The 57,671-nt window shown below is 33.6% G+C and carries 47 protein-coding genes (1 of these 47 running past the window's edge); 27 read left to right on the top strand and 20 right to left on the bottom strand.

The features are described 5' to 3' along the window. The first annotated feature begins 910 nt into the window (after nt 1-910). Nucleotides 911-1,306 (top strand): 2TM domain-containing protein, encoded by a 396-nt coding sequence (locus ACN0TY_RS00005; RefSeq protein ID WP_417442887.1) that lies wholly within the window; start codon nt 911-913, stop codon nt 1,304-1,306. Further along, nucleotides 1,306-1,791 carry a dihydrofolate reductase gene (locus tag ACN0TY_RS00010; protein ID WP_417442888.1) on the top strand — a complete coding sequence of 162 codons (486 nt, stop codon included), beginning with the start codon at nt 1,306-1,308 and terminating at the stop codon, nt 1,789-1,791. The genes ACN0TY_RS00005 and ACN0TY_RS00010 overlap by 1 nt, the downstream gene beginning before the upstream one ends. A 47-nt stretch (nt 1,792-1,838) precedes the next feature. Here ACN0TY_RS00010 and murI read toward each other — a convergent pair whose 3' ends face one another. The 8 genes from murI to ACN0TY_RS00050 all read right to left on the bottom strand — a co-directional run bounded on the left by murI (nt 1,839) and on the right by ACN0TY_RS00050 (nt 10,068). Next, nucleotides 1,839-2,627: a glutamate racemase gene (gene murI, locus ACN0TY_RS00015; RefSeq protein WP_417442889.1), complete on the bottom strand. Its 789-nt coding sequence runs from the start codon at nt 2,625-2,627 to the stop codon at nt 1,839-1,841. 152 nt (nt 2,628-2,779) lie between these two features. After that, nucleotides 2,780-3,289 (bottom strand): OmpH family outer membrane protein, encoded by a 510-nt coding sequence (locus tag ACN0TY_RS00020; RefSeq protein ID WP_417442890.1) that lies wholly within the window; start codon nt 3,287-3,289, stop codon nt 2,780-2,782. A gap of 42 nt (nt 3,290-3,331) precedes the next feature. Beyond that, complete coding sequence (locus tag ACN0TY_RS00025; RefSeq protein WP_417442891.1) at nt 3,332-4,150, bottom strand: OmpH family outer membrane protein; 819 nt, start codon at nt 4,148-4,150, stop codon at nt 3,332-3,334. A gap of 114 nt (nt 4,151-4,264) precedes the next feature. Further along, a complete protein-coding gene (gene bamA, locus ACN0TY_RS00030) occupies nt 4,265-6,802 on the bottom strand; it encodes an outer membrane protein assembly factor BamA (RefSeq protein ID WP_417442892.1) in 2,538 nt (845 codons plus the stop codon). 7 nt (nt 6,803-6,809) lie between these two features. Beyond that, complete coding sequence (locus ACN0TY_RS00035; protein WP_236959329.1) at nt 6,810-7,547, bottom strand: isoprenyl transferase; 738 nt, start codon at nt 7,545-7,547, stop codon at nt 6,810-6,812. A 6-nt stretch (nt 7,548-7,553) separates the two neighbouring features. Further along, a complete protein-coding gene (locus ACN0TY_RS00040; RefSeq protein WP_417442893.1) occupies nt 7,554-8,264 on the bottom strand; it encodes a DUF6089 family protein in 711 nt (236 codons plus the stop codon). 195 nt (nt 8,265-8,459) lie between these two features. Next, nucleotides 8,460-9,347 carry an NAD kinase gene (locus ACN0TY_RS00045; RefSeq protein WP_417442894.1) on the bottom strand — a complete coding sequence of 296 codons (888 nt, stop codon included), beginning with the start codon at nt 9,345-9,347 and terminating at the stop codon, nt 8,460-8,462. A 64-nt stretch (nt 9,348-9,411) separates the two neighbouring features. Continuing rightward, entirely contained in the window at nt 9,412-10,068 is a 657-nt protein-coding gene (locus ACN0TY_RS00050) for a CBS domain-containing protein (protein ID WP_236959332.1), read from the bottom strand. Between the two features lie 189 nt (nt 10,069-10,257). Between ACN0TY_RS00050 and ACN0TY_RS00055 the strand changes: the two genes are divergently transcribed. The 14 genes from ACN0TY_RS00055 to ACN0TY_RS00120 all read left to right on the top strand — a co-directional run bounded on the left by ACN0TY_RS00055 (nt 10,258) and on the right by ACN0TY_RS00120 (nt 27,958). Then, nucleotides 10,258-10,971 (top strand): pyridoxine 5'-phosphate synthase, encoded by a 714-nt coding sequence (locus ACN0TY_RS00055; RefSeq protein WP_236959333.1) that lies wholly within the window; start codon nt 10,258-10,260, stop codon nt 10,969-10,971. A gap of 55 nt (nt 10,972-11,026) precedes the next feature. Further along, nucleotides 11,027-11,797: an alpha/beta fold hydrolase gene (locus tag ACN0TY_RS00060; RefSeq protein WP_417442895.1), complete on the top strand. Its 771-nt coding sequence runs from the start codon at nt 11,027-11,029 to the stop codon at nt 11,795-11,797. Between the two features lie 109 nt (nt 11,798-11,906). Then, complete coding sequence (locus ACN0TY_RS00065; protein ID WP_417442896.1) at nt 11,907-13,157, top strand: OmpP1/FadL family transporter; 1,251 nt, start codon at nt 11,907-11,909, stop codon at nt 13,155-13,157. A gap of 21 nt (nt 13,158-13,178) precedes the next feature. Then, the gene (locus tag ACN0TY_RS00070) at nt 13,179-14,693 is read left to right on the top strand and encodes a G-D-S-L family lipolytic protein (protein WP_417442897.1); all 1,515 of its coding nucleotides are present in this window, start codon (nt 13,179-13,181) and stop codon (nt 14,691-14,693) included. A gap of 92 nt (nt 14,694-14,785) precedes the next feature. Further along, a complete protein-coding gene (locus tag ACN0TY_RS00075) occupies nt 14,786-15,127 on the top strand; it encodes a phage holin family protein (protein WP_236959337.1) in 342 nt (113 codons plus the stop codon). 268 nt (nt 15,128-15,395) lie between these two features. Beyond that, nucleotides 15,396-16,718 carry a trigger factor gene (gene tig / locus ACN0TY_RS00080; protein WP_417442898.1) on the top strand — a complete coding sequence of 441 codons (1,323 nt, stop codon included), beginning with the start codon at nt 15,396-15,398 and terminating at the stop codon, nt 16,716-16,718. A 90-nt stretch (nt 16,719-16,808) separates the two neighbouring features. Beyond that, entirely contained in the window at nt 16,809-17,486 is a 678-nt protein-coding gene (gene clpP, locus ACN0TY_RS00085; protein WP_262911755.1) for an ATP-dependent Clp endopeptidase proteolytic subunit ClpP, read from the top strand. 93 nt (nt 17,487-17,579) lie between these two features. Then, a complete protein-coding gene (gene clpX / locus ACN0TY_RS00090) occupies nt 17,580-18,809 on the top strand; it encodes an ATP-dependent Clp protease ATP-binding subunit ClpX (protein ID WP_236959339.1) in 1,230 nt (409 codons plus the stop codon). Nucleotides 18,810-18,912: 103 nt separating this feature from the next. Then, nucleotides 18,913-19,491 (top strand): RNA polymerase sigma-70 factor, encoded by a 579-nt coding sequence (locus ACN0TY_RS00095; RefSeq protein WP_417442899.1) that lies wholly within the window; start codon nt 18,913-18,915, stop codon nt 19,489-19,491. A 140-nt stretch (nt 19,492-19,631) separates the two neighbouring features. Further along, the gene (locus ACN0TY_RS00100; RefSeq protein WP_417442900.1) at nt 19,632-20,594 is read left to right on the top strand and encodes a FecR family protein; all 963 of its coding nucleotides are present in this window, start codon (nt 19,632-19,634) and stop codon (nt 20,592-20,594) included. Nucleotides 20,595-20,746: 152 nt separating this feature from the next. Then, nucleotides 20,747-24,058, top strand: coding sequence for a SusC/RagA family TonB-linked outer membrane protein (locus ACN0TY_RS00105; RefSeq protein ID WP_236959342.1), 3,312 nt, complete (start codon nt 20,747-20,749; stop codon nt 24,056-24,058). A gap of 11 nt (nt 24,059-24,069) precedes the next feature. Beyond that, nucleotides 24,070-25,485, top strand: coding sequence for a RagB/SusD family nutrient uptake outer membrane protein (locus tag ACN0TY_RS00110; RefSeq protein ID WP_417442901.1), 1,416 nt, complete (start codon nt 24,070-24,072; stop codon nt 25,483-25,485). After that, nucleotides 25,486-26,523 (top strand): dipeptide epimerase, encoded by a 1,038-nt coding sequence (locus ACN0TY_RS00115; protein WP_417442902.1) that lies wholly within the window; start codon nt 25,486-25,488, stop codon nt 26,521-26,523. It begins immediately after the preceding gene. A 79-nt stretch (nt 26,524-26,602) separates the two neighbouring features. After that, nucleotides 26,603-27,958, top strand: a complete 1,356-nt coding sequence (locus tag ACN0TY_RS00120; RefSeq protein ID WP_417442903.1) for a serine hydrolase domain-containing protein — start codon at nt 26,603-26,605, stop codon at nt 27,956-27,958. 43 nt (nt 27,959-28,001) lie between these two features. On the opposite strand, the gene ACN0TY_RS00125 is transcribed toward ACN0TY_RS00120, so the two are convergent. Beyond that, on the bottom strand, nt 28,002-29,519 hold the full coding sequence (locus ACN0TY_RS00125; RefSeq protein ID WP_236959346.1) for a GH3 auxin-responsive promoter family protein: 1,518 nt from the start codon (nt 29,517-29,519) through the stop codon (nt 28,002-28,004). Between the two features lie 40 nt (nt 29,520-29,559). Between ACN0TY_RS00125 and ACN0TY_RS00130 the strand changes: the two genes are divergently transcribed. Further along, nucleotides 29,560-30,360 (top strand): DUF2797 domain-containing protein, encoded by an 801-nt coding sequence (locus ACN0TY_RS00130; protein WP_417443688.1) that lies wholly within the window; start codon nt 29,560-29,562, stop codon nt 30,358-30,360. Nucleotides 30,361-30,405: 45 nt separating this feature from the next. Here the strand turns inward: ACN0TY_RS00130 and rpsU are convergent, their stop codons facing one another. Together rpsU and ACN0TY_RS00140 are read right to left on the bottom strand one after the other, a co-directional pair. Further along, nucleotides 30,406-30,600 (bottom strand): 30S ribosomal protein S21, encoded by a 195-nt coding sequence (gene rpsU / locus ACN0TY_RS00135; protein WP_236959347.1) that lies wholly within the window; start codon nt 30,598-30,600, stop codon nt 30,406-30,408. A gap of 71 nt (nt 30,601-30,671) precedes the next feature. Then, the gene (locus ACN0TY_RS00140; protein WP_236959348.1) at nt 30,672-30,866 is read right to left on the bottom strand and encodes a cold-shock protein; all 195 of its coding nucleotides are present in this window, start codon (nt 30,864-30,866) and stop codon (nt 30,672-30,674) included. Nucleotides 30,867-31,326: 460 nt separating this feature from the next. Here ACN0TY_RS00140 and ACN0TY_RS00145 point away from each other — a divergent pair, with 460 nt between their 5' ends. Together ACN0TY_RS00145 and ACN0TY_RS00150 are read left to right on the top strand one after the other, a co-directional pair. Then, entirely contained in the window at nt 31,327-32,811 is a 1,485-nt protein-coding gene (locus ACN0TY_RS00145; protein ID WP_417442904.1) for a catalase, read from the top strand. A gap of 71 nt (nt 32,812-32,882) precedes the next feature. Then, nucleotides 32,883-33,350, top strand: a complete 468-nt coding sequence (locus tag ACN0TY_RS00150; protein ID WP_417442905.1) for an ankyrin repeat domain-containing protein — start codon at nt 32,883-32,885, stop codon at nt 33,348-33,350. Nucleotides 33,351-33,352: 2 nt separating this feature from the next. Here the strand turns inward: ACN0TY_RS00150 and ACN0TY_RS00155 are convergent, their stop codons facing one another. Continuing rightward, entirely contained in the window at nt 33,353-34,054 is a 702-nt protein-coding gene (locus ACN0TY_RS00155; RefSeq protein WP_236959351.1) for a Crp/Fnr family transcriptional regulator, read from the bottom strand. A gap of 90 nt (nt 34,055-34,144) precedes the next feature. Here ACN0TY_RS00155 and ACN0TY_RS00160 point away from each other — a divergent pair, with 90 nt between their 5' ends. From ACN0TY_RS00160 to ACN0TY_RS00195, 8 genes are all read left to right on the top strand, one after another. After that, nucleotides 34,145-36,517, top strand: a complete 2,373-nt coding sequence (locus ACN0TY_RS00160; protein ID WP_236959352.1) for a heavy metal translocating P-type ATPase — start codon at nt 34,145-34,147, stop codon at nt 36,515-36,517. Nucleotides 36,518-36,589: 72 nt separating this feature from the next. Then, on the top strand, nt 36,590-36,757 hold the full coding sequence (ccoS, locus tag ACN0TY_RS00165) for a cbb3-type cytochrome oxidase assembly protein CcoS (RefSeq protein WP_236959353.1): 168 nt from the start codon (nt 36,590-36,592) through the stop codon (nt 36,755-36,757). Nucleotides 36,758-36,773: 16 nt separating this feature from the next. Beyond that, nucleotides 36,774-38,978 (top strand): cytochrome-c oxidase, cbb3-type subunit I, encoded by a 2,205-nt coding sequence (gene ccoN / locus ACN0TY_RS00170; protein WP_417442906.1) that lies wholly within the window; start codon nt 36,774-36,776, stop codon nt 38,976-38,978. 2 nt (nt 38,979-38,980) lie between these two features. Further along, nucleotides 38,981-39,172, top strand: a complete 192-nt coding sequence (locus ACN0TY_RS00175; protein ID WP_417442907.1) for a CcoQ/FixQ family Cbb3-type cytochrome c oxidase assembly chaperone — start codon at nt 38,981-38,983, stop codon at nt 39,170-39,172. Further along, nucleotides 39,169-40,029: a cbb3-type cytochrome c oxidase N-terminal domain-containing protein gene (locus ACN0TY_RS00180; protein WP_417442908.1), complete on the top strand. Its 861-nt coding sequence runs from the start codon at nt 39,169-39,171 to the stop codon at nt 40,027-40,029. Before ACN0TY_RS00175 ends, ACN0TY_RS00180 begins: the two co-directional genes overlap by 4 nt. Nucleotides 40,030-40,144: 115 nt before the next feature. Then, on the top strand, nt 40,145-41,566 hold the full coding sequence (gene ccoG / locus ACN0TY_RS00185) for a cytochrome c oxidase accessory protein CcoG (protein WP_236959357.1): 1,422 nt from the start codon (nt 40,145-40,147) through the stop codon (nt 41,564-41,566). Between the two features lie 7 nt (nt 41,567-41,573). Next, the gene (locus ACN0TY_RS00190; RefSeq protein ID WP_417442909.1) at nt 41,574-42,020 is read left to right on the top strand and encodes a FixH family protein; all 447 of its coding nucleotides are present in this window, start codon (nt 41,574-41,576) and stop codon (nt 42,018-42,020) included. A 4-nt stretch (nt 42,021-42,024) separates the two neighbouring features. Continuing rightward, nucleotides 42,025-42,732 (top strand): sulfite exporter TauE/SafE family protein, encoded by a 708-nt coding sequence (locus tag ACN0TY_RS00195; RefSeq protein WP_417442910.1) that lies wholly within the window; start codon nt 42,025-42,027, stop codon nt 42,730-42,732. A 6-nt stretch (nt 42,733-42,738) separates the two neighbouring features. Here the strand turns inward: ACN0TY_RS00195 and hemN are convergent, their stop codons facing one another. From hemN to ACN0TY_RS00235, 8 genes are all read right to left on the bottom strand, one after another. After that, nucleotides 42,739-44,097 (bottom strand): oxygen-independent coproporphyrinogen III oxidase, encoded by a 1,359-nt coding sequence (gene hemN, locus ACN0TY_RS00200; protein WP_417442911.1) that lies wholly within the window; start codon nt 44,095-44,097, stop codon nt 42,739-42,741. A gap of 86 nt (nt 44,098-44,183) precedes the next feature. Beyond that, on the bottom strand, nt 44,184-45,644 hold the full coding sequence (locus tag ACN0TY_RS00205) for an alpha-L-fucosidase (RefSeq protein ID WP_417442912.1): 1,461 nt from the start codon (nt 45,642-45,644) through the stop codon (nt 44,184-44,186). A 38-nt stretch (nt 45,645-45,682) separates the two neighbouring features. After that, the gene (locus ACN0TY_RS00210) at nt 45,683-47,929 is read right to left on the bottom strand and encodes a GH92 family glycosyl hydrolase (protein ID WP_417442913.1); all 2,247 of its coding nucleotides are present in this window, start codon (nt 47,927-47,929) and stop codon (nt 45,683-45,685) included. 26 nt (nt 47,930-47,955) lie between these two features. After that, nucleotides 47,956-50,274, bottom strand: coding sequence for a family 20 glycosylhydrolase (locus ACN0TY_RS00215; protein WP_417442914.1), 2,319 nt, complete (start codon nt 50,272-50,274; stop codon nt 47,956-47,958). A 285-nt stretch (nt 50,275-50,559) separates the two neighbouring features. Continuing rightward, complete coding sequence (locus ACN0TY_RS00220) at nt 50,560-52,233, bottom strand: SusD/RagB family nutrient-binding outer membrane lipoprotein (protein WP_417442915.1); 1,674 nt, start codon at nt 52,231-52,233, stop codon at nt 50,560-50,562. An 11-nt stretch (nt 52,234-52,244) separates the two neighbouring features. Next, nucleotides 52,245-55,382, bottom strand: coding sequence for a SusC/RagA family TonB-linked outer membrane protein (locus tag ACN0TY_RS00225; RefSeq protein ID WP_417442916.1), 3,138 nt, complete (start codon nt 55,380-55,382; stop codon nt 52,245-52,247). 385 nt (nt 55,383-55,767) lie between these two features. Next, on the bottom strand, nt 55,768-57,255 hold the full coding sequence (locus ACN0TY_RS00230) for a SusD/RagB family nutrient-binding outer membrane lipoprotein (RefSeq protein ID WP_417442917.1): 1,488 nt from the start codon (nt 57,253-57,255) through the stop codon (nt 55,768-55,770). Nucleotides 57,256-57,258: 3 nt separating this feature from the next. After that, on the bottom strand, nt 57,259-57,671 hold the 3' end of the coding sequence (locus tag ACN0TY_RS00235) for a SusC/RagA family TonB-linked outer membrane protein (protein ID WP_417442918.1). 2,698 nt of this gene lie beyond the right edge of the window; only the last 413 of its 3,111 coding nucleotides appear in the window; its start codon lies beyond the right edge, outside the window; its stop codon occupies nt 57,259-57,261.

The following is a 57,671-nucleotide window of genomic DNA, read 5'->3' on the forward strand; positions in this document are numbered from 1 at the left end:
CTATCGCAATCGCTCAATAAATCCAAGTATGACTCAAAATAATTTTGCTTAATCTTTTTACTAGGTGATCTTAAATATAAATTTAAAATCGTGCTGTCAACAATATTTCAATGAACTCGTAAATTCTATTTTTTTAGCTCCACAACTTTCGTTGTTAAAGCGGGTGCAAAAGTAAATAACTTTTTAATTCCTCGCAAGCTTTTTTGAAAATAAATTAAATCTTTTTTTGAAGCTTCAACTCAACTCCCAACTTACTCGAAAACACCTTATTTTAATGAACTTCGCTTATACTTTCTAACTACATCTCTTTCCCTAAGCGGGTGCAAATATAGATAATTATTAATCCTATTTCCAAGCTTTTTATGCCCTTTTTTTGAAAGTATTTGGTAAGCCCTTAAATAACCGACACTTAACCACAAAAAAACTTTTTGATAACATACAAACGCTACTCCTTTTACGGGAATACAAAGCCGATTCACTTAGGTTCACAGTGGGAGTTGTTGAACGTATGACTAGAGCAAAAGCTAACAAAACATGACCCACTCCTATTATATAGAGTATAACTCCTAGAAAAAAACTTGAAAATTAATTATTCATTCAAGAAATAATATGATTTATTCAATACGAGAGCTTCGTTCGTCTTATTAAAGACATCCTTATATATACTTAAAAAATGAGTCCTTATATATAGGTGTATCCAAAACTCATATTAAACACACCAAGCAATCGCGTGAGGGATAGAAGCGGCATCCTCTTAGAGGTACGAAAAGAGATACAGCGTATAGCCCGGCCGATACTGTTTCCTTCAAAAGCAGTATGGGCACGCTATAAAGAAAAAGAAAGACGACATTATATTTTTATTCTATACATTTGACCTGATTTTGTAACTTTATATAAAATATCTAAAACTATGTTTTCAAAAAGTAATAAAAAACCACAACATGAAATTGAACTTGACCAGCATGAATTAATAGAAAATGCGCAAGCTCGAATTAAACAAAAGAAAAGACTGTACTACCACTTTGTAATATTTTTGATTGGAAGCGTGTTTATGATTGTAGCCAACAAATTTCTAAAATACGGAGAGGATTATAATTGGTTTATATGGGGAATTTCATTTTGGAGTTTTTTACTCTTACTTCATTTTATAAATGTTTACTTTGTAGATCCATTTTTAGGAAAAGAATGGGAAAGAAAGCAACGTGAAAAACTAGTTGCAATCCAGAAAAAAAGGATTAATAAAATACAACTAGAAGTAGAGAAAGAATATCCTGAAGATATTGAACCTGAAAATAACATTAATTAATGATTACAATGATAGCTGCGGCAGCAGAAAATAATGCGCTTGGAAAAGATAATGATTTGGTTTGGCACTTACCCGACGATTTTAAAAGATTTAAACGACTCACCACAGGGCATGCAATAATTATGGGACGTAAAACTTTTGAAAGTTTCCCTGCTCCGCTACCAAATAGAAAACATATTATTATTACAAGACAAAAAGATTACAATCCTGGGGATGCTTGTGTTGTTGTTAACACATTACAAGAAGCATTGGCCGAAGCTAAAGACGACGATCAACCTTTTATTATTGGTGGAGGTGAGATTTATAAGCTCGCCATGCCATTTGCTGACAAAATAGAACTTACTCGCGTTCATGGAAAATTTGATGCTGATACTTTTTTCCCTGAAATTGAAGAAGACAAATGGGGACTTATTAATGAGGAGACCTACAAAAAAGACGAGAAACATAACTTCGATTTTACTTACCTAACATATGTTAGGAAATAGCTCCGTAATATTTAAAAGAACTACTAAATCTTCTACTTAAAAAAACGTCAAAAATCTAAATAAGAAATTGTAGCTACATCCCTATAAACTCCCAAGAAAGATTCTAAAACATCAGGGTCTGTATTAGTATAAAAATCTAATACAGGCCTTTTTTTATTATCATTAAGAAAATGCAAGTTATCCAAAATATTCTGGGTCTGCTTTGCTACCGCCTTTCCGGAGTCTATGATATTTACTGAAGGAGGCAGGAATTGTTTAATCTTAGGTATTAGATACGGATAATGCGTGCAGCCCAAAACTAAATGGTCTATATTTTCTGCTATCATAGGCTGCAAATATTCTTGCAACAAGGCATCCATTTCTGGACTCTCTATTTTACCAGCTTCGATAAGCGGCACTAAACCGTCTCCAAATTGCTCGATTACTTTTCGATCTTTAGCATACAATGCAGTCGTTTTTGTAAACAAACTACTTGTTAAAGTTCCACGAGTTGCTAAAACTCCCACTACCCCTGTTGAAGAATTTAATGCTGCAGGTTTTATTGCCGGCTCTATACCAATAAATGGAACATGATAGTTTTCGCGAAGATAGTTTATTGCATTAGTCGTTGCTGTATTACAAGCCACAACAATAATCTTACAACCACGAGATAAAAGGTATTCTGTATTTTTAACGCTTAATGCTAATATATCATTCTGAGTTTTCTCTCCATAAGGAGCATGCTTACTATCTGCTAAATAAATAGTAGACTCATTAGGAAGTAACTCGTGAATTTCTTTCCAAATAGAAGTCCCTCCAATACCAGAATCGAAGATACCTATGGGTTGCGTTTTCATTAATATTATTTAATTGTACCGATTGAGAATAAATATAATCAATTATTGCAGTGATATGAGAATAAAAAATAACTTCTGTATTTATTAGGCATAAAAAAACTGCCTACAGAAATGTAGGCAGTTTTTTATACTTTCTTAATGAAATTAGATTCTTAGAATCCTAATTCCTTTTTTACATCACCGATAATATCAGTTCCTTCAGCAAGAATAACTCCAGCTCCAGGAGATGTATCAAACACATACTGGTATCCTTTTTCTCTTCCTACTTTCTGAATAGCATCATTTGCTTTTTGCATGATTGGCTCTAACAGTTCAAGTTGCTTTTCTTGAAGCTCTTTTTGAGCTTGCTGACGAGCTTGCATAATTGTTTGTTGCATCCCATCTACTTCTTGAGCTCTTTTTTGATTTTCATCTTGAGATTTAGTTGGAGCTTCATTTTTGTATAGCTTCATTTTATTCTCTAACTCTTGGTAGCTTGTTGTAATATCTGCTTGGTAAGTATCACTTAATTTCTTAAGTTCTGCTTGAGCAGTTTTCATAGCTGGCATATCTGCCATTAATTGCTCTACATTAATGTGAGCTATTTTACTCTGTGCTGATGTAAAACTAATTGAACCTACTGCTAATACAACTGCAATTACTAATGTTTTAAAGTGTTTCATGGTTTTTTAAAATTTCTAAAATATTTACTTGTTATTGAATTACTATTCCTCCCCTTCGTTTTCCGTCGTGTTAGAATTATTATTTTCTTGTTTTAATCTTTCTCTTTCTTCGAGCTTGGCTTTTCTTTTTGCCTCTCGCTCTTCCAGCATTTTGGCTCTTCTTTCTTCGTATGCTTTTTTACGAGCTTCAATTTCTTTAAGCTTAGCTTCTCTTCTTGCCTCTACATCATTAGCCATATCTTCTTTTTTCTGCTGATATGCTTCTTCTCTTGCTTTTAACTCAGGATCTACTTCTTCAAATTCATCTAAAGCACTATTAGTATCATTTCTATCACCTTTTTTTCTGGTAACATTAATACTTCTTAGCACCTGCTCACTTATGTCATATCTCTTATCGGAGTACAACATAACAACATCTGCTGATTTATCAAAAACAAAATCATATTTTTTATTAGCAGCAATTTCTTGAACAGCATTAAAAACTTGATCTTGAATAGGCTTTACTAATTGACTCCTTTGGCGAATTAAATCTCCTTGCGGCCCAAATCTATCCTGTTGGTAATCTTTCATCTGACTTTCCAACGCATTAATCTCCTCTTCTCTCTCTTGAATAAGTTCTTTTGTTAAAAGAATTTTTTCAGCATTAAGATCTGCCCACATCTTTTGGATTGTACTTTCTTGATCTTCGGCTTCTAACTTCCATTTCTGTACTTTATTAGCAAGCTGTGTATTGGCCATCTGATACTCTTCTACATTTTGTAAAATGTATTCCATATCTACATATCCAATTCTTACTCCTCGCTGAGCGTCTACAGAAAAAGCTGTTAAAGCTAACAATATTAAAAGAACGTATGTTTTCATCTTTCTGCGTTTTTAATTTCTGAATACGAAGAAAACAAAAATTTATTACTTATCAACCTTTTTCTATGCAATAATAACTAAACATGACTAACATAGAAAATACCGTGCCAAAAATTAAAACTGCTGACCAATAATGAAATGCGTTTGCCATCCACTAGGCTCAATATCTCCTGGAATAGGATCAAACCCATAACCAAAGTCTATTCCTAGTAAACCGAAGGCTGGCATAAATATACGCACCCCAAGTCCTGCAGAACGTTTTAAATCAAACGGATTGTAAGTATTGAAATCGTCATATGCTGCACCCCCTTCTAAGAATGATAACGCATAAATAGACGCTGTTGGCTTCAATGTGATTGGATAACGTAATTCTAACGAGAATTTATTATAAACCGTAGAACCATCTACTCCAGATAACGATTGGTTAGGATATCCTCTCAAAGCAATATTCTCTCTACCATCTAAAGTATAGTTCCCTAAACCATCTCCCCCTAAGAAGAAACGCTCAAAAGGAATCACCCCTCTATCATCATTATAAGCTCCTAAGAAACCAAACTCAACTCCTGTCTTTAAAACTAGTTTTGCTACAAGGTTTGTATACCAGTTTCCACTGAACTTAACTTTATAAAATTCTAACCACTTATATTTTTCTTGATCAATTTTAGGCTGATCTGGAATTATTTCATTTTGAGAATTTGTAGTTTGATACTCTTCATCATCTCCTAAATTGGCATAATCAATTCCATTAAATAATGAGTAAGGAGCTGATAATTTCAAACTAATATTAAATTCTGATCCTGCCATTGGGAAAATAGGATTCACAGAAGTATTATTTCTTGATAACGCTATAGTATATGCTAAGTTATTTGAGTATCCGTCTCCAAATGTAAATAACGAAGTGTTATAATTCTGAAGGTCATAATGCTGGAAACTCAATGCATGAGACAACTGAAAGTAGTTATCTGGCCAGTTTAAACGTTTTGCCAACCCTACTGTTGCTCCAGTAATTACGAAACGTTGATCTTTATCTGCATCTCCTGTTAAAGGATTGTACCTAAATTGTAATGTTCTAGATACTGAAGTAGAAAACTGAACTGGTTTTTTACCTCCCATCCATGGCTCTACAAATGAGAAACTATATGTTTGGAAGTATCTACTGGCTTGCAAACGCAATGATAGTCTTTGACCATCTCCCATCGGAACTGGCTTATATTCTTCTCCTTTAAATATATTTCTGATAGAAAAGTTATTAAAAGAAAGTCCTAATGTACCGATGAAACCACCACCACCATAACCACCTTGTAGCTCGATCTGGCTAGATCCTTTTTCAACAACACTATAGTTAATACCTACAGTTCCTGTTTGTGGATTTGGATCTAAGATTTCTGGATTTATACTTTCAGGATCAAAATAACCTAGCTGTCCTAATTCTCGAATAGTTCTTACAACATTATCTTTTGAATAAAGTTGCCCTGGCTTAGTTCTTAACTCTCTATAAATTACGTGGTCATTAGTTTTATCATTTCCAGAAACCGTTACATTCTCAAAGTATGCTAGTTTACCTTCAATAATTCTAACTTCAAAATCTATGGTATCATTCTTTGCAGAAACTTCTACAGGATTTATCTGAGAGAATAAATATCCATTATTCTGATATAAATTGGTAATATCTTGCCCATCTGGTTTAGTTTGATCAGCAATACGTTTGTCAAATAATACACCATTATATACATCTCCTTGTTTTAAACCAAGAACTCTGCTTAATTGCTCATCTGTATATGCTGCATTTCCTACGAAATCAATTTTTCCGAAGTAATACTTATTTCCTTCTTCTAAATCTATTTGGATATCTATCGTATTATCTTCATTATAAATAATTGAATCTTTTGTAACACGAGCATCTCTATAACCTCTTTCTTTGTATGCATCTACAATAGAAGTAAGGTCTGTTTGATAATCTTCTGGGATGAATTTAGATTTCTTCCAAAAGCGACCAAAGAATTTCTCTTTAGTATTCTTCATGGCTTTTTTAAGCTTCTTGTCAGACAGCTTCTCATTACCATTAAAATTAATATCTTGAATCTTAACTTTCTCACCTCTATCTATACCTACTACCATTTTAACAGCATTAGCTTCTGTAGTATCCGCTATGGTATTGATATTTACTTTTGTATTTAGGTACCCTTCTTTTTTGTATTTATTTACAAGGTAATTTCTTGTATTAGAAATAAAACTTTCTGTTACTTTCTTACCCTTTTTAAGATCGGCATCTTTCTCTATATCGTCGATCTTCTTTTTCTTTATTCCAGTGATTCTAACATCAGAAAGCGTAGGAAGCTCTTTTACATTCAGTTCTAAAAAGATTTTATTTCCTTGAACTTTTGTCTTATAAATATTAATATCACTAAAGAGGTTTAGACTCCAAAGCTTATTAATTACTTCACTTATTTCTTCACCAGGAACTGTAATTGCTTGTCCATTTCTTAAGCCTGTGTAGGTTATAACGGTTTGCTCATTAAAGCTTTTTACTCCTGTTACTTCTATTCCCCCTAGAATGTATTCTTCTCCTTTATCGAAAGTAGTCTCCTGAGCACTAGCATTTTTAGCAAAAGATAGTAATAGTATTAATACACCCAAATATCGTGTCAACATGATATTCTTAGTTAAGTTGTTCGCTTGTCTTTCCAAATCTCCGTTCTCTGTTTTGATAGTTTATTATTGCTTCCCACAAGTGCTCTTTGGTAAAATCTGGCCAAAGAGTTTTTGTAAAATACAACTCAGCATAGGCTATTTGCCATAGTAAAAAATTACTAATTCTGTGTTCCCCACTTGTCCTAATAAGGAGGTCCACATCTGGCAAATCTTGCGTGTAAAGATGATTATTTATTATTGATTCGTCAATAGAATCTATAGAAATTATATTATTTTTAACTTTAGTACAAAGCTGTACCACAGCATTTTTAAGCTCTTCTCTTGCTCCATAGCTCAAAGCTAAGGTGAGCGTCATACGTGTATTACTCTTTGTTTTCTCCATTACTTCGAGTAATTCTTTACGTGCTTTTTTAGGCAAAGTTTCTAGTGTACCTATTGCTTTTAGCCTAATATTATTTTCAACAAGAGTATGTAATTCTTTCTTTAAAGAAGAAACTAGTAGCTTCATAAGGGTCTCCACCTCTAGTTTTGGTCGATTCCAATTTTCAGTAGAAAAAGCATAAAGTGTTAAGTTTTCAACTCCCAACTTCGCGCTACCTTCTATAACTTCTTTGACGGCTTTAGCTCCATTTTCATGTCCAAAAACTCTCAGCTTCCCTTTTTGCTTAGCCCATCTACCATTACCATCCATAATAATGGCAATATGTTTAGGTAGATTTTCTTTATTAATTAACTCTTCATTCATTTCTCACTAATCATAACAACTATAGCATGGCCTTTTCCCAAAAGTATACGTTAATGTTACTCCTGAAAACACGTACCAATCATCGCTATATTGACTTCCGAACTCCACAATCGTCGATGTTGGTGGATCTATTGGATTACTTCCGTCTAAATTATCGGTAAATGTATAACGAGCTCCAACTTCTGCAGCTAGAACAAAACGTTTACTAATTTTCCCTTTTATCCCTAAAATCATAGGGATTGCAAATGTAGCTTTATTTTTTGATACATCAGCATCACCAGTCGAAGGAGTTGGTGTTCTTGTAGTGTAATATAAATCCTTATATCTAGTATATGCAACACCACTATATATATATGGTGTAACAGATTTTGAAAATTCGGATAAATCAAACTCTAAAAAATTGAACTCCATTCCTAGCGAACCCTCCAAAATTTTATTAGAAAAATTATACCCCCGAGACTGCCTTGCAGAATTATCAGAATCTAAATCTGATGCATGTAAAGTAGAATATGTAAAAGACGCTCTATAAGCATAACGCTTACTAATATTCCATTTAAAAACACCTCCAGCAGCAAGACTATTTGGTCTTACATACCAAGAAGATCCTACATCTCCTATGTAATTACTTCCACCAACAAAGGCCCCTACCTCAAACATCTGAGCATAAGACATTGTTGATGCCAACATAAATATTATGGTTAAGATTCTAAAATTCATAGCTTTCAAAGTTTGCAAATATATACAATATGATATTTTTTGGGTAATATCGTTTAAATGAATGTGCTTTTAAAACAAAAATTGTGAGGTTTTATTGCTTCCGCAGTTTATATTACATGTATTTTTAGCCATAAATATCAAATCAAACTAGCGTTTTTTAGATACTCATTAGCAATCCATTGGGAACAATTAATCTTAATTACGCTTATCTTCTCCCCACAACAGCTTATTACGGAGTGTGATTAAAAAACTCTCTTCTTTAAGGTCTACTAATTTAATTGTAAAAGGTGCTCTCTCTATAAAAACCTCAGTATCATTATCTAAAGTTGCTAACCTAGAATCTAAAGACACTAAGAACGTATCCTCTCTCCCAGAAACCTTTAGTCTAATTTTAGTTTTATCAGGAATAACCAATGGCCGTGCATTTAAATTATGAGGCGCTATTGGCGTTAACACCAAAGCATCTGTACTAGGCGCAATTACAGGTCCATTACAACTCAAGGAATATCCTGTAGAACCTGTTGGCGTCGCTACAATAAGTCCGTCCGCCCAATAAGACGTGAGATATTCTCCATCCAACCAAGTAGCAATCGTTATCATCGAGGTTGTATTTTTCCTACTTACCGCGATTTCATTAAGAGCAAAATTAACTTCTGTTTGCTCTTCCATATTACAGTTGGCAGCAGTAATCTGGAGCAAAGCTCTATTTTTCACTTCAAAACCATTTCTTAACACCTCTTCAATAGCAGCTTCAATATTTTCCTTTTGTACCGTAGCAAGAAAACCTAGTCTCCCTGTATTTATCCCTAAAATCGGAATATCTAAATCGCGAACAAAAAGAACAGTTCTAAGCATTGTACCGTCTCCCCCTACGCTTAAAAAAATATCAAAAGTATCATCAAGATCTTCGAATGAAGAAAATGTTTTATAAGGATTAGTGATTCCTAGCGGCTCTTTTATCTGAAGCAAATATTCACTTTCCAAATACACATCAGCGCTATTTCTTTCAAGCACTTCCAACAATTTAAGAATGTATTCTTCTGAATCTTCTTTATAATATTGACCGTAAATACAAACTTTCATTCGCTATTTTTTATTACTGAAAAATTAACTAACTCACCCTTTATAAAAGGATTGATAATTAGTATTAAATCTTTAAAAATCTGTCTAAATAATTTGATCGCTCTTTCAAACCTTCAATATAAGAGTCCTCTTCATTACCAGAAACAACATTATAACTGTATCTTCTAAAGGTTTGAATAATCTCATTTAATCCAGTATTCCCAATTTTCATTGTTATTTGAGTTACTTCTCCTTGGTCATCAGAAATAAAAGCACCTAATAATTTCCCATCATTACTTTCTACAATCTGAGACACTTCACTAAAAGAATAATCTGCATTCCCTTTTTCTACAATCAATATCCCTCCAGGTTCATTTAAAAAAGGAGTTTCTTTAAACAAACTCATTATATCTATCAACTCGTAATAACCAATATATTCATTGTTTTCATTTAAAATTGGCAATACGTTCGTATTGAACTTCGCAAATGCCTCTAAAACATCCAACCAATTTGTTTCTTTTCGCACAAAGAAAACATCCAAAGCATAAAGATAATCACTCACTTTACTTTCAGCATCAAATCCCTGTACATCATCTTCAGAAATGTTCCCTACCAGCATATTATCTTCTACAACAGGAATATGGGTATTTGTACAATCTGAAAACATTCCTCTCACCATTTTTACCGGATAATTAGGTAATAACGGAAGGATATCATTATTTATATAAGAATGTAAATTCATAACAAGCCTATTTCTATTGCAAATTAATCAATTTCTATTACAATAACATAGCCTTTATGCACTAAGTAATATTTTAAAGTGTCTATTCATTTATAAATAAGGCAGACACTCTCTTTTATAGTTTTAAGTTTGTTATAGCCTACTTTAGGTCGTATTTTTGTAGCACTAATAATCGATTTTTTTATACTTATGACAAAACTTAGTGTTAATATAAATAAAATTGCCACCCTTAGAAATTCAAGAGGCGGTAATGTTCCTAACTTATTAAAAGTAGCTAAAGACATTCAAGAATTTGGCGGAGAAGGAATTACAATTCACCCAAGACCAGACGAACGTCACATTAGATACCAAGACGCCAGAGACCTTCCCAGCGTAGTGACTACGGAATATAATATTGAAGGAAATCCTATTAAGAGTTTTATGGACTTGGTATTAGAAGTTAAGCCTACACAGGTAACTTTAGTTCCAGATGCAGTAGACGCAATCACCTCTAATGCTGGATGGGACACCATTAAACATAAAGATTTTTTAGTTGATATTATTGCTGAATTTAAAGCAAACAATATTCGCACTTCTATTTTTGTAGATCCAGTTTCTAAAATGGTTGAAGGAGCAGCAGAAACTGGCACCGATAGAATTGAACTCTACACAGAAGCCTTTGCTAGTGAGTTTGAAAAAGGAAATAAAGCAGGTATAAATCCATACATTGAAGCTGCTAATGTTGCTACTAAAGTTGGATTAGGGATAAATGCGGGCCATGATTTAAATCTTGAAAACACTGCTTTTTTCAAACAAAACATTCCAAATCTTTTAGAGGTTTCTATAGGTCATGCGCTAATTGCGGAATCACTTTATTTAGGACTAGAGAATGTAGTACAAATGTATTTACAGAAACTTAAATAAGAAGCTAGCGGATTAGCTTTTCAACTTTATATTTTTAACTTTTTTCAACTTCATTATGAATATACTTACATCTAAAATTATAGGCTCAGGAGAACCTCTTCTTATCCTACATGGTTTCTTAGGAATGTCTGATAACTGGAAAACTTTAGGTAAAAAATATGCAGATGAAGGTTTTGAAGTTCATCTTCTCGATTTAAGAAACCACGGAAAGAGCTTCCATTCTGATGATTTTTCTTACGAACTCATGGTTGAAGATGTTGTTAAATATACTACATCAAAAAATCTATCACAAGTAAACATTATCGGTCATTCCATGGGTGGTAAAGTTGCCATGTTATTAGCTGTATCCCATCCAGATGTTGTAAAGAGACTCTTAATTGCAGACATTGCTCCAAAATATTACCCTCCACACCATCAAACTATTATAAACGGGTTAAAGTCTTTAGATTTCAACAAGATCACCACCCGAACAGAAGCAGACGAAGCACTCTCTAATTATATTAATGATTGGGGAACACGCCAATTCTTGCTTAAAAACTTGTATTGGAAAACAAAAGACAAACTCGCCTTTAGATTCAATCTTCCAGTATTAGAAAATGCTCAAGAAGAAATTGGAGAAGCACTTCCGGCACAAAAAACTTTTGATGGTAAGACTTTATTTTTAAGAGGATCAAAATCAGAATATATCTCTCCTAATGATAAAGATCTCATAAAAACACATTTTCCTATTGCAAATCTAGAAACTATAGACAATGCTGGACATTGGCTTCATGCCGAGAATCCAAAGCAATTTTTCGAAAAATCCATCTCTTTTCTACAGCATTAAATGTTAATTTTTTAACGATTTTGAAATATGAAGCCTCTCAAAATTGCATATGAATAATATTGTATTAAATTTGAAGAGCTAATATTCATAATTCTAAATTAACAAATAAATGAAAAAACTTACGCTTTTGGCGATGGTGTTGCTTACTAGTGCCTTAACTTATGCAGGAGGTTACCGTATCTCCCTGCAAGGGCAGAAGCAACTTGCCATGGGACATACTGGAGTAGCTGTACTTAACTCTTCAGAATTGGTGTTTTTTAACCCCGCTGGACTTACTTTTTTAAATGAAAGATTCACTGTTAGTGGTGGCGCTAATGCGGTATTCGCCAATATTAGTTTCCAAAACGAACAATACGGATGGTCTACAGAAGCAGACAATCCTGTATCTACTCCTTTCAATGTTTATGCAGCCTATAAAATTAACGATTGGGCAAGTGTTGGTCTAGGGATTTACACTCCTTATGGAAGTGGTGTTGAATACCCTACAGACTGGGAAGGTTCTCACTTAATAAACGATATTAGCCTACAGGCTATATTTATCCAACCTACATTATCTATTAAAATAAACGATAAAGTTAGTATTGGTGGTGGACCGATTTACGCTACTGGAGCTGTTAATTTCAACAGAAATATAGACAGAACAACTTCTAACCTAGAAGGAGAAAGAACTAATGTAACTATTGATAAAAGCGGAATTACTGCTTGGGGGTATAACTTAGGACTAATGGTTAGACCTACAAATGAGTTTACGCTGGGTATTAATTACCGTTCAGAAATAGAAATGAATGCAGAAAACGGAGAAGCAGATTTCCAAAATGTTCCGTCTGGAGCAAACCTAAATGGAGAATTTGACAATGTTACTTTTAACGCTGCTTTACCGCTACCTGCAGAATTAACTGTTGGAGCATCATACGCTATCACAGAGAAATGGTTAGTTGCTTTTGATTATAATCGCGCTTACTGGAGTTCTTACGAAGCTTTAGATGTGATTTTCAGCAACGGGCAAGAATCTCTAAATCCTCGTAACTACAAAAATGCTTCTACCTATAGATTTGGTTTACAGTACGCTGCCACTAACCGTTTCATACTAAGAGGAGGTTATTATTTCGATGAATCTCCTGTTCAAGCAGGATATTTCGCTCCGGAAACTCCTAGAAATGATTCTAATAATTTCACTGGAGGATTCTCTTTTAAAGTAAGTGAACGTTTCGCAATAGATGCTTCTTTCTTATATATCCACTTTGATGAAGTTGATGAGTCTTACGACTATTACCAAGAAAACGGACAAAATGTTCCTTTTGAAGGTACCTACAAGAACAACGCTTTTGTTCCTGGTTTAGGAGTTACTTACGGATTTTAATTAACGCTAACTATTAAGAAAATGAAAAAAATACTATATATCTCTCTTGCTGCAGCCGCAATTACCGGATGTCAACCTGAATTTAACGATCCAGTTGATGAGCAAGGTTTTTACACAAACGGCGATGCCGATTTCTCTAACTTTGTTTCGGTTGGTAACTCTCTAACAGCAGGATATGCAGATGGATCTCTATACTTAAACGGACAACAAAATTCTTTTCCAAACATGCTTGCTACACAATTTAAGCATGTTGGAGGTGGTGATTTCACACAACCACTTGTAAACGACAACCTTGGTGGTTTACTTGCTGGAGGCGAAGAAATTGCAGACAACCGTCGCGTTATTGTTATTGGAGCAGACGGAAGTCAAACTCCACAAATTTTAGAAGGCACTCCTACTACAGATATCACCAATGTATTAGAAGGACCATTTAATAATATGGGTGTTCCTGGTTCTAAAGTTTACCATTTATCCCTTGCTGGATACGGGAACATTGCAAACCTTTCTTTAGGAGCTGCCAATCCTTATTTCGTAAGAATGGCTAGTTCTCCAGACGTTTCTGTAATTGAAGACGCAGCTTCTCAAAACCCAACTTTCTTTTCTCTATGGATAGGAAATAACGATATCTTAGGATACGCTACTACGGGCGGTGTTGGTGTAGATCAAACAGGAAACATAGACCCACGCACATATGGAGGTAATGATATTACAGACCCTAATGTCTTTGCGGCTTCTTACAACACATTACTAGAAAAGCTAACTGAAAATGGAGCAAAAGGTGTGGTTGCAAACATTCCAGATGTAACAACAATTCCTTACTTCACAACAGTTCCTTACAATCCAGTACCATTAGATGAGGCAACTGCAACTTCATTAAACACGCAATTAATTGGGCCTCTAAAACAAATTCTTACAGCTTTTGGGCAAGGAGATAGAGTTGTATTATTACAACCAGGAGCAAATCCATTAATGATAAAAGATAAAGATTTAACAGATTTATCTGCACAATTAAACGCAGCATTACAGGCAAATGGAATCCCTGCACAGCAAGCTGCTCTTATGGCTTCGCTTTACGGACAAGCTAGACACGCTACCGCAGAAGATTTAGTTACTTTACCTACTTCTTCTTTAATAGGAACAGCACAAGCTGGAATCCCAGAACCATTTAATAATATAGGGGTGACATACCCATTACAAGATGAAAGCGTTCTAATTCCTAGCGAGCAAGCTAATATCGCTACTGCGCAAACAGCATATAATGCAACTATAGAAGGATTAGCAACTCAATACGATTTAGCTTTTGTTGATGCAGAAGCATTAATGACACAATTAGCTAATGGAGGTATTTCTTTTGACGGAGGAAACATTACTAATACATTTGCAACAGGTGGTGCATTTTCTTTAGACGGTGTTCACCCTACACAACGTGGTTACGCTGTACTTGCAAATAATATGATTAGTGTAATCAATCAAAAATACAATGCAACTGTTCCTTCATTAAATCCTGGAGCATATCCAACAATTTTTGTTGAATAGGTAAACATTAAAATATATTAAGTTTCTAAAGCGCTTGTTACAGACAAGCGCTTTTTTTATATCTTTAATACATAACAACTTAAAATAGACACATGAAATTTATAATTAGAATCTTATTAACTGCTATTTCTGTAGTTATATTAGCAAAAATTCTTCCTGGAGTGGGAGTCGAAAGTTACGGAACAGCAATTATTGTAGCTGCAGTACTGGCATTACTAAATTTTATCGTAAGACCAGTTTTAGTAATTTTGACACTTCCAGTAACCATTATCACACTCGGTTTATTCTTAATAATAATCAATGGTATTATAATATTATTAGCAGATTACTTTATAAGTGGGTTTACTGTTGAAAATATATGGTGGGCACTATTATTCAGCTTATTACTATCAATTTTACAATCCATTTTCGAGTCATTAGCGGGAGCAGAATAATTACATAAAAAATACACTTTCTATCAAAAATCTAATTTCACCTTCATTTTTGATAGAAAGTTCAACTTCAGAAATCATAAATATTTTATAAAATAAAGCACTTCAGAAGCTATTAATCGTTATTTCGACGCCTATTTAAAGGGCTATAACACCATCTTATGATGTAAAATTCAATAATTTGTGTTTCAGCTTTTTAAAAACTTGGTTAGCTTTTGAAAATGTTTTACTTTTGCATGCCCATTTACGGGCTATTAAATATTTTTTGAGAATGGATATCACAAGAGATCAAATTGACGATTTAAACGCAATAGTAAAAGTTGCTATTACAAAAGAAGATTACAGCGATAAAGTAGATAAAATTTTAACTGACTACCGCAAAACGGCAAACATTCCTGGTTTTAGAAAAGGACATGTTCCTATGGGGTTAGTAAAAAAACAGTATGGTAAAGCTGTTTTAGTAGATGAGGTAAATAAACTTTTACAAGACTCTCTAAACAAGTACCTAACTGAAGAAAAATTAGACGTGCTTGGAAATCCACTTCCAAAAGCTCAGGATGATTTAGATTGGGACGCTGAAGATTTTTCTTTTGAATTTGAATTAGGTCTTGCTCCTGCTTTTGATGTTGACTTAAAAACTAAAAAAGCAATTACACAATATCATATCATTGCCGACGATAAAATGATCGACGAGCAAGTAGAAAGAATTGCAAAACAATACGGTAAACTAGTTTCTCAAGACGAAGTTACTGAAGAAAGTGAAGTTACAGGAGTTTTCAAAAATGAAGAAAGAGAACTTGAAAATGAAGTTACACTTACTTTAGATAAAGTTAAAGGAAAAAGAAACCTAAACAAATTTGTTGGAGCTAAAGCTGGAGACACGCTAGAGCTTAAAACAAAAGGACTTTTTAATGATGATCATGATTTAATCAACTTCTTAAAAGTTGAACATGATGAGGCTCACGACTTAGATATCGAAGTTACTTTCACTATCAAAGAAGCTAACTTAAGAGAAGCTGCAGAATTAAACCAAGAGTTATTCGACAAGCTTTTTGGAGAAGGTGTTGTTACTTCGGAAGAAGAAATGAGAGCTAAAATTAAAGAAGATGCTGAAAAGCAATTTGCTCAACAAGCAGACCAAAGACTTCTTAACGACATTACAGAACACCTAGTTGAAAACACTAAATTCGATCTTCCAGCAGAATTCCTAACAAAATGGATTCAAGCTACAGGAGAGAACAACCTTACAGATGAGCAAGCAAGTGAAGAGTATGCTAAGTCTGAAAAAGGATTGAGATATCAACTTATAGAAGGTAAAATCATTAACAACAATGATCTTCAAGTAAGTTATGACGAATTGAAAGAATTTGCTAAGAAATATGTTCGTATGCAAATGGCTCAATTTGGACAACAAGATCCTGATGAAGAAGTATTAGAGAATATTTCTGGTCGTGTTCTTTCTAACCAAGAAGAAGCTAAAAGATTATCTGAACAGATAATGAGCGAAAAATTAGTGAATCTATACAAAGAGAAAGCGAATTTAAAGACTAAAGAAGTAACATACGAAAACTTTGTTAAAGAAGTTTACGAATAAAACCTTCTAAAATAATTTAAGTATCTTTAAGGCGTTAAACTGTAAGTTTTAACGCCTTTTTACGTACTAAAAAAACAGTAATTAAAATTTATGAATTTCGAAAAAGAATTTAAGGCATTTGCCACAAAAGATAGAGGTGTAAATAGCATGTATTACGATAAAATTGTAAGCGCTATGACTCCAGTGGGACTTACTCCAAATATTATAGAAGAACGTCAATTAAACGCTGTTTCAATGGATGTTTTTTCTAGATTAATGATGGACAGAATCATTTTTATGGGAACTGGCATCAACGATCAAGTTGCAAACATTATCCAAGCTCAACTATTATTTTTAGAAAGTGCAGATGCATCTAAAGATATTCAGATTTATATCAATTCTCCAGGAGGAAGTGTTTACGCTGGTCTTGGAATTTATGATACTATGCAATATATCAAGCCAGATGTAGCTACAATCTGTACAGGAATGGCTGCTTCTATGGGCGCTGTATTATTATGTGCTGGAGAAAAAGGAAAACGTTCTGCTCTACCTCATAGCCGTGTTATGATCCACCAACCTTTAGGAGGTGCTCAAGGACAAGCTAGTGATATTGAAATTACAGCACGTGAGATCCTTAAGTTAAAAGGAGAATTATATGAGATAATCGCAAAACACTCTGGACAATCTATGGATAAAGTTACAGAAGATAGTGATCGTGATTACTGGATGAAAGCTGAAGAAGCTAAAGCCTATGGAATGATTGATGAAGTATTAGTAAGAAATAGCTAGTTTTTAAAAATCTAAGCAACAAGCATAGACAAATATTTAAAGACTATTTTTAAATAGAAAATACCAAGATTGTATTTTCACAAAAGAAACACAATGGCGAAAGAAGATTTAGAATGTTCATTTTGTGGTCGTAAAAAGCCGGAAACTAGCTTGCTTATTGCAGGTTTAGATGCCCATATTTGCGATCGCTGTATTGAGCAGGCACATGGAATAGTTATAGAAGAATCGCAACAATCTAAGAATACCGAATTATCCTCTGAATTGGTTTTAAAAAAACCAGCTGAGATTAAATCTTATTTAGATCAATATATTATTGGTCAAGATGCTACCAAAAAGGTAATGTCGGTTGCTGTATACAACCACTACAAAAGATTACTTCAGCCGGCATCTCAAGATGATATTGAGATCCAAAAGAGTAACATTATCATGGTTGGACAAACTGGAACTGGAAAAACACTTATGGCAAAAACAATTGCCAAGATGTTGAATGTTCCGTTGGCAATTGTAGATGCTACTGTACTTACAGAAGCAGGTTATGTTGGTGAAGATGTAGAAAGTATCTTAACAAGATTACTGCAAGCTGCAGACTACAACTTAGAAAAAGCAGAAAGAGGAATTGTTTTTATTGATGAAATCGATAAGATTGCTCGTAAAAGCGATAATCCATCTATCACAAGAGATGTTTCTGGAGAAGGAGTACAACAAGCTTTACTAAAACTTTTAGAAGGAACCGTAGTTAATGTTCCACCAAAAGGAGGAAGAAAGCATCCAGATCAAAAGTTTATTGAAGTGAATACTGAAAACATTTTATTTGTTGCCGGTGGTGCTTTTGACGGAATAAACAGACATATCTCTAAGCGTTTGAATATGCAAGCTGTAGGTTACAGTGTTGCTAAAAAAGACATGGTAGATAGAGATAACTTATTACAATATGTTATTCCAAAGGATTTAAAAGAGTTCGGATTAATCCCTGAGATTATAGGGAGACTTCCAGCACTTACCTACATGGAACCATTAGATGCTAAAACATTAAGATCGATTCTTACTGATCCTAAAAATGCTATTATTAAGCAGTACACAAAACTGTTTGAAATGGATGATATCGAATTTAAAGTTAATGATGAAGCTTTAGATTTTATTGTTGAAAAAGCTATTGAATACGAATTGGGAGCTAGAGGATTAAGATCTTTATGCGAATCTATTCTTACCGATGCAATGTTTGACCTTCCTAGTTCAGAAGAAAAAGAACTTGTAGTTGATAAAGAATATGTTGAGCAGAAATTAAATAAGACTGCTGTAAACAAATTAAAAGCAGCTTCTTAAAGTAGAAATCTCCATATTAAGTAAACAATCAAGCCTCCTCAATGGAGGCTTGATTGTTTTATTGATTTAAAAAATATATCTTGTGCTATAACTTTACAACGATTTGGGAACAACTAGCATAAATAATTCTTTTTTTATTCAACAACTGAAAAAAGGTAAGGAAACTGCTTATGAAGCCCTTTTCAATCTATACTTCAAAAAATTACACTATTTTTCATGCCAGTACATCAACAATGATGAAGACGCTAATGAGATCGTTCAGAACACATTCTACAAGCTCTGGAAAAAAAGGCATAAACTCTCTACTGACATCAATTTAAACGCATATCTTTTTGCTATTGTAAAGAATGAATGCTTAGATTATTTAAAACATCAGAAAATAAAAAGTCAGTATAAAAATCAAATTGAAAGTGAGATAAACCTCATCAATCAAGAGTCATTACAGGACAACCCGAGCCTATTACTCATTGAAAAAGAATTACACGATAAGGTAAACCAATTAATTGAACAACTCCCTCCTGTCTGCAAAGATATATTTATTAAAAGCCGCTTTAATGGTCTCAAACATAAAGAAATCGCAGAAGAATTAAGTATATCACAAAAAACTGTAGAAGCACAAATTACAAAAGCTTTAAAGTTTTTAAGACATGAACTACAAGAATACATGGGCTTCTTTCTATGAAGCTAAAGCCTTAATACTTTATACCAAAATTCACCTAACACCTCAAATAAGACAATTGTTTGCAGAAATATCTAAACAAAAATTAAAAATTTAACATTTATGCGTTAGGGTATTTTTAAGTTGAATCGTTTTATTAGTATATGGACGAGAAAAGCTTAATAAAATTTATTCAAAATAAAGGTGATAAAACTTTCAAAAAGGAAGTTATTAATTGGATAAATTCATCAAAAGAAAGCAAGGAAAAATTCAATGAAATTAAAGCAATTTACGTTGCTAGATTTGATGACGAAAATAATATTGACATCCCTAATCAATACAAAAGATTTAAAAAGAGAATAAGCATAAGAAAATATTCATATCGAATAGCAGCAGCAATAACTATTCTAATCTTAACTAGCTCAGCTATTTTCTTAAGCAGCAAATCTGATAACATCTTTACGCAAGAAGAATATTATGCCACTGGAATTGGCGAACAAAAGGAATTCATTTTAAAAGACGGTAGTAAGATACAACTCAACTCCGATAGTAAATTAATAATTACTTCAAGCTTTAATGAATCAGATAGAACTGTCAAACTTTTTGGCGAAGCTTTCTTTGAAGTAGCTAGAAATGAAAAAAAGCCATTTATTGTAGATACAGAACAAGGTTTTAAAGTAAAAGTTCTTGGTACTACATTCAATGTAAAAGCATATGATAATGATCCTACCGCACAAACTACTCTACTCTCTGGAAAAGTAGAAATATACAAACGACATAAATCTATTCCTGAAGTCACTCTAAAACCAAAACAAAAAGTGGTTTTTAATAAAACAGGAAAAACAATAGCTCTTTATAAGAATGTCTCCACACAGAAATCAACATCATGGAGAAATGGTATATTAACATTCGACAACACCTCCTTTAGTGAAGTTATTAAAGACCTAGAAAGATGGTATAATGTTACCATTACAATAGAAGACCCTTCAATAAAAAACTATTCTTTCTCAGGGAAATTTATGAGAAATAATAAAGTACAAGAAGTATTAGAAATAATAAAAACCTCATCACCAATTGAATACAATTATGACATAGAAAATCAGAAAATAATTTTCAGAAAAAGATAGAGAATAAAGGAGGTGTTGCCGCACCTCCTTTATAGTAAAATCTGTCAGAATTAATCTAACATTAAAAACCATTTAAAATTATGAAAAAAAAGCAAAACAATGCCAAGCATTTTTTATGCAAACATTGTTCCTCCAGAAAACTCTTTCGCATCATGAAGATCTACCTATTAATTCTCTGTCTAACTATCGTTGAGATTTCAGCTTCCAGTAGTGATTTATATGGACAAACTATTAGTTTAAACTATAAAGACACTGAACTTAAAGAAGTTTTATTAAATATAGAAAAACAAACTGATTATGTTTTCTTCTATAATAACTCAATAATTAATGAGCAGATAAAAGTTAACACAACCATAACAAGTAATGATATTGACGATGTACTGCATAATGTGTTAAAACATACTGACTTTAAGTATAAGTTAATGAATAATAACATTGTATTAGCTAAGGATTTTGAGCTTACTAATTCATCAAATAAAGACTCGTATAATAAAATCTCACGCTCTAATACTTTAATCACTTCTTTACTACAAGACAAAATTGAAATTTCAGGTACAGTTCATGATGAAAGTGGCGTCCCATTGCCAGGTGTTAACATAGTCGTAAAGGGATCTTCTACAGGAACACAGACCGACTTTGATGGTAATTTCAGCATTTCTACGGATAAAAAAAGCACTTTAGTTTTTAGCTACATTGGCTTAAAAACCAAAGAAGTTAGCATTGATGGTCCTAATTCTAATCTGAATGTAACACTCAAATCTGATGCGAATGAACTTAGTGAAGTAATAGTTGTAGCATACGACACACAAAGCAAATCCTCTTATACTGGTGCTGCTGTTGATGTTGATGTTGACAAAGTAGAAAACTCTCCGCTCCCCTCTTTTCAAGAAGCACTTCAAGGAAATGTTGCGGGTGTACAAATTTCAACTCAAAGCGGTCAACCAGGAGCTGCTCCAGATATTAGAATTAGAGGAATTGGATCTATAAATGCTAATTCTGACCCTTTATATGTAGTAGATGGAATTCCTGTTGTTTCTGGTAACATATCAAGGATTGCAACTAGTTCTAACACTATTGCAGGAATAAACCCTAAAGACATTGCTTCTATTACTGTTTTAAAGGATGCATCTGCTACTGCAATATATGGTTCTAGAGGTGCAAATGGAGTTATTTTGATTACCACTAAAAGAGGGAAATCTGGGAAAACAAAATTTGATGCTAGTACTCAATATGGAGTAAGTAGTATGATTGTAAGAGATCATAATAAACCATTAAATACCAATGAACTTTCCGAACTCCTTGTTGAAGGGCGAGTAAATATTGGTGATACTCAACAAGAAGCAGAAGATTATATATATAGTAGAATTGATAGAACTGTAAATACAGATTGGTTAGATGTTATTTCTAGAGATGGGGAATACAATCAATATAACCTAAGCGCTAGCGGTGGAGGAGAAAAAACTAGTTTTTATGCTTCATTAGGGTATTTCGACCAAAAAGCAGTCATCATTGGCATTGACTACAAAAAGTTAAATGCTAAATTAAACGTGACACACCAAGCTACTGATAAACTAAAAATCAACATGGGCGTTTCTGTTAGCAATCAGAAAATAAACACAAATGAAGATGGTGGTAATGCTGCGAATCCAGTTAGAGCTATTTATAGAACTGTTCCATGGGAGCCTGTATATAATCAAGATGGCTCTTACAATACAGATATATTATTAACATACAATCCTGTAGGACTTGTTAATGAGGATATTAGAGAAACAAAATTATATGGCATCCAAGGGAACTTAGGGCTTACCTATGAATTTACAGACAATTTAAGCTTTGAGACAAAAGGAAATGTTGATTTCAACTTAGCTAACGAGTTTGAGTACAACAATCCTGATTTTGGAGTAGCACGAAATAAAGGTGGCGAAGGAACAGCTTATGATAATAATATTTTAAACTACAATATTACCAATCTATTAAAATACAATTGGGAAATAAATAACGATCACCGCCTGAACTTTATATTAGGACAAGAAGCCCAAAAAATAGACCAAAGTGATGTCTACGCAAACGCAAGCAATTATGGAGCACCAGGATTAACAACTCTCGAAAATGCTTCAGTTTATGAAAGCGCTTCAAGCAGTAAAAGTTCATCATCAATAATTTCATACTTCTTCAATACCAATTATACATTGATGAATAGATACATTGTGAATTTAACAGCGAGAAGGGATGGCTCATCAAGGTTTGGTTCAGATGTACGCTATGCTAACTTCGGTTCTGTCGGTTTGGCTTGGAATATAAGCTCTGAAAAATTCATGGAAAACCAAAACTTCATAAAGCAATTAAAACTGAGAAGTAGCTATGGAGTTAACGGAAATCAAGAAATTGCAAACTTTGCATCACGTGGACTCTATGAAACTGGGGAAGATTATAATGGAAGTCCAGGTTATGCTTACAGCCAACAGTCTAATCCACAACTTACTTGGGAGAAAAATAAACCCTTTAATGTTGGTATGGATTTCAACTTTATAAATAGAATAAGTGGAACAGTAGAATATTATACAAGAACAACCTCCGATCTATTATTCGAAGTACCTATTTCTGCTACTAATGGTATTACGAGTTACCTAGAAAATATTGGAGAAATGAAGAATTCAGGTTGGGAGTTTGCCTTAAATACAGTTAATATAGAAAACCCAGATGGTTTTAATTGGTCTACTAGCTTTAACTATACTTCAAATAATAACGAGATTACTAAATTAGATTCTGATGAGCCTATTATTGGCGACGAATACATTAGAGAAGTAGGAGGAGATTTTTACACCTTTTATATGCCTGGATATGCTGGAGTAGACCCTAATACTGGTGATGCATTATGGTACACAGATGGCACAGAAACACAAACCACCAATGAATATAGTCAAGCAAATCCTTATGCACAAGGAAGTGCACTTCCAGATTTTTATGCTGGACTTACCAACACTTTAAGCTATAAAGACTTTAGCTTATCATTTATGTTTTATCTGAATTATGGAAATCAGGTTTATGATTATTGGGGAAGATACACAAATAGTGATGGTAGTGCAGGACTTAACGATAGAGGTAATATGACTCGTAATATATATGAAAACAGATGGCAAGAGCCCGGCGACATTACAGATGTTCCAAAAGTTGTATGGAGTAATGATCAATCTGGTAGCTCGAGCCAACATTCTTCTAGATTTCTATACGATGGAACTTATCTGAGGCTTCGTGATATTACTTTTTCATATTCTCTTCCTGAAGATATCTCCAATAAACTAAACATTAGCAATCTTAGGTTTTATATAAAAGGAACAAATACGCTCACTTGGGTAAAAGATAAAAAAATTGAAATGGATCCTGAGGTTGGAGTTAATGGTAAATCTGACTTAAGAATTCCTATTTCAAAGCAATTTTTATTCGGTATAGACTTTTCATTCTAAAAACAAAAAACATGACAATCAATATAAAAAATATAATTATTTGCTTGTGTGCTATAATAGCACTTACGGCATGTAGTAGCGATTTTCTAGACATCGATCCTGAACAGAATGTCCCTTCCGAAAATGCTGTTACAGATATTAAAACACTACAAACCGCAATTAATGGTGTGTATAGCAAACTTCAAAGCGATGCATATTACGGTAGAAGCATGTATGTAATTCCAGAGTTAATGGCAGACAATTTATATCTAAGCTCTAGAAACACAGGAAGGTACTTGGACTTCGATAATTTTATAGTAAATGAAGAGAATTCTTATGTCGAAGATACTTGGAATGCAATCTATGAAGTAATAGCTAATGCTACAAAAGCTATTAATGGAGGTGAGAAATTAGAATCTACAACTCCAGAACAACAAAAAGAGATTGATCAATTAATTGGTGAGGCCTATGCAATTAGAGCATTAGCACATTTTGATTTAAGCCGTTTATTTGCACAACCATATAACTTTACTGCCAATGCAGATCACCTCGGAGTTCCAATTGTAAGTACTTCAACTGATGAAAATATCTCACCAAAGAGAAATACAGTAAGCGAAGTTTATGCCCAGATAAATAATGACCTAAGCACAGCCATTTTAAATATGACATCAACAAATAACGATGGAAGATTTACTAAATACGCTGCTAAAGCTTTAGCGGCAAGGGTAGCTATCTATCAAGATAACTACAGCAATGCTATAAAATATAGTTCGGAAGTTATTGCAGAAGGTGGTTACTCATTAATTTCTAATGAAAACTATAATGATATTTGGGAAAGTGAATTTAACAGTGAATCAATCTTTGAAATCATTAATACCATTGCCGATAACGAAGGCACCAACAGCTTAGGTCATTATTTTGATCCAAGTGGTTATGCTGATGCTTTAGTGACACCAAATTTGTATAGCAGTTACGACGAAAACGACGTTAGGAAAACCGCTATAACAGAAGGCTCTAAACAAGGAGCTGAAGATGATGCCCTGTTTGTATATAAATTTCCAAAAGGAACACAATATACAGACAACATTAGAATTTTACGTCTTGCAGAGCAATATCTTATTCGTGCAGAAGCATATGCCAAAAACAATGAATATGAAAAAGCACAAACAGACTTAGAAACCATAATGAGACGTGCAAACCCTAATGCAATAGACGTAACAGAAACAGGGCAAGCCCTAATTGATAAAGTAATTGAGGAAAGAAGAAAAGAACTAGCATTTGAAGGGAATAGATTGTTCGATCTTAATAGAAATAAAAAAGATATACAAATTATACAAGGAGAGAACATTATTGATGCATCCTATCCGAACGACAAGTTCATTCTTCCAATACCATTAGACGAGCTTAATGCTAATCCAAATATAAAGCCTCAAAACCCAGGATATTAAATGCTCTCATTATTATACAAAACATATAATTTAGAAAAAAAACATGTCTTTAGAATTGCAGGGGGTGCTAGAACTAGCACCCCAGCAATCCTAATTCAATTAACGTTTGCTAACTATATTGGCTATGGAGAAGCCTCTATGCCTCCATTATATGGAGAGAGCTTTCAAACAGCAATAAGCTTTTTAAAGAAAATAGATCTGTCTCCTTTTAAAGACCCTTTTAATGCTGAAGACATATTAACATATATTGATAATGTAGCACCTAAAAATGTCGCTATAAAAGCAGCGATTGATATAGCTCTTCACGATTTAATAGGTCAACTGCTTAAAATTCCACTGCATTCTTATTTTGGATTAAGAAAAGAAAATCTTTCTACCAGCAAAACGATAGGGATTGACACTCCTGATATTATAAAAGAACGTGTAAAGGAGGCTAGTCAATTTAAATATCTAAAAGTTAAATTAGGAGGAGAAAATGATAAAGAAATCATTCATACCATTAGTCAAACTACAGATAAACCCCTATTTATTGATGCCAATCAAGGGTGGAAGTCCAAAGAAGAAGCTTTAGACAAAGTACATTGGCTAAAAGAACATGGTGCTGTATTTATAGAGCAACCATTACCAAAAAATTCTTATGATAGCCTTACATGGCTAGCTGCTCATTCCCCGCTTCCAATAATTGGAGATGAAGGAATTCAACGTTTACCTGATGTGATAAATGCTTCAAATTTTTATCATGGCATCAATATTAAGCTAATGAAATCCACTGGTTTAAGAGAAGCATATAAGATGGCTCAAATTGCCAAAATGATGAATCTAAAAATAATGCTGGGATGCATGTCGGAAACTTCATGTGCGATCGGTGCTGCTGCACAATTAGGCGCACTAGCTGATTGGGTAGATTTAGACGGAAATCTTGGCATCAAAAATGACCCTTTCACAGCTCATACAGTTAAAGAAGGCGTAATTCATCTAAATAACAAACCTGGTATCGGACTTATAAATCCAAATTGGGACAGAATCCTAGCATACTAATACCATGTATGGAATGATTAGAAGTCTCAAGAGGACAAAGGAAAGAGACGTTTCTACAAACAAGTTTAAATAATTACTAATGAAATTTAACATTCAAAACATACTCTTAATTCTCTCCGTTTATAGTTTCCTATTTCTTGTGTCATCATGCAAAAAGGAGACAAAAAAAACAGTAGAATCCAAGAACGCTTTTACCAATGATATTGCTTTAGACTCTTTTTTTACTGAACTTACTGACAAAGGGATGTTTAACGGAGCCGTTGCCGTGAAAAAAGATGGTGAACTTATTTTTAAGAAAGGATATGGCATCGCTAACTTTAAATTAAATACTCCTTTCCTACCATCAACAGCTATGGAGGTAGCCTCGGTTTCTAAACAATTTACCGCAGCTGCTATCCAAATATTAGCCCAACAAAATGAATTAAATATTAACGAATATGCCTATAAATATCTGGGAGATGAATTTCCATATAAGGAAATTAAAGTATCTCATTTATTAACACATACCTCCGGCTTAAAAGACTATGAAGAATATTTTAAAAAAGAATGGGATACCACTGCTATAGCTTACAACCAAAATATTGTGAACTATTTTACAGAACAAAAACCTCCCTTAGAAAGTACTCCTGGAGAAAAATATCATTACTCTAATTCAGGTTTTGTGCTATTAGCTAGTATAGTAGAAAAAGTAAGCGGCAAAACCTTAGATGTATTCTTAGATGAACAACTTTTCAAAACAGGACACATGAATAACAGCGGGTTCTTGGAACGAGATAGTATTTGGAATATTAATAATTATGCTCCTGGTTATATGTTAAATCCTAAGACATGCTCTTTTGATAAACCTGAATTATTACAAGGTAAAAAGTATTATAGATTTTTAAGTGGTCGATTTGGCTCTGGAAGGCTATCTACTTCTATTGATGATTTATTGAAATGGGACAGCATACTACACACTAATACCCTTATAAATGAAAAAAGTAAGTCTTTAGCTTTCACACCTCACCCACCTAGTAAAGATTCTTCAGACTATGGCTTTGGCTGGCATATACCAGACACAACAGCTCAAAATAGAATAATTTATCATACTGGGAGTTGGGCTGGAAATAAATCATACATCAAACGTTTTATTAATAAAAAAGATGTAGTTATAATTTTAAATAATACGAATAGTCCTTATATGGTTCCTATTCGAAAAGAAATAGATAAATACGTTACTAATGGCATAGCACTAACTGTTCCTCCTCTGTTAGGTGAAAATGTATTGGAAAAAGAGATTTGCAAACTATCGACTGACAATATAAAATCTTGGTACGAAAAAAATCAAGAATTGAAGTGGGATCAAAAAGACCTATCCAACCTTAAAAAATTCTATTTAAAAAATAATGAAAAAAATAAAAGTGAAATAATATCAGTCCTTCTAAAACTGATATAAAAACAAAATTCATCAGAATTAATCTTATTAATTCTGATGAATTTTACTCTTTATCCATTGCCAACAATTCTTCCAAATAATGTCTATTACTAGAAAGTCTAGGTATTTTATGTTGCCCTCCTAACTTATTGTATTTTTTCAACCAATCATAAAAAAGGTTTTTTCTAGCTCTATGGACTGTTGGTTTATTTAATGTGATGTTATTATAACGTTTCGCCTCATAATCTGAATTCAATGCCTTAAGAGCATTATCCATAATATCGGTAAATACATCTAAATCTTCGGGCTGCTTCCGGAACTCTATCAACCATTCGTGAGCTCCCTTTTCTTTTCCTTCCATAAAAATAGGACCCGCTGTATAATCGATTATTTCAGCACCTGTTTTCTGACACGCTTTTTGAAGAGCTTGCTCTGCATTCTCAATAATAATTTCCTCCCCAAAAACATTAATATGGTGTTTCGTTCTTCCTGTTACTTTGATACGATATGGATTAATGGAAGTAAAACGTACGGTATCTCCGATAAGGTAACGCCAAAGACCAGCATTGGTAGTTATCACAATTGCATAGTTTTTATCTAGCTCCACTTCCCAAATCGGAATCACCTTTTCATTTGGTGTATCATAAACATCCATTGGAATAAACTCATAGAATATTCCGTAATCCAACATTAGCAACAATTCATTTGAATCGTTTCGATCTTGAATAGCGAAAAACCCTTCCGAGGCATTATAAATCTCATAATACCTAAAGCTCTTTCTAGGCAATATTCGTTCATACTGCTCTCTATATGGTTTAAAACTTACTCCGCCATGAAAATATACTTCTAAATTCTCCCAGATTTCAAAGAGGTGCGTTTTTCCTGTTTTTTCCAATACTTCATTCAACAATACCAACATCCAAGAAGGCACGCCAGCAAGGCTCGTTACATCTTCTCTTATGGTTTCCTCTACAATAGCAGATAATTTATGTTCCCATTCACTCATTAGAGAAACTTTATGACTCGGCGTACTACTCATTTCCGCCCAGAATGGCATATTATCTATTATTATTGCTGATAAATCTCCAAAAGAAGTATTATGGTCGTGATACAACTCTTTACTTCCTCCTAAACGTAGACTTTTTCCATTAAAAAGTTTTGACCCTTCATTATTATTGAAGTATAAAGAAAGCATATCTTTTCCTGCCTTAAAATGGCAATCTTCTAAGGATTCTGTACTTACAGGAATAAATTTACTTTTTGCATTTGTAGTACCGCTACTCTTTGCAAACCATTTTATATGAGTAGGCCAAAAAACATTGTCTTCTCCTAATCTAACTCTTTCAATTAAAGGCTCCATATCTTCATAACGCACCACAGGAACGCGATCGGCAAAGGTTGCATATGAACCAATTTCTCCAAACATATATTTTCTACCTACTTCTGTATCTTTAGCAACTGCTAATAAATGAGTAAGCACTTCTGTCTGTACTTCACTAGGATATTTGAGAAAAAGTTCAATCTGATGAAATCGCTTTTTCAAAATCCAAGAGGCAATTGAATTGAATAATGGTATTGACATATATTTAAATTATATTTGATAAAAATATGAAAAAAAAGTTATCATGTTCGAAGGCGTACTCACTAAAATGCAAACAGAATTTACAAGTCCTGTAAATTATTACCTAATTCTTGAAAACAACTTCATAAATTTTAATCAATTATTAGATAAAAACATAGAAATTAAGTTTGTGAAATTCGAGTGCCTTTCTTGTCATCTAGACAAACCTATTTACAGACAAGGTTTTTGTAAAAGTTGTTTTTTTGAAACTCCTAAAGCAGCAGACTGGATTTTAAAACCAGAATTAAGTAAAGCGCACTTAGACATAGAAGATAGAGATCTTGCTTACGAGAAAGAATCTCAATTACAGCCTCATATTGTGTATTTAGCTAACTCAAGCAGTGTTAAAGTTGGAGTTACTAGAAAAAGTCAAGTTCCAACAAGATGGATCGACCAAGGAGCACATGAAGCAATAGAAATTGCTGAGCTTCCAAATAGATATTTAGCGGGAATAACTGAGGTAGCCTTAAAAGATCATGTTTCTGACAAAACAAATTGGCGTAAAATGCTTAAAAATGAGATTTTAGACGAAGACCTTGCCAAATACCGTGATGAATTAAAAAAATATATCCCAGAAGAAACGCTACCCTATTTTATAGAAAACAATACTGAAACTAATATAGAATTCCCTGTAAAGGAATATCCTGTAAAACCTAAAAGTTTAAATTTAAGTAAAACTCCTGAGTACAAAGGAAAGTTAAAAGGAATTAAGGGACAATACTTAATTTTTGAAGATCAGACAGTTTTTAACGTAAGATCTAATGAAGGATTAGTAGTTTCCATAAATGTATTGCCTTCTTAAGAGGAGAATTATATTCAATTAAATATCAAAAAAAAAAGTTAGAGATTAATCCTCTAACTTTCTTTGATATTCTTGCTTATACATAGCTTTTGCAACTTCTTCTCTTCTTTGTTGAGAAGGCTTAGTAAAATGTTGGTTACTACGCAAAGTTTTCAACTGCTGTGTTTTTCTGTATTTTTGCTTGTATCTTTTTAAGGCTCTATCAATGTTTTCACCTTCTTTTATTGGAATTATAAGCATGGTAATGTATTTTAATAGTTAATAATTAAAAAAAACCACCCTTGGGAGGATGGTTTTATTTCGTTAAATGCTTAGTCAACTATTTCTACGTTAACTGCATTCATTCCTTTTCTACCTCTTTCGGTTTCAAATCTTACTTTGTCGTTTTCATTGATGTTATCAATTAAACCGCTTTCGTGTACAAAGATGTCTTCATTGGTATCAGCTTCTGTGATAAATCCAAACCCTTTGGTTCTGTTAAAGAACTTTACTGTTCCTTCTTTCATTGTATAATATTTTAAATTTTTATAAATCGGCACACAAATGACTGGATTACACTAAATCAATTAAAAACTGATTATAGCGCTTCAACAAGGAATCATGCCCCTGTGGCAAAAAGTCTATCTAGTAAAAGTGGGATAATAAATTCTCGGAAGGATAAAAAATACCAAATTTGTAATATTCTTAATTGCTATTGGGTGCAAAGTAACGCCTTTATTTCCGATTAATCTATTTATTTCAAGTTTATTTCAATATAAACTCTGAATTTCAACAAATTATAAATTTAAACACCCACAAAAAGCCTATTTTGATAACTAAAAACAGTAGCTGACGGAATACGCATCAATAAAAACTATCGTTAAATAATATATAACAATAAAAAACAACTCTAAAAAGGCAAAGAATTAGTAAATTTATAATGTGATTTACAATCACTTAGCAATAGATTAATTAAAAACATATATTATGACAAAGAAAAAGCTTACTACTTCTGCAGGATCCCCAGTCCCATCTAACGAGCATTCTTTAACAGCTGGAAAGAGAGGTCCTGTTTTAATTCAAGACTATCAGTTATTAGAAAAATTAGCACACCAAAATAGAGAACGTATTCCAGAACGTGTAGTTCATGCTAAAGGTTGGGGTGCTCATGGAACTTTTACTGTAACAAATGATATCTCTAAGTACACTCGGGCTAAAATATTTTCTGAAGTAGGTAAAAAAACTGAGATCATGGCTCGTTTTTCTACTGTTGCCGGAGAGCTTGGTGCTGCCGATGCTGAAAGAGATGTAAGAGGTTTTTCTTTAAAATTCTATACCGAAGAGGGGAACTGGGACCTTGTTGGTAATAATACGCCCGTTTTCTTTGTAAGAGACGGTTATAAATTCCCAGACTTTATACACACTCAAAAAAGACATCCTAAAACCAATTTACGATCACCTGAAGCTATGTGGGACTTCTGGTCTTTACACCCAGAAAGTCTTCACCAAGTAACTATATTAATGTCCGACAGAGGTATTCCTGTAGCTCCGCAATTCATGAATGGATATGGATCTCACACTTATAGCTTTTGGAATAATGATAGTGAAAGATTTTGGGTGAAATTTCATTTTAAAACAAAACAAGGACATAAGCATCATACAAACGCTGAAGCTGCTGAAGTAATAGGAAAATCAAGAGAATCATATCAAGAGGAACTTTTTGGAACTATTGAAGATGGTAATTACCCTAAATGGTCTCTAAAAGTTCAAATAATGCCAGAGAAAGATGCGGAAAAGACACCATATAATCCTTTTGACCTTACTAAAGTTTGGCCACATGGTGATTACCCATTAATAGATGTCGGAGAATTAGAACTCAATAGAAACCCTAACAATTATTTCCAATATGTAGAAAATGCTGCATATTCTCCTTCTAATATTGTTCCTGGAATAAGTTTCTCTCCAGATAGAATGTTACAGGCACGTATATTCTCATATGCAGATGCCCATAGGTATAGATTGGGAACACATTATGAAGCGCTTCCAGTAAATCAAGCTAAATCTGAAGTAAACCATTATCATAAGGATGGTGCGATGCGCTTCTTTGATAATAATAACGAAAATCCAGATGCTTATTATGAGCCAAACTCTTTTGATGGTCCTGTAGCAGATGCGTCTGTAAAAGAACCTCCTATGAATATTTCTGGTGATGTTGACAGATATGGACATGAAGATCATGATGATTTTAAACAGCCTGGAGATTTATTCCGTTTATTTAATGATGAACAGAAAAACCGCCTATTTGTAAATATTGCTACAGCAATGGATGGTGTTTCAGAAGGGATTGTGAAAAGACAATTAAAACATTTTTATGCCGCTGACCCAGCATATGGAAAAGGGGTTGAAAATGCTATTAATGAAATGAAAAAGACAAAAGATCCTAATTCTAACGAAAATCCAAAAGAACTATAAATCAAAATTGTATTTTTGGAAGGCGAAGTTTATAACATATAAACTTCGCCTTAATTATTTGATATCAATAAATGAGAACAGAAGAGTTATTTAATGCCATCCGAAAGGAAGAACAAGAAACAGTAGAAGCTATACTTACTGAAAACCCAACACTAGTAATGGAAAAAGATCAACGTGGATCTACACCTTTATTACTGGCTACTTATTATGGGTATAATGAAATTGCAAGGATTATCTTGAAATTTAATCCTGAAATAGATGCTAAGGATGCTTCTGGAAACACAGCATTAATGGGTGTTTGCTTCAAGGGTTTTATAACTATTGCAGAGCTTCTTATTGCTAATAATGCTAGCTTAAACCTAACAAACGGAAACGATGCAACAGCGCTAATATTTGCAGCTACTTTTGGAAGAGAAGATATTGTTAGGCTCTTACTTAAAAATGGCGCTGATAAAACAATGAAGGATGCGCGCGGACTTACAGCTTTAGATCATGCGAAAATGCAAGGGATAAAAAATATTGCCGAATTATTAAGCTAATCCTAAAGATTATTTGACAGCTGCTCTATTTTAACCTTATCGTTTATTTTGATTTTTTTACCATCAGTAATAATTAGTCCTTTCTTAGAGAAATCTGATATCATTCTAATCATGGACTCTGTTGCTGTACCTACAATATTTGCAAATTCTTCTCGTGACAAAGTGATTTTAAGAAATCCTTCTTCACCAGTACCAAATTCATCATTTAAACTTAGCAGTGCACTTGCAAATCTTGCCTTTACAGGTTTTTGAGCCATTTGCACAATATGATTATTAGCAAGTTTTAAATCGTAACAAATATCATTTACAATATCGGCAGAGAAGCTTGAATTTTCTTTAAATACAGTCAGGATTTCTGCTTTAGGAATAAAACAAACTTCCATATCTTCAATAGCTTTTGCTGATAAACTTACCGCATCATCACTTACAATGCTACGTTGCCCTAAAAGATCTCCCCTTTTTATAAACTTAACAATCTGACTTTTCCCATTTGAAGATAACTTGGTTAGTTTACATATTCCAGATTTAATACAATAAACTCCATTTAAATGATCTCCTTCTTTAAAAATATAAGCTCCTTTTTTAACTCTTTCAGAAGTCTTACAATCAGAAATTCCTATTAATTCAGATTTGTTTAAACTTCTTAAAGAACTAAATTTTCGCACTATACATTGCTCGCATTTACTCAATTTCGGTAGTGCCATTCTTTAATTTATTAAATTATTTGGTTATGACAAATATCATACTTTTTATTTATATATTTATAGAGATTTGCGCAGCAAAAACTTTATTTAGTGAGGGATTCATGTTTTCATTGTGGTTTAGATTGCGAACAAGACTCTTTAGTCTTCGACGATAAAATATTTTGTTGCAATGGTTGTAAGACTGTATATGCTATTTTTTCTGAAAACAACCTAACTTCTTATTACGACCTCGAAAAGACCCCAGGAACGACTCCCACTCAAATTCAAGGTAAATACGATTTCCTTGAAAACGAAAAAATCGTTAAAAGCTTAGTAGAATTTAATGATGATGACCTACAAATTGTAAGTCTCTATATTCCTACAATACATTGTAGTTCTTGCATTTGGGTGCTAGAAAATCTTCATAAATTAAATTCAAATATAAAAAATTCTCAAGTAAATTTCCCTAAGAAAACTATAAGAATTACTTACAAAACCAGTGAATATGACCTAAAAAAGGTAGTATTACTATTAGCTTCTATCGGTTATGAACCTAAAATAAACTTAGAAAATAAAAATACAGAGATAGAATCTCTAGATCGAAGCATCATTTATAAATTAGGAATTGCAGGTTTTGCTTTCGGGAATATTATGTTTTTATCTTTCCCAGAATATTTTGAAGTTGGAGAGTTTTGGCTTGAACAATACAAACCATTTTTCCGATGGATCATGTTTGCTTTTTCTCTTCCAGTAGTTTTTTATGCTTCTTCAGATTATTTTATATCTGCTTATAAAGGGATTAAATCTAAAATTCTAAATATTGACCTTCCTATTGCATTAGGAATTGCAGTTTTATTCACAAGAAGTTGCTATGAAATTATTACTGGAGTTGGTCAAGGTTTTTTCGACAGTCTCGCCGGATTAGTATTCTTTTTACTCATTGGGAAATTTTTTCAGCAAAAAACATATAGTTTCCTCTCTTTTGAAAGAAGTTACAAAAGCTACTTCCCTATTGGCGTTACCATTATAAAGTCCGATAATAATGAAGAAAACATCCCTGTTCAAGATGTAAAAAAAGGAGATAGAATACTCATCCGAAGTGAAGAGATTATTCCTGTAGACAGCATCCTTATAAAAGGCGATGCTGCTATTGATTATAGTTTTGTTACTGGAGAATCTGATGTTGTGAAAAAAGAATCTGGTGATAAAATTTTTGCTGGTGGAAAGCAAAAAAAGAATGTCATAGAAATTGAAGCTTTAAAAACAGTTTCTCAGAGTTACTTAACGCAACTTTGGAGTAATGATGCTTTTAAAAAAGAAGGCCATGCTAATTTTAAAAGTATAACAGATCAAATTAGTAAATACTTTACTATTGTTATTTTAACGATAGCCTTCCTTTCGCTCTTTTATTGGATTTGGAAAGATGCATCCAAAGCTGCATACGTATTTACAGCCATCCTTATAATTGCATGCCCATGTGCATTAGCTCTTTCTGCTCCCTTTACTTTAGGTAACTTACTCCGAATATTCGGAAAAAAAGGGTTTTACTTAAAAGACGGACATGTAATTGAAAAGCTAGCAAAAATAGACACTGTTATTTTTGACAAAACAGGAACTATTACAGCCAGTAATCAACACGCTATAACCTATGAGGGAGACGCATTAAATGATGATGAAGAAATATTACTTAAAAGCACTTTAAGGGGCTCGAATCACCCGTTGAGCAGACAATTATACGAGCTATTGAAATCAAACAATATTATTCCATTAGATGAATTCAAAGAAACTACTGGTAAAGGCCTAGAAGCACGTATTAAGAATCAAAATATAAAAATAGGCTCTGCTAACTTCGTTACCCAAGGCAATACCAAGAGCGCCTTAAAAACAAGTGTCCATATAAGTACAAATAATCAATACAAAGGTAAATATGTCTTTTACAATCAATACAGAAAAGGCATCTCTAAATTATTCAATAAATTAAGTAAAAAATATTCGCTAGTAATTTTATCTGGAGATAATGCAAGCGAAAAAGAAAATTTATGTAAATTACTTCCTGTTAAGACAAAGTTGCTATTTAATCAGCAACCTCAAGATAAATTAATATACATAAGACACCATCAAGAAGAAGGTGCTAAAATATTAATGATTGGAGACGGACTAAATGATGCTGGAGCTTTAAAGCAAAGCAATGTTGGAGTTGCCATCTCTGAAAATGTAAATATATTCTCCCCCGCCTGCGACGCAATATTAGACGCGAAAAAAATTACTGAGATTAATAAGTATTTAAGCTCATGTAAAAAAGGTATTAATATTATAAAGGCAAGCTTCATCCTTTCTTTTATATATAATATTATAGGTTTATCCTTTGCTGTTACTGGACACTTATCGCCTGTTGTAGCAGCCATTTTGATGCCTTTAAGCTCTATTAGTGTAGTTGTTTTTACAACGTTATGCACTAACTATTGCACAAGAAAATTAAATTGATTTAGTAAGTATGACAAATGTCATTCTTTATGCTTAAGAATGACTATAATTTTGCAATAGAATATAAAAGCTATGAGTGTAATATATATCCTATTATCGATAAGTATTTTAATCGCCTTGATATTTTTCATTGCTTTTATTAGCGCCGTAAGATCTGGACAATATGATGATAGCTACACGCCATCTGTACGCATGCTTTTTGAAGATGAAATAAAAGAACAAACCAATAAAAATAAATAAACAATAATCACAAACTATGGAGATGGAACAATTTTACTACGACAACAAAATTGTAAAGAAGTTTCTTTATGCTACTATGTTCTGGGGCTTAGTAGGGATGCTGGTAGGTTTACTACTTGCTTTTTTATTCGTATTTCCACATTTAACCGACGGTATTTCGTGGTTAAGTTTTGGTAGGTTAAGACCTCTACATACAAATGCTGTTATTTTTGCATTTGTTGGGAATGCAATTTTTGCGGGAGTATATTACTCCCTACAAAGGCTACTTAAAGCCAGAATGTATAGTGACTTTTTAAGTAACTTAAATTTCTGGGGATGGCAACTTATTATTGTTGCTGCCGCTATTTCACTACCGCTAGGATATACTACATCAAAAGAGTATGCCGAATTAGAATGGCCTATAGATATTGCTATTGCAGTTATTTGGGTTGCTTTTGGTGTAAATATGATTGGTACTATTCTTAAAAGAAGACAACGCCATTTATATGTTGCCATATGGTTTTACTTAGGAACTTTTGTAACTGTTGCTGTTTTACATATTTTTAATAATATAGAACTGCCTGTTAGTGCAATGAAAAGTTATTCTGTATATGCAGGAGTTCAAGATGCATTAGTACAATGGTGGTATGGACACAATGCTGTTGCATTCTTCCTTACGACTCCTTTCTTAGGACTTATGTATTATTTTGTACCGAAAGCTGCAAACAGACCCATCTATTCATATAGATTATCTATTGTGCATTTCTGGTCCCTAATTTTTATATATATCTGGGCAGGACCTCACCATTTATTATACACAGCTTTACCAGAATGGGCACAAAATTTAGGGGTTGCATTTTCTGTTATGTTACTTATGCCTTCTTGGGGAGGTATGATAAACGGACTCTTAACATTAAGAGGTGCTTGGGACAAAGTTAGAGTTGACCCAGTTTTAAAATTCTTTGTAGTTGCAATTACTGGTTATGGTATGGCAACATTCGAAGGGCCACTACTTTCTCTTAAGAGTGTAAATGCTGTAGGTCACTTTACAGATTGGATTATTGCACACGTTCACGTTGGTGCTTTAGCATGGAATGGATTTTTAACTTTTGGGATGATTTATTATCTAGTTCCAAAAATGTTCAAAACAAAATTATATTCTGTAAAACTAGCCAACTTCCATTTTTGGATAGGTACATTAGGAATTATCCTTTACGCACTTCCAATGTATGTTGCTGGGTTTACACAAGCTTCTATGTGGAATCAATTCAATCCAGATGGAACATTACTTTACGGTAACTTCTTAGAAACTGTAACTCAAATTATCCCAATGTATGCAATGAGAGCTATTGGAGGTACAATGTATCTTATCGGAGCTGCTATTGGAGTTTACAATGCTGTTAAAACAATAAGAATTGGAGTTGATGTTACTGATGAATTAGCGGAAGCTGCTCCATTAACAAGAGTATCTAAAAAGAGACTTTCTGGAGAGACTTTCCACGGTTGGTTAGAAAGAAAACCAGTACAGTTAACAATTTTGGCTACCATCGCCATATTAATTGGTGGTATCGTACAAATTGTACCTACCATATTAGTAAAATCTAATATCCCAACTATATCTAGTGTAACGCCATATACTCCTTTAGAGCTAGAGGGTAGAGACCTTTATATCAGAGAAGGTTGTGTTTCTTGCCACTCTCAAATGATTCGTCCTTTTAGAAGTGAAGTGGAACGTTATGGAGAGTATTCTAAAGCAGGAGAATATGTTTACGACCATCCATTTCTTTGGGGAAGTAAACGTACAGGTCCAGATTTACACCGTATTGGAGGTAAATACAACGACAACTGGCACTTTAACCATATGTACGATCCACAGAGTACTTCAGCAGGAAGTATTATGCCATCATATCGTTGGTTAATTATGGACGAGCTCGATCGTTCTGATATTGAAACAAAAATGGAAGTCATGGTAAAACTTGGGGTTCCATATACAGAAGAAGAAATAGCAAATGCACGTCAAAATATGGATGAGCAAGCAAATGCTATACAAGAAAATCTATATCAAGATCCTGATTTTAAAGCAACATACGAAGAAGATAAGCGAGCTGCAGCAGCTAGAAATGAAGAATTCGTAGAGATGAAAGATCGTGAAATTGTAGCCTTAATCGCTTACTTACAAAGATTAGGAACAGATATTAAGATAAATTTCGATCAAGAAGAATCAACTAGTAAAAATAACTAATCATGATGAAGTTTGTTAAAAATTATATGGAGTCTATAGATGGGGTAGCAGTATACCCTATCTTCTCCCTACTCATCTTTTTTATATTTTTTGTAATCTTATTTTGGTGGGTTGTAACTGCAAAAAAGGATTATATAAATAAAGTGAGTCAATTCCCATTAGACAATAACGATAAAACCAACATAACATCATGAGAAATTTTACATCTTACTTACGTGTTATAATAATAGTATCTCTTGTTTTTTGTGCTGCTGAATATTTTATAGATTCAGGAGACAAACCAGCATTTATAGAATATCCACAAGTAGCCGTATTTTTAGTGCTATTTGCGATATTATTAATTGCGGTTGAAATTGTAGTGGCTTCTATGAACAGTCTTACAAGAGCTTTATTAAATGAAGAACAATTAGCTGAAGCTGAAGAAAACTCATGGACTAAACGTTTCCTTAAGAAAATGACCAAAACAAGGTCCATTGAAGAGGAAGGAGAAATTATATTAGACCATAATTACGACGGAATAAAAGAGCTTGATAATGATTTACCACCATGGTGGCTATATGGTTTTTATGCGAGTATTGTATTTGCTGCTATTTACCTATTCAAGTATCACGTTCTTGATGGAGATAATCAAATAGTAGAATATGAAAAAGAAGTAGCGGCAGCTCAGATTGCTATTGATGAATACAAAAAAACTGCTGTGGACTTAGTTGATGCTAAAACCGTTGTTGCATTAACTGAAGATGGAGAAATTAAAAAAGGAGGAGAAATCTTTCAGGTTAACTGTGTTGCTTGTCACCGTGCAGATGGTGGTGGAGCCATTGGTCCTAACTTAACAGATGATAATTGGATTTTAGGAGGTGGAATTAAAAACATCTTTAATACCATTTCCGAAGGAGGACGAAGTGGAAAAGGAATGATTGCCTGGAAGCAGTCTTTAAAACCATCAGAAATACAACAAGTTGCTAGTTATATACTAACACTGCATGGAACTAACCCTGAAAACCCTAAAGCACCAGAAGGTGATATATGGGTGGAGCCTGCAACAGAATAAATTATAAATCACTGCCTCTTGAAAGTCTCAAGAGGTAGTGTTATTAAATAAACTTTTCCTATATTAAGTTGGAATCTACTACTTACAACTTAATAAAATTCTAAACACTAAAAATATGGAGGCGTCTGAGGGTAATTTCAGAGATTCTATTAGTACTGTCAATGAAGATGGTAAAAGGTCATGGGTATATCCAAAAAAACCTAAAGGAAAGTTTTACAAGTATCGAAAATACGTAAGTTATTTCCTTTTAGCCTTTTTATTATTAGGCCCTTTTATTAAAGTTAATGGTAATCAGTTTTTGCTATTTAATTTCTTAGAGCGTCGTTTTAATATTTTCGGATTCCCATTCTGGCCACAAGATTTCTATTTATTTGTTATTTCCATGATTATTGGGGTGGTTTTTATTGCCCTATTTACAGTAGCTTTTGGTCGTATCTTCTGCGGATGGATTTGTCCACAGACTATTTTTATGGAAATGGTTTTCAGAAGAATTGAGTATTGGATTGATGGAGATAGAGGGGCACAGATTCGTTTGGACAAACAAGAGTGGAATGCCGAAAAAATTAGAAAAAGAGGATTAAAATGGTTTATCTTTTTCTGCATTTCTTTTCTTATCGCCAATGTATTTCTTGCATACCTCATCGGTAGCGATCAATTATTACGATACATAAAAGAAGATCCATTAGATAATATCTCTACGCTTATATCTTTACTTATTTTCACGGCTGTATTCTACTTTGTTTTTGCTTGGTTTAGAGAACAAGTATGTATAATTGCTTGCCCTTACGGTAGGTTACAAGGAGTATTACTAGATAACAAATCTATTATTGTTGCTTACGACCATAAAAGAGGTGAAGGAGATAATGGAAGAAAGAAGTTTAGAAAAGGTGAAGATAGAGATGCTATAGGTGCTGGAGATTGTATAGACTGTAAGCAATGCGTTAACGTCTGCCCTACCGGAATAGATATTAGGAATGGAACGCAATTAGAGTGTGTGAACTGCACTGCCTGCATCGACGAATGTAATACCATAATGGAAAATGTAAATCTTCCTAAAGGGTTAATTAGATATGCTAGCGAAGATAATATTGAGAAAAAAGCTCCTTTTAAACTCACTCCAAGGCTAAAAGGTTATGCAGCCGTATTAGTAATTTTAATAGGATTACTTATAGGAATGTTGTTTTTAAGAAATGATGTAGAAGCAAATATACTTCGTCTTCCTGGACAGCTATACGAGCATAAAGGAGAACATATAATTAGTAATGTTTATACATTTAAACTGATAAATAAAACGGTTAAGGAAATTGATAATGTTCACTTTGAATTGTTAGATCCTAAAGGGGAAGTTAAATTAGTATCAGTAGAAAATTTTAATATTCCAAAAGAAGGATTACACCAAGGGACTCTTTTTGTAGAGATTGACAAAGCCTTTCTTGACAAGGATAAAACTACTATTAAAATAGGTGTATTTAGTGATGACACGCTTATAGAAACAACCACTACTACATTTATGGGACCAAGAAGTTATAGAAAATAAAAAAATTATGAAATTCAATTGGGGAACAGGTATTGTCGTTGCTTTTATATTATTTATAAGTTTCATTCTATATTTAGTTATTAGAATGAATACTGAAGATGCGTACGACCACCATTTAGTATCTAAAGACTACTATAAAAAAGAGTTAGAATATCAGAGTAAAATCGATAATGCTCAAAAAGCAAAAGAGAAAGGATATCAGCTTAAAGCAGAAAAAACTTCGGAAGGTGTTTTAGTGACATTTCCATCAGAAATGGATGCTCAAGATATCACTGGAGAGGTTTTCTTGTATCGCCCTTCAAATGATGTATTAGATTTTAAAAGCTCGATAAAAGTTAGTAATTCTACTTTCCTAATTCCGCAATCAAAACTCCCTGGAGGAAGATGGAATATAGAAGTAAATTGGACATACAATGACGAAAACTATTACTACAAAAAAGAATTAAGTTTATAAGACCATGTTACTTTCTGCATTTATATTAGGTTTATTAGGAAGCTTTCACTGCATTGGCATGTGTGGCCCTATTGCCTTTTTATTGCCGTTAGATCATAAAAACCAGACTAAGAAAGTATTCCAAATTTTTATTTATCACTTTGGAAGGATATTAACTTATTCTTTAATAGGGTTTATCTTTGGATGGTTAGGCAAAGGACTTTTTGTTAGTGGTTTACAGCAACGCCTTTCTATAATAATTGGAGTTCTTATTATACTTACAGCATTAATTCCTTTACGAAAAACTAAATCTAACTTCATTTCTAAAACCGTAATGCTTTGGGTTTCTAAAGCACAATCTGCATTAGGGAAACAGCTTAAAAAGAAAAAAACATCAGCCTTGTTTTCTATAGGTTTTTTAAATGGTTTCCTACCATGCGGTATGGTTTACATGGCTTTATTTGCAGCTATTGCTGTTGGGAACCCATACCAAAGTTCGTTATATATGGTGTTTTTTGGAATTGGAACAATTCCGCTTATGACAACAGCAGTATATTTAGGGAACTTCCTTTCTGTTTCAGCAAGAAAAAAAATAACAAAAGCTATTCCTGTTTTTGTTATTATTATCGGTGCGCTATTTATTATGAGAGGAATGGGATTAGGAATTCCATATGTTTCCCCTTCGGACCTTCAACTTATGGTGAAGCCAACTCCAAACTGTATAGTTCCTTAAAAGATCTTATACAGTCATTGAGAAAAGTTGCGTATCAGGTTTTTTCTTCAACAAATACATATCAAAAGCCATGCATATATTTCTTACAAATGGCCTTCCTTCTTCAACTATAACAAGTTCATTTTCTTTAAACTCAATAAGTCCGTCGTTAGCAAACTCTTTTAATGAAGACAATACTTTTGGAAGCTCTTCAAAATAATTAGAACTTTCTTCCCATGAAGTACGCAAATTACACATAAGGTTTAAGATATGCTTACGAATTATTAAGTCCTGACTGTTTAATAAATGTCCTCTATAAACTGGTATTGTTCCAGCATTAACCAGTTTCGTATACTCATCGATCCCTTTGGCATTTTGAGCAAAAGCATACCAACTATCACTTATACTAGACGCTCCCAAACCAATCATTAAATTAGTTTTCTGGGTAGTATACCCCATAAAATTTCTATGGAGTTCATTATTTTTCAAAGCAACAGAAAGGGAGTCACTCTCTAATGCAAAGTGATCCATTCCGATTTCTATATAATTCAACTCCTCTAAGAGTTTCTTTCCAGTTTCATACAAAGCTCTTTTTTCATCTCCTTTAGGGATATCATTTTCATCAAAGCCTCTTTGTCCGTTTCCTTTTATCCAAGGTACATGTGCATAGCTATAAAAAGCAATCCGTTCTGGCATAAGCAGTAAAGTCTTATTGATAGAATCTACCACATGCTCCATTTTTTGGAAAGGCAATCCAAAAATAAGATCATGACTTATCGAAGTATATCCTATCTCTCTTGCCTGATCTGTAGCACGTTTTACATTTTCAAAAGGTTGAATTCTATGTATTGCTTTCTGAATGGTAGGATTGTAATCTTGAACTCCATAGCTAACTCTTCTAAAACCTAAATCATATAAAGTTTGAAGATGTTCTTTTGTAGTATTATTAGGATGTCCTTCAAAACTAAACTCATAATCATCTGCATGTTCAGCTAGCTTAAAAATACCATCTATTAACTTCTTAAGGTTTTCAGGAGAAAAGAATGTAGGCGTTCCACCTCCAAGATGGATTTCCTTAATCTTAGGAGTACCATCAAACAAATCACAATAAAGTTTCCATTCTGATAAAACGGTATCTATATATGGCGATTCTACTTCATGTCTCTTAGTAATGCGCTTGTGGCAACCACAAAACGTACATAAGCTCTCACAATAAGGCAAGTGAATATAAAGACTTAATTCCCCGTTATTCTCATCAAAAGATTTATGCAACGATGACTCCCAACCCCCTACAGAAAAGGTTGATTCATCCCAAAAAGGTACAGTTGGGTAACTTGTATATCGAGGGCCGGGAACGTTATACTTTTGAACTAAAGAACTAGACATATCATCACAATTTATCGAGCAAAATTACTCCAATAGTAAATTACAAAAAATGATAATTATCAGCTAATCATTGCTTACAAAAAAAGTTATATTTTAATAACCCATGCTATTTCATTTTTCAGTTCTGATCTTAAACTCTTTGATATTTTTATTGTTGAAGTATTATCCTTATTTACCTTTATTTCTAAAGTTTCATCTTTACCTAGAACATGCGCAGTACTCTTATCAAGAGAAAAAGGCACATTTATTTCTGAAGAGACTTCTGCTCCTTCTTCCATCAGGTAAATTAAATAGGTAGTTCCATCTTTCTTTTCAGTGATACAAACATTATCAAATTTATATGGAGCTACAGCGTTAGTTTCATAGATAGCTTCTGAATTTACACCCATCCAATCTCCAATTTCTGATAACAGCTTATAGGCTCCTTTATCCCATTCTCCTTCAGGACTAGGAGCAATGTTAAGTAGTAAATTACCTCCCTTAGAAACTATATCTGCAAGTGTATGTACAGCTTTTCGTCCAGACATATATTTAGCATTAAAAGAGTATGACCAGCCACCTCCAGCTATAATACACGACTCCCAAGGATACGGCAATGCTTTTTCTGGAATTCTATTTTCTGGAGTTAAGTAGTTCTGGTTTTTTCCATGAACAGCACGATCTACAACAATAAGTCCTGGTTGTTTCTCTCTTGCTTTTTCTACAAGCTTATCCATTTCTATATCTTGATTGATATTCCTAGTTTTCATATAGCCTGTAGCGCTTTCCTTCACAGAACGACCATACCAATCTACGATATCTTGAGTCGGTTTTTTAGCAACCCAACCCCCGTCTAACCAAAGGATATCAATATCCCCATAATTAGTCATCAATTCTAAAATCTGATTATGGGTAAAATCAACATACTTCTTCCACTTTTCTGGATATGCTTCTGGATCGTAATTTACGTTTCTATCCTTTGGAGGGAAATACGGATCCCAATAAGAATCCATATGCCAATCTGGTTTAGAAAAATATGCCCCAGCCCACATTCCATTATCCCTAAAAGCATTAAAAATAGCCTTTGTTACATCTGCATTATCTTGTTTTGAAAATGGGGTTTCCGTATTTGTGATTTTATAATCTGAATACTGCGTATCAAACATATTATATCCGTCGTGATGCTTTGTAGTAAACACAACATATTTCATTCCTGCATCTTTAGCTGCGCTCGCCCATTTTTCAGGATTAAACTTTATAGGATTAAAAGATTTTCCCAAAGCTTCATATTCCTTTTTGTAAGCAAAGTAGTCATCTGGGTTACTCCCTTTTTTCCGAGCGCACCAACCATATTCTTCAGGGCATAAAGACCAAGATTCCACAACTCCCCATTGGCTATATGCTCCCCAATGCATTAGTAGTCCAAACTTCAATCCTTGCCATTGCTCTAGCTTTTCAAGCACTAAAGGATCTGTTTCTGGAACGTACCGTTCATCTTCATAAACAGCCTGTCCAATGACTAAATTTGTATAGATAAACAGTGAAAAAAGTAACGTAATATTCTTCATTTTAAAATGGTTTGGTCGGTTATTAAGTTAATTATTGGTTATTTATGCTCTTTAAGCTTGATATTAATTTCAGAAGCATTGATTAAGTCTTTATGTGTAATAAAATTATTCTTTAGTGACTTCCCATCTACTTCGATTACATCTATATATTTATTAGCATCGCTTTGATTTGATTTGATAATCAAATCTTTATTTCCATAAAAATCATTATTTAAATGAATTTTAACCTCATCGAATCTAGGTGTTGTAATTGCATAAATAGGTTTTGCTGGAACAACAGGATATATTCCCATCATTGAAAATACTGCCCAAGCCGACATAGTTCCAGTATCGTCATTTCCCGGAAGTCCATCTGGAGCATTTTTATAATAGGTGTCTAAAAGAGAAGTAACATGTTCTTGCGTTCGCCATTCTTCACCTTGTACAAAATTGAACAAATACGGATATACAATATCTGGCTCGTTTGCCATATCATAATGATCATCATCAAATACTTTCTGAAGTTGATCTACAAATACAGTTTCACCACCCATCATTTTTACCAAGCCTTCTACATCATGAGAAAGCATGAATGTATATTGCCATGCATTTCCCTCAATAAAACCTAGATTCTTCTCGAAATTTGCTCCTTTCAACGGATTGTAAGGTGTAAGCCAAGAGCTATCATCATTTCGAGGTCTTAGCAAATTATAAGTATCATCAAAGAGTGCTCTATAAGATATCGAACGCTTAGAAAAACGTTTATAATCATCATTTTCATCCAACTCTTTTGCTAATTGTGCAATAGCAAAGTCGGCCATATTATACTCTTGAGTTGTAGAAACAGATCCGCTATTTGTAGTTTTAGTAGTTAAATATCCTTTTGTTATATAATCTTTTATACCAGGACGCAACGGATTATCCTCTAACTGATCCGCGCTCTTTTTCATTGCTTGATACGCTTTTTTAACATCAAAATTGGTAATTCCCTTTAAGTAAGTATCGGCAATTACAATTCCCGCTGGATCTCCAACCATAGTAGTTGTTTCAGTAGCATTTAATTCCCACTTTGGCAACCATCCACTTTCATCATAAACTTGCAACATGCTATTTACCATATCCACTTGCTGCTCTGGATATACCAAAGTCATTAATTGATGTAAGTTTCTATATGTATCCCATAGAGAAAAAACAGTGTAACGGGTTCCTTTTGTATTCAGTGTCTCTCTAGTTTTCATTTTTGGATAATCTCCATTGTAATCACTAAGAGTGCTCGGATGAATTAATGTATGATAAAGCGCTGTATAAAAAATTGATTTATCCTCTTCTGTACCTCCTTTTACCTCTACTTTAGATAAGTTTTCATTCCATTCCTTTTTAGCTTCAATTAGAAGTTGATCAAAAGTTTTATCCGAAGTCTCCTTTTCTAAATTGTTTCTTGCATTTTCAATACTTACATAAGAAATTCCTATTTTCATTTCTACAGTAGTAGGCTCTTCAAAATAATAATTCATGTAAGCACCTATACTATCTCCTACAACTTCTTTGGTATAGTTTTCTTTTATTCTTGCCTTTCCATTATACTCCATCCATTGCGCTTCTACCCCACTATATTTAGCTGGCTTCTTCCAAACCCCAAAGTTTTTTGCAGGCTTAGAAAAACGCGCTACAAAATAAACAGGATATGCCTCCTCAGCTTTATAATAACAAAAAGATCCGACAGAACGGATCCCTTCAATTTCTGTTGGAGAGACTACTTTTACCTGGGCTCCCTGCTCATTTGTAAGTCCTAATCCCAAATTTATAAGGATGTTAGCATCTCCCTTTGGAAAAGCATATTTACTTACTCCAACTCTTGTGGATGCAGTAGCTTCTACTTTTACATTATATTTATCTAAAGTGTTAGAATAATATCCCACTGTAGCAACCTCATCAGAGTAAGTACTCCCATATTCTTCATAATCTACATTTAATTTTCCTGTAGTCGGCATTGCAAGAATAACACCTAAATCTGGACAACCTACCCCACTGATATTTACATGACTAAAACCTGTTAAAAACTTATTTTCTTTTACATAAGGAGTAGAAAACCATCGACTATCTTTCTCCATTGGTAAGTTCTCTTTCCCTGCAACATTAAAAGGAGAAACACTAACCATTCCTCTTACAGCTATGGGCCCAGGGTTAGTCGTTCCATAGTTCGACGTTCCTATAAAAGGGTTCACATATTTTGTTACCTCATTATTTTGAGAAAACATTGCTATGCTTACAAATAACAAACTCCCTAATAAAAAGTTTTTTTTCATTTTTTAATACTTTTTTAGCCAGTAGACTATTCTACTACAATTTCATCAACAAAAAGCCAAGTTCCACCTCCATTCGGAGCTTTTCCAAGGTTTTCAGCTATCACTTTTAAATAACGTGTATTTACACCTCCTAATTCTAGTTCAAACGTTTTTAACTCTCCTTCCTTATTTTCTTTAAATGGACGATCAATCGTTTTTATCAATTTGAAATTCTCATTATCATCAGAAGTAAAAACTGAAATTTTCTTCGGAAAATAAATCCCAGATCCCTGCTTTTCTAAAGTTCCTACTCCAACATTATCAACTGTTGTTTTTTCTCCAAGGTCTATAACAATATCCATATTATCTCCAAGCCAACCCAACCATTGTCCGTCGCGGAAATTCTCTGAACCTCTAAGTACATTAACTAATGTTGGATCTCCTGCTCCCTGATAACTATCGTGGTAGTTAATATTATATATAATGTTTTTACCTACTGATTTATGGAATATAAATTTCTTTTCAAAAACTCTACCAATTGGTTTTTCATCTTCAAAACGAGCTGCTTTAATTGTAGATGTATTACTGACTTTAATCGGTTTTGTATAAGGAATGGCATCGCTTTCAAGGTTTCCATTCTCAGTAATATATCTTATATCTGAATTTAAAAATTCATCTTGCAACTCAACGTTAATTGATTTATCTAGACTATCAATACTTGCTGTAGATCTAATTGTGTAGGCACTTTCAGCATAATTAATATTCATAACTTCCAATCGGTTGAATAAATACTGAACACGCTCTGAAAAATCTTCCCAACTCTGATCTTTTTTAGGAGTCCACAATACTTCCGATAAAGCCGTTAAGCGTGGAAATATCATATACTCCGATTGGTCTGTTGTTGGAATATATTCTGAGAATAAGTTCGCTTGTCCTCCAAGAATATGTTGTTTTTGTGCTGAAGTCATTTCTTCTGTAACTGGAGAGAATTCATATACTTGACTTAAAGGTGTATAACCTCCCCATGCTAAAGGCTCTTCCCCTGGAGGGCCTTGATAATAATCAAAATAACAATGAGAAACGGGAGTCATTACCACATCATGTCCCTGAGAAGAAGCTTTAACACCGCCTTTAGTTCCTCTCCAACTCATTACAGCTGCTCCCTCTGCTATTCCTCCTTGGAGGATTTCATCCCATCCTATCATTTTTCTTCCCTTACCGCTAACGTATTTTTCAATACGCTTCATAAAGTAACTTTGTAACTCCTCTACATCTTTTAAACCTTCTTCCTTCATTCTCTTTTGACAATGTGGACACTTTTCCCAGTTTGTTTTTGTTGCTTCATCTCCTCCAACATGGATATATTGAGACGGAAACAATGTTATAACTTCATCTAAAACATTCTCAATAAATGTAAAAGTGGATTCTTTACCTGCGCAATAAATGTCTGTAATAGGCCATACTCCACCAGAAGGAACCATGATTTTTTGATCAAAACAAGCAAGCTCAGGATACGATGCAATAGCACTCATAACATGGGCTGGCATTTCTATTTCTGGAACAACAGTAATCCCCTTCTTTTCTGCATAAGCTACGATTTCTTTAATATCTTCTTGTGTGTAAAAACCACCATAAGTTGTCTCTTCTCCTAGCTCATTCTTCTTTCTAGTTTGCCAATGCAAATCCTCCTGATCTACTCTAAAAGCACCAACTTCTGTTAACTTAGGATATTCTTTTATCTCTATTCTCCAACCTTGATCATCTACTAAATGAAAATGTAACGTATTCATTTTTAAGAAAGCCAATCTGTCAATTGTCTTCATTATATATTCCTTCTCAAAAAAATGTCTCGCAACATCCAGCATAAGTCCTCTCCATTTATATTGAGGTTCATCATCAATAGTTACAGCAGGAATAATCCAATTAATATCTTGAACAAAACTAGTGCTCTCTATCTCATTTGGAAGTAATTGAAGAATTGATTGTATAGCATATATTGCACCGTTAAGACCATTTGACTCAACAACTATATTGTTTTCAGAAACCTTTAGCTTATAAGCCTCCTTATTCAAAGAATCATTTTCCTTAAAAACTATATAATTTGCACTTGGGGCCTCATTAACGATATCCAATTTTAAATTAGCAGCATTTTTAAATTTTTCTGATAAAATCTCTGATGCAATAATTTGAACATCATTATTCACAACTAGTTTGGTATTACTATTGAAGCTAAAAGCTCCATCTCCTAACACCATATTTTTAGGCTTAGGAATTATTTTGACGTCTTCTTTAATAAAGGAAGTTTTACTAGTTTTATTGCAACTAAAAAATAAAAAAAGCAGACTTGCTAAGTAAAAATATTTCATTGGTTATTGTTTGTTGATTTAAGTAAGCTATGTTTCTATATAACAGTATATACGGGGTACTAATTCGTTTTACTAAATTACTCCTGATATATGTTATTAAAATAATTATCAAAGCAATATAAGAAGAAAGTATTTGATAATAAAAAGATTTAGAAGCAATAACTCTTCTCTTTTCTTTTGTTATTATTCTTTATCAAGAGGTAGAAAAAACGGAAACAAAAAAGGCCGCCTATGTGCTAGACGACCTTCTTGAAGAGTTTTGAGGGTGAAATTAATTAACAATTATTATTTTGCCCACCATAGCTTTGTTCCCTGAACATCAGGCCCCTGAGTGCTAATGGCTGCATTAAAGTTCGGATTAGCTTGTGCTCCAGTCCCATAACGAAGACGTTGTGGATAAGCTCCATTTAAAGTACCTAATTCATAAATAGTCTGATTAGAAACTCCAGCTGCAAGTTCTTTTGGATAACCTGTTTTTCTTACCACAGCCCATGCTTCGAAACCATCTGTATAGCTTGCTATCCAACGTTGTAAAGCTATTTTTTCTAACTTTTCTTCTGTAGTTCCTGTAGAGATATCTGCAATAGCGCTTGATGCAATATATGTATCAGCGTCTCCCTCACCTATACCCCACAACTTCATTGCTTCCTTTATTCCTGAAGCTAATAAAGCTTGTGCATCTCCAGAACCTACTCCATTAACCGCAGCTTCTGCCTGTAAGAAATATGAATCTGCACTGCTAATAATTATCTCTGGATATCCATCAGCCTCTTTACCTCTAGGTTGGATAATAGCATCGGATGGTGTACTGAAAAGATCATAACGAACATATGGCATTGTCAAACCGTTCATACGAACTGGCTGTCCTATATATTGCCCAGAAGGAACTTCTAATATAACGGTACTTCCATTATCTGTTCTTGTATAATCGGCCCCTGCAGAAACAAGAGCAGCTTCCATAAAGTCTACTCTTTCCATGAAGTCTTCATCATCTCCTCCATCTTCAAAATTAAATGTCCCTCCTTTTGCAGGATTTGCATATATAGCTAATCTTGGATCATTATTGTCTTGTAATAAATTAATTAAAACCTGACTAACGGTCCAATCTGAACCAGCTCCAAAATCATTCCATACATCTCCATAAGAAGAAGAAGTCCATTCGCTAATAACAAAGTCTTTCTTCATTGTCACACTACCACTTGCATCATCTAAAAGAGGTTGCGACATTGCCTCTGTGATTGCTTTCGATGCAAAATTTTCCCCTGGAGCTCCTAAAGCACGAGTTCCCAGTCTTAATTTTAATGTATTTGCAAGTTTCTTCCATTGTTGTAAATCTCCTCCGCAATACACATCGTTTTCTCCTGCATCGTCAATCCCTAAACCTGTTCTCTCTTCATCTCCAATAATACTCATAGCTCTATCAAGGTCTGCTATTACACCTTTATAAATATCCATTTGGGTGTCATATTTAGGAGTTAAAATTCCATCAACACCAGCTTCAGTAAAAGGAACCATTCCAAAAGTATCTGTGTACATTTGATAATATAGTCCCTTCATTATTAAGGACATTGCATACATATACTCGTTTTCAAACTCTCCCCCTGGAGCTGTTAAATCGCTAAACGATTTTATGTTACCAAAATATCCAGCTAGCCAATCGTATGCAGCATCTGTATATCCGGCATTGTACGTATAAGAAAGTCCATCTGACCACCAACTTTGATTCATCCCAAAAGTAAAATGACCCGCAAATCTATCCGTATGGATTAAATGAGCTCTCCAATACTCAAAACGCCCAGGAGCATAAAGTCCAACTTGGGCACTCGTTAAAAAGTATTTCGCACTCACCTCATCGGATGAAAAACCTTGATTATTGGTGTTTATTTCGTCAAAATCTTTTGTACAAGAGATTCCTATTAGGAGGCACAAAAAACCTGTTATATATTTGAATTTTTTCATTGTGTACATTTTTAAAATTTAACGTTCAAACTAAGCCCAATACTTCTCGTTGTTGGAAGCGCATAAAATAATACTCCTTGTCCAAGGTTAGAAGTAGAGTAGCTCGATTCTGGATCAAAATTATCTGCTTCTTTATAGATAAAGAATAGATTTCTTCCCACAGCACTTAAAGACAATCCATTTAAAAATGTATTATCTAAAAACTTAGAAGGCAAATTATAAGTTAAGCTCAACTCTCTTAAACGTACATTTGTTTGAGAGAACACATATTCTGAACCAATTCCACTTACAGACCCCCAGTATTCTTGAGCCGTAATAAGCTCTGTATTTGGAGTATAATTACCATTACCATCATCCACAACTCCTTCTACTATTACACCACCGTCACGATATTCAAGAGATCTCTCTGAAACACCAGTAGCATCCAATTGAGAGTCTGTGTATGAGAATACTTCTCCACCTACTCTAAAGTCTACTAAAGCATTTAATGTGAAATCTTTTATTCTGAAAGTATTTGTAAAACCTCCAGAGAAATCTGGTTGATAATTTCCTGTCTTAACACGTTCTGAAGTAGCTTGAGGTCTCCCTTCAGCAGTTAATATTAAATCTCCTGCATCATTACGTAGCCAATCTGTAGTATAGATATCTCCATAACCTTCGCCAACTTGAGCTCTAACATCTACAATACCTCCGTTACTTGAACTGAAAGTAAAGTTTTCTTGTCCGTCAATTAAGCTTTCAAGAGTGTTTTTATTTTTAGCCATATTAACAGAAACATCCCAACCAAAATTCTGGTTACTTATTGGAGTTCCTCCTATTAAAAACTCAAAACCTTTATTTGTTATTTCCCCAACATTTTCTCTGAAGAAATCGTATCCTGTACCTGGATCTACAGGAACGTCGAAAATTAAGTTCTTACTACTAATATCATAATATGCAAAGTCAGCATACAATCTATTATTAAAAGCTTTGAACTCAAAACCAAATTCTGTAGAATTAACATCTTCTGGCTGAAGACTTTCACTAAATCTAATATTTGGTCTATTAATTTGTGTGTTTCCTAAGTAACCATTTGATGCTACCGAAAACAAGTTCACTATCTGCTGAGGATCGGTATCATTACCTACACTTGCTGTACTTGCTTTAAGTTTTAATAAGTTAATATTAGATTCTTGCATATTGAAGATCTCATTCAAAAGAACACTCACACTTGCAGAACTATAAAAATAAGATCTATTTTCTTCCGCTAATGCAGAAGACCAGTCATTTCTAGCTGTAAGATCCACATATACCATATCATTATACGAGAAAGAAGCTGATCCATATATAGAATTTACTCTTTTTTCTATTAAATCTGACTGTGTTGCCAATAACTGAGATCCATCAGTATTATCTAAGAAATATTTCCCTGGAATCTTAAAATCAAACCCATTAGTGGTTGAGGATATAAAAGTAGAATGTCTCATATTCCCTCCAGCATTAGCAGATACATTAAAGTTGCTTCCCACGTCCTTATTGAACATAAATAAGAAATCGTAGTTTGTTTCTGTTCTATCATTTTTTCCGAAACGAATTCTACCATCAGGAAAGAAATGATGACCTGTAGCCTCATAAGCTTCTGTGTCTTGCTGAATTGCATCTGTACCTACTCTTGCAAATACAGAAAGCCAATCAGTAAATTGATATTCTAATTTTGCAAAACCAGTAACACGTGTTCTTTTATCTCCATTGTAATCGTTTTCCAACATCCAATATGGATTTCCACCTGATGAAGTTGGAGCTATTACTTTATATGGATTATTTGGGTCTATAGGATTATCTAAGTCTTGATAATTCTTTAAGTCGTTAATATTTATATTTCTAGCTAAAGGATACACATAAGCAACAACACCTTCTGTACCTTGAGAAGGTCTATTTTGAGCATCTTGAATGAAATAAGTGATTTTTGCATCAAGAGATAATTTATCAGATAAATTTGCTGTTCCTCTTAAGTTAAAGTTATTACGCTTCACATTAGAGTTAGGTAAAATTGACTCTAAGTCTGAGTTTGTATAAGAAAAACGCACAGTAGCCTTTTCAGATCCTGCATTTAAAGCCAATGTATTTATCATTGATGTACCCGTTTCAAAGAAGTCTTTGACATTATTAGGTTGTGCAGAATATGGCTTCATTGTACCATCAAACTCAAGTTGCTGTGAACCATCAAATCTTGGTCCCCAAGATCCACCATTACTAGTTACTGAATTTACTTGAGTTGCTAAATCAGCGGTAGCATCTACCTGAGGGAAATTACCATTGTTCCCTCTACCATATTCATTTTGATATTCTGGCAACACTAAAGGAGTATCAAAAGTAGCACTAGATGTAAAAGAAACACCAAGTCCTTTTGTTTTTCTACCGCTTTTTGTGGTAATAATAATCACCCCATTACTTGCTCTAGACCCATATAACGCAGCGGCATTTGGTCCTTTTAATATCGACATGCTTTCGATATCATCTGGATTTATATCTGAAATTCCATTTCCTAAATCTGGAACAGAGTATTCTCCTGCTCCTGCAGTTGCCAATGAACTGTTATCTATAGGAACTCCATCCACAACATATAATGGCTGGTTGTTTCCAGTTATAGAGTTATTACCACGAATAACAACTCTTGTTCCTCCACCAACACCAGAAGTAGATTTTGTTACAACTACCCCCGCTACTTTTCCTGCTAAAGAACTTGCAACGTTTGACTCTTTTACTAAAGAAACACTTTCTCCATCTAATTCCGTAACTGAATATCCTAAAGATTTCTTATCTCTTGTTAATCCTAAAGAAGTTACGACCACCTCATCTAATTGTTGAGCATCTGCAGCTAAAGCGATACTAATATTAGTTTTACCAGATACGCTTACATCTTGAGACATATACCCAATCATTGAAAGCTGTAGCATTGCATCTTGAGCAACATTGTCTAAGGTAAATTTACCGTCAAAATCTGTAGAAGTTCCTTTATTAGTTCCTTTTACTACAACGGTAACCCCAGGTAAAGGCATTCCGTCATCGGCATCTGTAATTGTACCCGTAATTGTCTTTTCTTGCGCCAGTAATACACTACTGAATAAGAGAAACGCAAACACCAGAATAGGTAATAGTTTTTTACGCATAAATTGAATTTTAGATTAGTTTTATTGATTGTTAATTTTTTGAAAACTTTTAAAAGGTTAACAAAAAGCCTATTAAATGTTAAAAAATACTTAATAAAAGTAAAAATATTTCGCTAAACGACGTAGGAAAACTTATAAACAACATGAAAAGGAATACATTCGTATTTCAAGAAATGTTAAAGGTTATTTTTACCTTTTTTTCAATCAATTGAAAAACAATAAAAAACGATCTATTTAAAAAAACTGACAAATATCAAAATACTCGAGTTTTGATAAAAAAATTAAATATATCGCAAACAAAATGCAAAGTTATAAACAAAAAAAGAGGAGCTAAAATCAAGTTTTTAGCTCCTCTAAACGTTAAATTATTATTGTAAACTATTCGTTATTCTACATCCCACCAAATTCGAGTTGTTAAAAGGTCTGGACCTTGCTTTGCATTATTAGCATCATAATTTGCCTTGTTGATACTTTGCTCACTCGTAGAATATGTCAATCTTCTAGGAATAGTTCCATTTGTTTCATTCCCTGAGTAATTTACTGGGACTAAATTTGGCAATCCGGTTCTTCGCCAATTTGCATAAGCCTCATATTCATTAAGAAAAGTTGCAGCCCAATATTGTGTATTAATCAGCTCTAAACCGTTTGAGGCATCATATGGATTATCTACCAAATATTGATCTATTTTAGCATTATCTATTATTGCACTCTCTCCATACAACGACAACATCTCCATAGCCGCTCGCACACCATTATTGTAATGTTGCTCAGGGTCTCCAGCTAATCCCCATCTTATAGCTGCTTCTGCTAACATAAACTCAACCTCAGCATATGTTTGAAAAAACATAGGAGCATCTTCGCCTGTTATTATATTTCTATTAGGCTCAGCATATGCATTAGTATCTTCTTCGCCAGTTAAATCTGTTAAAAGTCTAGAATCTAAACCATTTGGAAGTCCTTTTAAATCGGCAACATCAACACTTCCGTCACTTTTTCTAGCTGCCAATATTGGCAAACGAGGATCTCCTTCTAAAAAGTCAATGAATGTCTTACTCATTCTCATATTATCATCTGCAAGAAAAACAGATCCATTTCCATTTCTATTAATTCCTTCTGGCCCTAAAGTATGTTCAATATAAGCAATATCAGCATTAGATGTCATAACACCTCCGTTGATAGCTTTTGTAACCCATTCTTTTGAAGCTGCAGGATCAACCTTTATAATTCTGAATCCCAAGCGAAGCATCATTGAGTAAGCAAATCGTTTCCATTTTCCTTGATCTCCCTCATAAAATAAATCTGCACTTCCAAATCCTGATGTTCCTGAACCTAAAGCTGCTGCAGATTCCTCTAACTCATTGAGCATATCTAAATAAATAAAGCTCTGTTCATCATATGCAGGTGAAAAATTACTACTTATAACTGCACTTCCTGCCTCTGTATATGGTATATTCCCATACAGATCTGTAAGCCTATGATAAATAAAAACGCGCATAATTCTGGTAATAGCAACCATTTCCTCTGGCTGATTTTCTTCTTCTAACTGCACCAACATATCTTCTACTGTTTTAACAGCATTACCATAAATTCGATCTATCATCGAAGAAGCATATCCTTTGTTCCAAGTATATTTATCTCCAGCCCAATAACCCGCTGTGGTAGAAAAATGTTGCATCATTGTTGAGCAATAAATTAGATTAGCTCTCCAATTCTCATAACGCTCACCAGAAGTAAACAACTGTGTTGAAGTTAATTTAGAAGTAACGCTTACTTGAGATGGCTTAGTTGGGTCTACATTTAATTCTTCAAATCCTTTATCACAGCTTAAAGTAATAAATGCAATTACTATTGCTGTATATATAATTTTTTTCATGCTCTAAAATTTAATATTAACATTGAATCCATATGTTCTTGTTGGAGGTACACCATAGTATTCCAAACCTTGAGAATTACCCACATTATATGCACTTTCAGGATCAATATTATCAACACTTCTCTTTATGTAAAATAAATCTTGTCCTACTATTGAAAAGTTTAAACTATTAATAAAAGTGTCTTCTAAGATTGATGAAGGCAATGAATATCCTAAGCTTAATTGTCTGAACTTTATAAAATCTGAATCATCAACAAAGTGTTCAGCAATATCATTAACTCTACCGTAATATGTCTGTAAATCTTCAGGAGCAACTGTAGTTGTAAAAGCTTGTCCTGTGGTGCCATCAATTCCTGAAACCTCTAGGCCGTTCTCTCTTCCTTCAAGTGTATCTTTATGTAATCCATTTCCATATG

The organism is Joostella sp. (assembly GCF_048266025.1).
Taxonomy (GTDB): domain Bacteria; phylum Bacteroidota; class Bacteroidia; order Flavobacteriales; family Flavobacteriaceae; genus Galbibacter; species Galbibacter atrarenae.

What these genes read in the sequence shown, in the direction of transcription:
- ACN0TY_RS00005 (WP_417442887.1), top strand. Translation starts at nt 911, where the DNA reads ATGTTTTCAAAAAGTAATAAAAAACCACAACATGAAATTGAACTTGAC.
- hemN (WP_417442911.1), bottom strand. Translation starts at nt 44,097, where the DNA reads ATGTCTAGTTCTTTAGTTCAAAAGTATAACGTTCCCGGCCCTCGATAT.
- ACN0TY_RS00055 (WP_236959333.1), top strand. Translation starts at nt 10,258, where the DNA reads ATGACAAAACTTAGTGTTAATATAAATAAAATTGCCACCCTTAGAAAT.
- ACN0TY_RS00045 (WP_417442894.1), bottom strand. Translation starts at nt 9,347, where the DNA reads ATGAAAGTTTGTATTTACGGTCAATATTATAAAGAAGATTCAGAAGAA.
- murI (WP_417442889.1), bottom strand. Translation starts at nt 2,627, where the DNA reads ATGAAAACGCAACCCATAGGTATCTTCGATTCTGGTATTGGAGGGACT.
- ACN0TY_RS00040 (WP_417442893.1), bottom strand. Translation starts at nt 8,264, where the DNA reads ATGAATTTTAGAATCTTAACCATAATATTTATGTTGGCATCAACAATG.
- ccoN (WP_417442906.1), top strand. Translation starts at nt 36,774, where the DNA reads ATGGAGATGGAACAATTTTACTACGACAACAAAATTGTAAAGAAGTTT.
- clpP (WP_262911755.1), top strand. Translation starts at nt 16,809, where the DNA reads ATGAATTTCGAAAAAGAATTTAAGGCATTTGCCACAAAAGATAGAGGT.
- ACN0TY_RS00190 (WP_417442909.1), top strand. Translation starts at nt 41,574, where the DNA reads ATGAAATTCAATTGGGGAACAGGTATTGTCGTTGCTTTTATATTATTT.
- ACN0TY_RS00050 (WP_236959332.1), bottom strand. Translation starts at nt 10,068, where the DNA reads ATGAATTTACATTCTTATATAAATAATGATATCCTTCCGTTATTACCT.
- ACN0TY_RS00070 (WP_417442897.1), top strand. Translation starts at nt 13,179, where the DNA reads ATGAAAAAAATACTATATATCTCTCTTGCTGCAGCCGCAATTACCGGA.
- ACN0TY_RS00225 (WP_417442916.1), bottom strand. Translation starts at nt 55,382, where the DNA reads ATGCGTAAAAAACTATTACCTATTCTGGTGTTTGCGTTTCTCTTATTC.
- ACN0TY_RS00140 (WP_236959348.1), bottom strand. Translation starts at nt 30,866, where the DNA reads ATGAAAGAAGGAACAGTAAAGTTCTTTAACAGAACCAAAGGGTTTGGA.
- ACN0TY_RS00230 (WP_417442917.1), bottom strand. Translation starts at nt 57,255, where the DNA reads ATGAAAAAAATTATATATACAGCAATAGTAATTGCATTTATTACTTTA.
- ACN0TY_RS00180 (WP_417442908.1), top strand. Translation starts at nt 39,169, where the DNA reads ATGAGAAATTTTACATCTTACTTACGTGTTATAATAATAGTATCTCTT.
- ACN0TY_RS00215 (WP_417442914.1), bottom strand. Translation starts at nt 50,274, where the DNA reads ATGAAATATTTTTACTTAGCAAGTCTGCTTTTTTTATTTTTTAGTTGC.
- ACN0TY_RS00150 (WP_417442905.1), top strand. Translation starts at nt 32,883, where the DNA reads ATGAGAACAGAAGAGTTATTTAATGCCATCCGAAAGGAAGAACAAGAA.
- ACN0TY_RS00220 (WP_417442915.1), bottom strand. Translation starts at nt 52,233, where the DNA reads ATGAAAAAATTCAAATATATAACAGGTTTTTTGTGCCTCCTAATAGGA.
- ACN0TY_RS00145 (WP_417442904.1), top strand. Translation starts at nt 31,327, where the DNA reads ATGACAAAGAAAAAGCTTACTACTTCTGCAGGATCCCCAGTCCCATCT.
- ACN0TY_RS00175 (WP_417442907.1), top strand. Translation starts at nt 38,981, where the DNA reads ATGATGAAGTTTGTTAAAAATTATATGGAGTCTATAGATGGGGTAGCA.
- ACN0TY_RS00125 (WP_236959346.1), bottom strand. Translation starts at nt 29,519, where the DNA reads ATGTCAATACCATTATTCAATTCAATTGCCTCTTGGATTTTGAAAAAG.
- ACN0TY_RS00100 (WP_417442900.1), top strand. Translation starts at nt 19,632, where the DNA reads ATGGACGAGAAAAGCTTAATAAAATTTATTCAAAATAAAGGTGATAAA.
- tig (WP_417442898.1), top strand. Translation starts at nt 15,396, where the DNA reads ATGGATATCACAAGAGATCAAATTGACGATTTAAACGCAATAGTAAAA.
- ACN0TY_RS00110 (WP_417442901.1), top strand. Translation starts at nt 24,070, where the DNA reads ATGACAATCAATATAAAAAATATAATTATTTGCTTGTGTGCTATAATA.
- bamA (WP_417442892.1), bottom strand. Translation starts at nt 6,802, where the DNA reads ATGTTGACACGATATTTGGGTGTATTAATACTATTACTATCTTTTGCT.
- ACN0TY_RS00205 (WP_417442912.1), bottom strand. Translation starts at nt 45,644, where the DNA reads ATGAAGAATATTACGTTACTTTTTTCACTGTTTATCTATACAAATTTA.
- ACN0TY_RS00065 (WP_417442896.1), top strand. Translation starts at nt 11,907, where the DNA reads ATGAAAAAACTTACGCTTTTGGCGATGGTGTTGCTTACTAGTGCCTTA.
- ACN0TY_RS00075 (WP_236959337.1), top strand. Translation starts at nt 14,786, where the DNA reads ATGAAATTTATAATTAGAATCTTATTAACTGCTATTTCTGTAGTTATA.
- ACN0TY_RS00115 (WP_417442902.1), top strand. Translation starts at nt 25,486, where the DNA reads ATGCTCTCATTATTATACAAAACATATAATTTAGAAAAAAAACATGTC.
- ccoG (WP_236959357.1), top strand. Translation starts at nt 40,145, where the DNA reads ATGGAGGCGTCTGAGGGTAATTTCAGAGATTCTATTAGTACTGTCAAT.
- ACN0TY_RS00060 (WP_417442895.1), top strand. Translation starts at nt 11,027, where the DNA reads ATGAATATACTTACATCTAAAATTATAGGCTCAGGAGAACCTCTTCTT.
- ACN0TY_RS00155 (WP_236959351.1), bottom strand. Translation starts at nt 34,054, where the DNA reads ATGGCACTACCGAAATTGAGTAAATGCGAGCAATGTATAGTGCGAAAA.
- ACN0TY_RS00195 (WP_417442910.1), top strand. Translation starts at nt 42,025, where the DNA reads ATGTTACTTTCTGCATTTATATTAGGTTTATTAGGAAGCTTTCACTGC.
- ACN0TY_RS00010 (WP_417442888.1), top strand. Translation starts at nt 1,306, where the DNA reads ATGATTACAATGATAGCTGCGGCAGCAGAAAATAATGCGCTTGGAAAA.
- ACN0TY_RS00210 (WP_417442913.1), bottom strand. Translation starts at nt 47,929, where the DNA reads ATGAAAAAAAACTTTTTATTAGGGAGTTTGTTATTTGTAAGCATAGCA.
- ACN0TY_RS00120 (WP_417442903.1), top strand. Translation starts at nt 26,603, where the DNA reads ATGAAATTTAACATTCAAAACATACTCTTAATTCTCTCCGTTTATAGT.
- ccoS (WP_236959353.1), top strand. Translation starts at nt 36,590, where the DNA reads ATGAGTGTAATATATATCCTATTATCGATAAGTATTTTAATCGCCTTG.
- rpsU (WP_236959347.1), bottom strand. Translation starts at nt 30,600, where the DNA reads ATGCTTATAATTCCAATAAAAGAAGGTGAAAACATTGATAGAGCCTTA.
- ACN0TY_RS00020 (WP_417442890.1), bottom strand. Translation starts at nt 3,289, where the DNA reads ATGAAACACTTTAAAACATTAGTAATTGCAGTTGTATTAGCAGTAGGT.
- ACN0TY_RS00035 (WP_236959329.1), bottom strand. Translation starts at nt 7,547, where the DNA reads ATGAATGAAGAGTTAATTAATAAAGAAAATCTACCTAAACATATTGCC.
- clpX (WP_236959339.1), top strand. Translation starts at nt 17,580, where the DNA reads ATGGCGAAAGAAGATTTAGAATGTTCATTTTGTGGTCGTAAAAAGCCG.
- ACN0TY_RS00105 (WP_236959342.1), top strand. Translation starts at nt 20,747, where the DNA reads ATGAAGATCTACCTATTAATTCTCTGTCTAACTATCGTTGAGATTTCA.
- ACN0TY_RS00025 (WP_417442891.1), bottom strand. Translation starts at nt 4,150, where the DNA reads ATGAAAACATACGTTCTTTTAATATTGTTAGCTTTAACAGCTTTTTCT.